The organism is Candidatus Aeolococcus gillhamiae (assembly GCF_016464765.1).
Taxonomy (GTDB): domain Bacteria; phylum Chloroflexota; class Dormibacteria; order Aeolococcales; family Aeolococcaceae; genus Aeolococcus; species Aeolococcus gillhamiae.
In genome coordinates, this window is the sequence record NZ_JAEKNS010000131.1 from 1 (window position 1) to 57,671 (window position 57,671).

The window sequence follows — 57,671 nt, forward strand, 5'->3', positions numbered from 1 at the left end:
GGCATCATGTTCGGCTATGCCTGCACGGAGACGACGGCGCTCATGCCGGCCCCGCTGCACTACGCCCACCAGATCCTGCTTCGAATGCGCGACGGCCGCGTAGCTAACGACCCGGCGGTCGCCGGCCTGCTGCCCGACGCCAAGAGCCAAGTCACGCTGAAATACGTCGACGGCAAGCCGGTCAAGGCCACCAGCATCGTCGTATCGACGCAGCACGAAGAGGGCATGGATCAGGCCGACATCAAGCATCGCCTCAAGGGCTTGATCACCGACATCCTGCCCGAGGGTTGGATGTGCTCGGACTCGGACCTCTACGTGAACCCGACCGGCAATTTCGTCATCGGCGGCCCCGACGGCGACGCCGGGCTGACCGGCCGCAAGATCATCGTCGACACCTATGGCGGCGCCTCGCCGCACGGGGGCGGAGCGTTCAGCGGCAAGGACCCGACCAAGGTGGACCGCAGCGCCGCCTACGGGGCGCGCTGGGTGGCCAAGAACCTCGTGGCCGCCGGGATGGCCGCCAAGTGCGAGATCCAGGTGGCCTACGCGATCGGCGTGGTGAAGCCGGTCTCGGTGCTGGTGGAGACATTCGGCACCGAGACCATCCCCGTGGAGCAGATCGAGGAGCTGATCAACAAGCACTTCGACCTCTCCCCGTTCGGGATCATCTCGGCGCTCGAGCTGCGCCGTCCCATCTACCGCCAGGTGGCGGCGTTCGGTCACTTCGGACGCCATGACCTCGACCTTCCCTGGGAGCGCACCGACCGTGCCCTGGACCTCGCCGAGGAAGCCGGCACGACGCCGATGCTCGCTGTCGCGGCGGGCTGACCCCGCACTCTCGTCTCCTCGGTCATCATCGCGGCCGTGGCTTTGCACATCCTCGTCCTCGCGGGGGGCAGCGGCACTCGGCTGTGGCCCCTGAGCCGCGGCGCGCGGCCCAAGCACCTCCTGTCGCTGGGCCCTGACGGTCAGACGCTGTTGCAGGCCACCGTCGAGCGGGTGGCGCCCCTGGCCGACGAGGTTCACGTGGTCACCGCCGCCGAGCAGGCCGAGGCCTGTGCCGTCGTGCTCCACGGCACCAGTGCACCCGTCTCGATCATCGCCGAGCCCACCGCACGTGGCACCGGTCCCGCACTGGGGCTGGCGGTTCATCGGATCGCCCGACGCGACCCCGATGCGCTGATCGTCTCCGTGCACGCCGACCACCACGTCGACGACACCGAGGCATATCGCGCCGCGGTGCTCGCCGTTGCCGGGTGGGCGGCCGCGACCGGCGGACTGGCCACGATCGGGCTGCCGCCCACCTTCCCGTCGACGGCCCTGGGCTACATCGCGGTCGGGGCGGGCGAGCCGCCCGACCGGTGGGTGTCCCCGCCCGGTCCCGCCGCCGACCCGGTCCTGCTCGCCGCGGCGGCGGCCCTGCCGGCTGCGCACGCCGACGCCTTCGTGGAGAAGCCTCCGCTCGACCGCGCCACCGCCTTCTTCGAGGACGGCGACCACCTCTGGAACCTGGGCCTCTTCGCGTGGACGGCCGCCGCCTTCCTCGCCGAGCTGGCCGGCGCGGACGCCGGCCTGGACGCCAAGCTCCGCGACGTCGTGGATGCGCAGGCGGCAGGCGACGAGAAGGGTGCCGCGCAGATCTACGCGAGCCTGCCCGCCATCGCCGTCGACCCGCTCCTGATGGAGGGCAGCGCGAGCCTCACCGTGGTGCGAGCCGGGTTCGGCTGGTCGGACCTGGGGTCGTGGTCAGACCTCCTCGCCGCGCGGGCGGGGCGCGCCGACGACGAGGGCAACGTGGTCGACGGCGACGTGTTGCTCATCGACTCCCGCGACTGCCTGGTCGAGGCGGTCGGCGGCCGCACCGTCGCCGTGCTCGGCCTCGAGGGGATGGTGGTGATCGATACCGGCGACGCCGTCCTGGTGATGCCGGCCGGCGCCTCGCAGCAGGTCAAGGCTGTCGTCGAACGGCTGCGCAGGGAAGGGCGTACCGAGCTGCTCTGAACCGTTCCGCGGCGACGCTCAGGGCGGGGTGGGCTTGGCGGTGAGCTCGAAGGTGACCGAGGCGATTGTCCCCAGCGGCGCCGGCCCGGTGAGCTCGACGGCGGTGGCGCTCCCCGGGCTCACGTTGATCTGGCCGCCGCTGACGTCGCCGATGAGTGCGTGGTGCGGATCGTAGAGCGACCCGCGGATGCTGATCGCGATCGTGGACTTGGCGGTGGATCGGACCGTCAGGTGGGCCACCAGCGAGCGCGATTCATCCAGCTTGAAGGTGACGGACGCGGTGTCGATGGTGGCGCGGGCGTTGCCCTGCTGGCCGACGGACACCGACCTGGTCGCGAACGGGCTCGCGGACGGCGCCTGCGGCAGCTTGGTGTCGTCACCGCATCCGCTCACGCATGCGAGCAACACCGCGACGCAGGCGGGGCCGAGAAGTCGTCGCAGCAGCCGCATTTGCGGCATCGTAGCAAGTGGGTCCGGCGACCCCAGCGGTCGTCTGGCGTGTCCGGACGTCACCCCCCATCGGGCAGAATGCGCGCTGATGGCAGCTGAGATCCATTTCGGGACCGACGGCTGGAGGGCGGTGGTCGGCGACGACTTCACCTACGAGAACGTCCGTGCTGTGGCCCAGGGAGTCGCCGCCTACCTCGATGGCGAGTCACGCCCCGTGGTGGTCGGCCACGACGCCCGCTACTGCGCAGAGCTATTCGCACGCGAGGTCGCCCGCGTCCTTGCCGCCAACGGGCGGAGCGTCATCCTGCTCGACGGCGTCACGCCCACTCCGGCGGTGTCCTGGACGGTGGTGCAGAAGGGCGCGGCGGGAGGAGTTGTGGTCACCGCCAGCCACAACCCGATGGAGTTCAACGGTCTCAAGTACAAGCCGGATTTCGGCGGATCAGCCTCGCCCGAGGTGGTCGAGGAGCTCGAGAAGAACACGGTGAAGGCGCTCTCGAAAGGCGTCAAGACGATGCCGTTCGAGGAGGCTGTCAGCTCGGGTGGGGTCACGCTTCTCGATCCCCTTCCCTCGTACTGTGAACAGCTGGGACGGATGGTCGACCTGCCCCGCCTCCGTGGCGCCGGGCTGAAGGTCGCCCACGAGGCGATGTACGGCGCCGGCGCCGGGCTTATCGCGCGCGTCCTCGACGGTGGCAGCACAGCGGTCACCGAGCTGCACGGGGAGCGCAACCCCGGCTTCGGCGGCATGCACCCGGAACCGATCGACCGGTACATGCCGGAGGCGATGGCTCTGATGGGCGAGGGTCGCCACGACGTGCTCATCGCCAACGACGGCGACGCCGACCGGGTCGGCATCATCGACGAGACCGGGCGGTATGTGAACCAGCTCGAGGTGATGGCGCTCTTCACTATGTTCCTGCTCGAGAAGCGCGGCGAGCGCGGCGACATCGTGCGTTCCCTGACCACGACCGGCATGGTCGACGACCTCGGTGAGCGCTTCGGCGTGACCGTGCACGAGCTGCCCGTGGGTTTCAAGTACATCGGCGCCTGCATGCGCGAGACCGATGCGCTGCTCGGCGGTGAGGAATCTGGCGGCTTCGCATTCCGCGGCCACATCCCCGAGCGCGACGGCATCCTCGCCGGGCTGTTGATGGCCGATATGATCGTCGAGTACCAGCAGCCGCTGTCCGAGATCCTCGAGCACCTCTTTGCGCTGGTCGGTCCGCACGCCTACAAGCGCGACGACATCCGCTTCGATCGCGACGGCTACGAGAAGCGCAAGGCGGACGTGTACAAGCGCATGCAGAAGGACGCACCCAAGGAGCTCGCCGGCGAGGAGGTGATCCGCACCCGCACCGACGACGGGTTCAAGTTTTATCTCGAGGACGGATCGTGGGCGCTGATGCGGATGAGCGGTACCGAGCCGCTGATGCGCGTGTACAGCGAGGCAGCCACACCGGCACGGGTCGATGCGCTCATCGGGGCACTCGAGCAGCACGTCGGCGTGCGGGTGGGTCCGGACGGGACAGCGCGTGAGTGACGTCGTCGACTCCGCGGACGTCCAGGCGGCCAACACGAGCCGCATCGACAAACCCTGGGGCCACGAGCTGCGCTGGGCGATCACCGACCGCTACCTGGGCAAGCTCATCCACGTCAACCGCGGGCAGCAGCTCAGCCTGCAGTACCACGTGCAGAAGGACGAGTCGATCTACATCGCCTCGGGCCTGCTCGACTTGGTCCTGGAGGACCACGCCGGAGAGGTGCGCGTGCATCGGATGACGCCGGGCATGAGCGCGCGGGTCCGTCCCGGGCGCCGACACCGCTTCATCGCTGTGGAGGACACCGACCTGTTCGAGGTCTCGTCGCCTGAGATCGACGACGTGGTACGCCTGGAGGACAGCTACGGACGCGAGGGCACCAGCTCGGCCTGAGTCCCCCGGTGGATAACCGGCCCAACACTCGCCGCCGCCGCGGCAACGCCTTCTACGCTGAAAGCGCCCGTGCCGCGCTGGGTATCGGCGGCGAGGTGCACTCGCTGGCGGACGTTCCTCTTCCGCTGGTGCACACCGCTCTCGGGATCGCGGTGTGCGCGGTGGTGGCCGCGCTGCGTCCCCAGGTTCTCGGGCTTCGCGCCAGCGTCACGGTCTGCGGTTCGCTCGCGCTGCTCACGGCGCTGACGCTCACCCTGTACGACCGGCTCGTCTACGGTCGCGATCTGCGCCACGCGCTGGCGGCGACCTTCCTACCGTTGGCGGCGATCGGCGCCTTCGTGGCGGTGCTTGCGGGCACCGGCGACCTCCTGTTGCGTCTGCCGGCGGGGCTGGTGACTGCGCTGGTGGTCGGGGGCATCCCACATCTCGGCGGCCTGCGCGCGGCCGGGCGGGAGGGGATGGTGACGCGGCTGCTCCGCGACGGCACCGGCGTGGTGGTGCTCGCGCCCCTGCTGCTGGCGGCCTACAACGGCACCCTGTCGAGATCCGCGAGCGCCGCGCTCGCGGGCGCCTCCGTCCTGCTCGTGTCCGCCGACGCCCTGCTCACCGAGGAGCTCCACGGGCGCGTTGCTGTCGCCGGGGCCGGGTTGATCGCGGCCATCATGGCCGGGCTCGTCTTCGTGTTGCCCACCGGCGGGCGCGACACCGTTCGCACCGGGCTGCTTCTGGTGGTCTGGTACGGCCTGCGCGGACTGGTCGGCGCGTCGTTCAGCCGCGGTCGCACCCGCGGTTTGGTGATCGAGTACGCGATGTTCGTCGCACTCGCGGCCGGGGTGATCGTGGCGCGCGCGTTGCGCGGGTAGCGGCTAGCGGCGCGCGGCGCGCACTGGGCGGATGGAGCGGGAGCGGCGCCCGGCGTACAGCGCGGCGTCGGCGCGCTTCACCAGCGCATCGACGCTGTCCTCGGCAGCAAGCTCCGCGATGCCCACGCTGATGGTGCCGCCGCTCTGCTTCTCCACGTGCGCGGACAGGGTGGCGGCGGTCCGCGCGGCATCGGCAGCGGTGCTGTCGGTCAGTACGCAGACGAACTCGTCGCCGCCGTAGCGGATGATCAGGTCGTAGGAGCGCAGACGGTCGCGCATCGCCGCGACCGTGGCGCGCAAGCGTTCGTCCCCGGCGGCGTGGCCTGCGCTGTCGTTGACAGCCTTGAGCCCGTCCACGTCGACGAAGATGACCACCAGGCCCTTGCCGGCAATGCGCCGGCTGCGGTCGATCTCCCGCTGGAGCGCGGCCATGCCCGCGCCGCGACGCAGGGCGCCCGTCAACTCGTCGACCGTGACCTGGCCCGCCAGTCGGGCGCACTGGTCCACCAACGCCCGGAGGCGGTCGACTGCGCGGCCGACGTCCTCGTCGCGCATCCGGCCCAGCGCGGCATCGGGCACGCCGAGAGCCGCGGCGAGTACCCGGCGCGCACGGGGCAGGGACAGCCCGGCACGTTCGTGCGCCTGGGTTGCGCTGGCCCAGCCCACCAGGTCGGCGGTGACGTCGCTGAGGTCGGGGAGGGCGGCCGCCAGCGCCTCGCGGCTCAGCTCGTATGTCTCAGCCGCGTCCTTGGCAACCGCCGCCTCAACTCCCGCGTTCTTGACCTGGCGTGCCACGCGATCCCCTTCATGCGTTCTGGCTGGTGCCAATGGTGACACGAACGCAAGTTCCGTGCAGACTGCCGGCTACATCCCCAGATAGGCGCGCTGAACGTCGGGGGAGTTGAGGAGCTCCTCGGCCGACCCCTTGGTGGCCACCTCACCATTCTCGAGCACGTATCCGCGGCGCGCGGTGTTGAGGGCGAGCAGCGCGTTCTGTTCGATCAGCAGGACGGTGGTACCGCCCTGGTTGATCTCGCGGATGACCGCGAAGACGGCGTCCACCACGATTGGCGCAAGCCCCAGCGACGGCTCGTCCAGCAAGAGAACGGTGGGACGAGCCATCAGAGCGCGCCCGATCGCCACCATCTGCTGTTCGCCACCGGAGAGGCTCCCCGCCAGCTGGCGCGAGCGCTCCTTCACCCGCGGAAACAGCTCGTACACACGGTCAAAGTCAGTGCGGATGCCGGCGCGGTCGCGCCTGGAGTAGGCACCCATCTCCAGGTTCTCCCTCACCGTCAGGCGGCTGAAAAGGCGCCGCCCCTCGGGCGCGTGGCCGACGCCGAGACGAGCGATCTTCTCCGAGCCGAATCCAGAGATGCGCTCGCCGCGCAGCAGCACCTCCCCCTTGGCGGGGCGGACCAGGCCGCTGATGGTGCGCAGCGTGGTGCTCTTGCCGGCCCCGTTGCTGCCGATCAGGGCGACGATCTCGCCCTCGTTAACGATGAGCGAGACCCCGCGCAATGCCTGGGTGCGTCCGTAAAAGACGTCGACGTCGCGCAGCTCGAGGACAGGTGCTCCCTCGAGCGCGGGATCACGCGCCGGTGCCACCTCGGCAGTAGTCATGCGCCGCCGCCCATGGCTGCGGCTGCCCCTTGGCCGAGGTAGGCCTCGATCACCTGGGGGTTGTTGCGCACATCCCGAGGCACGCCCTCGGTGATCTTCTCGCCATGGTCGAGGACGACGATGCGATCACTGATCTCCATGACCACCTTCATGTCGTGCTCGATGAGAAAGATGGTCAGGCCCTCGTCGCGCAGGCGCGCGATCAGACCCATCAGCTCCTTCTTCTCCTGCGGGTTCAAGCCCGCCGCAGGCTCGTCGAGAAGCAGCAGGCGCGGCTGGGTGGCCAGCGCCCGAGCGATCTCGAGACGGCGCTGCAGTCCGTACGGGAGTTCGCGGGCGTAGGAACTGGCGTAGCGCGCGATGCCGAGCTGGTCGAGGAGGTCGAACGCCAGCTCCTGGACGGAACGCTCCTCGCTGCGCGCTCGCGGCGTCATGAGCGCGCCATCCCAGACGCGCTCCTTCATCCACCAGTGAGCGCCGACCATGACGTTGTCGAGCGCGGTCATGAACGAGAACAGGCGGATGTTCTGGAAAGTGCGCGCGATTCCCAGCGTGGTGATGCGATGCGGTGCGAGGCCGACGATGCTCGCGCCATCAAGGCGGATGTCACCCGACGTGACGGGAAAGAGGCCGGTCACGCAGTTGAAGGCGGTCGTCTTGCCGGCGCCGTTGGGACCGATCATGGAGAGGATCTCCCTCTCACCGACCGTGAAGGTCACGTCGGACACCGCCAGCAGGCCGCCGAACCGCTTGTTGAGGTTGGTCACCTCGAGCAGCGCCACCTCAGGCTATCCCCTGCACGGCGGCCAGCGACTCCCCCTCTCCACCGGTATTGTGCTCGAGCTCGATACGACGTGCACGACTGGGCAACAGGCCGCCAGGTCGGAAGAGCATCATGAGGATGAGCGCAGCGCCGTACACGATGTATGTGTAAGAGCTGAAGTCGATGCTGGCCAGCGCCTGGACGTTCAACGTCTGGCTCACAGTGGTCGACCACTCGTTCATGTGTGGGAGTGCCCAGAAGATGACAAAGGTGAGCACGAAACTCCCGAGGATCACCCCGGTGATGTTGCCGATGCCACCGAGCACAATGATGCTGAGCACAGCGATGGAGATCGAGAAGCTGAAGTCGTCTGGCGACACGATGGTCACCAGCGCGCCATAGAAGGCGCCCGCCAGGCCACTCACCGAGGCGCCGATGGCGAAGGCGAGCAGCTTTGTGGATGTCGTATTGATGCCTGTCGCGGCCGCGGCCACCTCGTCCTCGCGGAGGGCCACCCACGCTCGACCGACGCGCGTCTGGTAGATGTTGCGCAGCAGCACGACCACGACGATCACAAGAACCAGCAGCGTCCAGTAGAAGTACTGCGGGTTGTTGCCGAAGTGGAGACCGAAGACCGTTGGAGAGTCAATCCCTGAGATCCCGTTGGGCCCACCCGTCAGGTTGAAGACGTTGTTGGTTGCGAGATCTGGCACGATCTCACCGAATCCTAGTGTCACGATCGCCAGGTAGTCACCACGGAGTCGCAGTGTCGGCGCGCCCAGCACCGCGCCGAACAGCGAGGCGACCCAGGCGCCGATGAAGATGAGCACCCAGAAGGGCAGGTGGATGTGGTGCGCGGGAGAGGCCAGCGAGGCGCACGCATACGCGCCGATGGCGAAAAACGCCGCGTAGCCGAGGTCGAGCAGCCCGGCAAAACCAACCACGACGTTCAAACCGAGGGCTAGCAGCGTGTAGATGGCCAGAGACGATGCCGCCCAGAGGAGAAAGTCCGGCGCCTGGTGGAACATGCCTGGCAGAAGGACACCGAATGGCAGCGCGGCGACGCCGAAAGCGAGGTTGGGGCGGGTGATCATCCAGCGGCGGCTCGCGTAGATGATCGCGGCCAGCGCGTAACCGTACATCGTGAGCCACACAGCGGAGTCGGTGGTGGTGTTGCTCGAGGTGGTGCCGAAGAGCGGCTCCTCCTGAAAGACGCGGACGAGCAGCCACACCGCGATCGTCAGCACCAGACCGGTGAGCGCCGCGACCAGCCGCACTCGGTCGGCCCGTCGTCCCAGCGGTCTGCGTGCGAAGCGCGCACCTAGCTCGGCCAGCGGCGACAGCACCAGGATGAGCATGGTCACCGCCAGCACGTACACGAGGATCGTCCCGATCCCCGTCGGGGAGGAGACCACGACATCCTGCGGGCTCGATCCCGCCCCGGCGGAGAACGGACCGACGAACCACGGCAGCAGCCAGCCCATGAGCAAGAGAAATGCCGCTGTGCCGCTGAGGATCCAGAAGACCCCGGTCCCCTGCACGCGGCTCCCGGGTCGGAACAGGCGGAAAAGCCGGTTAAGCACGGGTGGTCACATCAACACCGAACAGACCGACGGGACGGAAGGTGAGGATGAGCACCAGGACGGCGAAGATGAGCGACTCGCTCCACTCGCCACCGGCGAGTGAACCACCGAAGACATAGATGATGCCGATGAGGAATCCGCCCACACCGGCGCCCACGATGTTGCCGATGCCGCCGAGCACCGCGGCCGTGAAAGCAATGATGCCAAGGCGGAAGCCGAGGTTCCACTTGACGTCACCGTAGTTGATGCTGTAGATGATCGCCGCGGCCGCGGCCAGGGCCGAGCCGATGAAGAACGTCACCGAGATGGTGCGGTTGATGTTGATGCCGCACAGCAGCGCAGCGGAGCGATCCTGTGCGGTGGCGCGCATCGCCTTGCCGAGCCGGGTGCCGCGGACGAACGCGCCGAGGCCGAACATCAGCGCCAGCGCCATACCCACCACGAAGATGTCCTTGGTCCCCACCGACACTCCTCCGACTTGGAATGCGGTTCCGGTGATCCAGTTGGCATTGTGCGTGGCGGTGTTGTCCGGTCCGAACTTCACCAGCATGACGCCCTCGATGACGAAGGAAACGCCGATTGCGGTGATCAGTGGCGCCAGTCGAGGCGCATCGCGCAGCCGCCGATACGCCACGCGTTCGATGGCCATGCCGGTGAGGCCGGCCGCCACCATCGAGAGCGGGAAGAGGATCAGCAGTGCGAGGACGAGCCCGGTGAAGCTGCTGGTGGCCAGCGAGTCCAGGCGGAGCTTGTCCGCGAAGATGATCGCGTAGAACCCGGATAGGGTGAACACGTCGCCATGCGCGAAGTTGATCAGTTCGATGATCCCGTAGACCATCGTGTACCCGATCGCGACCAGGGCGTAGATTGCGCCCAGGACCATGGCGTTCCTGATCTGCTGGCCCATGAGGGTTCCGCCGCCGCTGTGGAAGACCGCAACCCCGGCGACGACGATTGCCGCAAGTAGGAGCGCCGCGAACCGGTTCGATACCTGCCGGTTGACGGCACGGAGGAACGGGAGCGTCGACCGGCCTACGCCACCCGTGGGCCGTGGCCGCGGAGCCAGCCCGGCCGCGACGACAAGCGACCGCTTCCCAGGGGCTGCCGGGGGGATGACTGTGCCCGACCCGTCCGCCACGGGCCCGCTTCCTTCGCTCATACCGTCTCCGCGACGCGTAAAAGAAAAAGGGGAGAGCGCGTGGCGCGCTCTCCCCTTAAGGTCGGTTGGTGTCTAACCCTTGACCGTGACGGTGCCGCTGGTGTCGACGGCGTACGTCTTGTCAGCCGTCCAGGCGCCACCGCTGACCTTGTACAGGGTGAACCCTGTGTTGGTAGTGTCGCCATTGGAGTCGAAGGTGGTGTGCCCGAGCGCGCCGTCGTACGCAGTGCTGTGCAGCTGCTGGACGACCGCGTCACGGAAGGTCTGTGCATCCGAGGGCAGCTGGCCGCTGTTGGCGTTGATGGCGGCCTTGATCGCCTGGATCAGGATGTTCATGGCGTCGTAGCCGTACGCGCTGTACGGCTCCTTCTTCGCGTCATTGTTTGGCGGTGTCAGGCTGGAAAAGTGCGAGGCGTAATCGGAGTAGAACTGCGTTGAGCTCGACAGCTTGGTGACGTCCGGCGCGCTGGTGGCCTCCGCGCCCTCAGCGGCTGTTGCCTTGGAGCCCGAGTTGGCATCCGTGATGAACTTGGTGTCCTGGCATCCGTCGCCCCCGAGGAGCGGGATGGTCAGGCCGGCGGCGGCCATGTCCCTGCGTACCAGGCCGCACCCGTTGCCGGTGGTGCCGCCGAAGAAGAGCACCTGAGCGCCCTTGCTCTGGGCGTCGCTCATCTGGGTTGCGAAGGTTGTCGTCGCGCCCGGGAGGCTGGTCGACGCCACGACTGTGCCGCCCTGCGCCATGAACGACTTCTCAAAGAGGAGGGCGAGGCCGCGTCCGTACGCCTCCTGGTCGTCGATCACGTACGCCTTGGTGGCGTTGAGCGACTTGGCCGCGACGTACCCGAGGATGGTTCCCTGGCTGACGTCACTCGCGATGACGCGGAAGTATGTGTGCGGGCCCTGGTACAGCGACGCCGTGTCGATCTTGATGGTCGGGTCACTGCACACGGGAACCACGGCGGTGAGGCATGGGTTGGTGTTCGAGGGGCTGATCAGCGCCAGGTGAGCCGCGGTCGCCTTGGGGATCTCAGCGAGGGCAACGCTGGAGTTGAAGGGTCCGACGACGCCCACCACGGACGAGTCGGCGGCGAGCGCGGTGATGTTCTGAGCGCCCTGGGCCGGGTCGTGACCGTTCTTGGCGACGGAGGAGTCGTCCTTGCTGATGTATTTCAGCGTGCACCCGCCGAGGACCTTGTTTTGGTTTGCCTGGAAGACGGCGAGTTCAGCTCCGTGCGCAGGAAACGGTCCATCGGTGGCGTCTCCGCCGGTCAGCGGGAGGTCTGTGGCAACCGAGACGGTGCCTTTGCACCCGGCGATCCCGGCGCCGCCGGCGCTGCTGCTGTTGGTGTTGTTCGTCGAGGTGCCGCATGCCGACAGTGCGATCAGCCCTGCGGCGCCCGCGATGGGCAGCAGCCTTCTGGACAAGCTCATGTAACTCTCCCCGGAGTGAACTGTGGACTAGGTGTGCTTATCTACACGCCGCCCTAGGTCAAAGTCAAACCGTGACGGCCGCTGAGTGACTGGCCTTCGCGTCAAACGCCCCGGCCTTTGTGAAGGATTGCAAAGAGATGTTGAGAGAACGCGGCGAACAGTCCGCCTGATGGCCGCGATCCTCGCGTCCGTGATCAGCGCGATCTTTGCTTGGGTGGTGTTCACGCGTTTCACGCGCACGGGGAGACCCGCCTTCGCGGCGTGGACGGCCGGCCTGCTCATCTTCGCCGCCGCGGCCGCCTGCCAGGCGATCGGGGAACGCATCGGCTTCAACGCGCCGCTGTTCCGCGCGTTCTACCTGCTCGGCGGGGTGCTCGGGGTGATCTGGTTGTCGATGGGGACGCTGTTCCTGCTGGCGCCGGCGCGGGGGGCGCGGATCGCCACGCTGATCCTCGCCGCGCTGACCCTGCTCATCTCCGTCGATGCCGCGGTCGTTCAGGTCGACGCGGCGCGCCTGAGCAGCACATCCGGCGTTCTCGGCGACGCCATCTCCCACGGGTCACCGCTTCAGCTTGGCGCCGTCGTCCTCAACATCGTCGGCACCCTGATCCTCGTGGGCGGGTCGGCCTGGTCGGCGTACCGGCTGCTGCGCGACCACGGCGGCGCCGACCGTGTGATCTGCAACGTACTCCTCACCATCGGCGCGTTCGTGATCGCCGCCGGTTTCAGCGCTGCCAAGATCGCCGGCGGATCCCTGGACACCCTGGGCGTCTACGAGGCGATCGGCATCGCTGTCATGTTCGTTGGCTTCCTGAGCATCGGGCGGTTCCGCTAGGGCGCGTTGCGGCGGACTGTTGGCTCGGATTCAGCCGAATCCTCAGGCCACGCGCTACCCTGCTCTCCGGCCGCGCAACCGGGGAGACCGCGGACCAATCACGGAGGAGAACGCGGTGCCCGACCTTGCCGTCCGGCGCAGCGAGAGCGCCGGGGTGTGGCGAGAGCGCGATGCGGAGCTGATCTCGCCGGCGTACTCGCGGTACACCGACCTGGTGGTGGACCACGCCAAGGGCGCGCATCTCTACACGGTCGACGGACGCGACGTGCTCGATTTCGGCTGCGGGATCGGGGTCACCAACCTCGGCCACCTCCACCCAGCGGTGGTGGGCGCCGTGCACGAACAGGTGGACAAGCTGTGGCACACCTCGGTCACCACGCTGCACCCCACGATGATCGAGGCCGCCGCCGCGCTGGTGTCCATCGCGCCTGACGGGCTCGACCAGGTGTTCCTCAACAACAGTGGCGCAGAGGCGGTGGAGTCGAGCATCAAGCTGGCGCGGCGCGCCACCGGGCGCACCGACGTCATCGCTTTCACCGGCGGCTTCCATGGGCGCACCTATGGTGCGCTGACGCTGACGGCCAGCAAGGCCAAGTACCGCAACGGGGTGGGGCCGTTCCTGCCGGGCGTGCACCACGTGCGCTACCCGAACTGCTTCCGCTACTGCGACCACCACCCCGACGAACCGTGCCCCATCGCGCGCGGCGATGAGATCGAGCACCTGTTCAAGACCATCGTCCCCAGTGACACGGTGGCCGCGATCATCGTGGAGCCGCTCCAGGGAGAGGGGGGATTCGTGGTGCCGCCTGCCGCGTTCCTGCCGCGCCTTCGCGAGATCTGCGATGAGCACGGAATCCTGCTCGTCTGCGACGAGGTGCAGAGCGGATTCGGCCGCACCGGTCGATTCTTCTGCGTCGAGCACAGTGGCGTACGGCCCGACATCATGTGCGTCGCCAAGGCCTTCGGCAACGGCCTGCCGATCGCTGCCATCGTGGCCACCCACGCGGTGATGTCGGCGTGGAACCCTGGTGAGCACGGCACCACGTATGGCGGCAACGCGGTGGCGTGCGCCGCAGCTGTCGCCGTGATCGAGACGATGCGCGCGGGACGCATCCCCGAGCGCGCCGCCGCCCTCGGCAAACGGGCGATGGACCGGCTGCAGGGCTGGAGCGAGCGATTCCCGGAGGTGGGCGACGTCCGCGGGCTGGGGCTGATGATCGGCATCGAGTTCATGCGCGGGACCGAGCCCGCGTCGGATGTCGCCGCCGACGTACAGCGCCGCTGCGTCGACAGCGATCTCCTCGTGCTCACCTGCGGCATCGACGACAACGTGGTGCGGCTGCTGCCGCCGCTCACCATCACCGAGGAGGAGCTCGACCGCGGCATCGACATCCTGGAGCGCTGCGTGACCGCGGCCGTGGAGCGATGATCAGCGAGCAGAGTGCAATCCACTCTGGCAACCTCATCGGCGGGGCGCGCCGCGAAGCTGCCAGCGGACGCACCTTCGAGTCGCGCAACCCGGCGCGGCACGGCGAGGTCGTCGGCGTCTTCGCGCAGAGCTCCGCAGCGGACGTCGACGCTGCGGTGGCCGCAGCCCAGCGCGCGCTCGGCGGTTGGCGGGCGACGCCGTGGCCGCGGCGCGGCGAGATCATCCTCGCCGCCGCGACCCTCATGGAGAAGCGCAAGGAGGATCTAGCCCGGTTGATGACGCGCGAGATGGGCAAGGTGCTCACCGAGGCTCGCGGCGACGTGCAGGAAGCCATCGACATGGGCAAGTTCATCGCCGGCGAAGGTCGCCGCGCATTCGGCGAGACCGTTCCCAGCGAGCTCCGCAACAAGTGGGCGATGACCATGCGCCAGCCGCTCGGTGTGATCGGGTGCGTGACGCCGTGGAACTTTCCCATCGCCATCCCGTCGTGGAAGATCTTCCCGGCGGTGATGGCCGGCAACACGGTGGTGTTCAAGCCCGCCGAGGACACGCCGCTGTGCGCGCTGCGCTTCGTGGAGATCCTCGAGGAGGCGGGCCTTCCTGCCGGTGTCGTCAACGTGGTCTTCGGCAACGAGGAGGCGGGGGAGGCGGTGGTCCGCCACGCCGGGACCATGGCCATCTTCTTCACCGGCAGTGCCGACACTGGCCGTTTGATCGCCGCCACCTGCGGATCGATGCTCAAGAAGGTGTCGCTGGAGCTCGGTGGCAAGAACGGCATCGTGGTGATGGATGACGCCGACCTCGAGCTCGCCGTCGAGGGCGCGCTCTGGGGCGCATTCGGCACCGCCGGCCAGCGCTGCACCGCCAGTTCCCGGCTGATCGTGTCGAGGAAGGTGCTCGCTGACTTCACCGACGCGTTGGTGGGGCGCACCCGAGCGCTCCGCCTCGGTGACGGGGTCGACGAGGGCGTCGACGTTGGACCGGTCATCAACGAGACACAGCTGCGTCGCATCCACCGGTACACCGAGATCGGCGTGGAGGAGGGTGCGCGCCTCCTCGCGGGCGGCACGGTGGCCCAAAACGGCGAGCTCGCGCAGGGATTTTTCTACAACCCCACCGTGTTCGGCGACGTCACCCCCTCGATGCGCATCGCCCAGGAGGAGATCTTCGGTCCCACCACAGCCATCATCCCCGTCGACTCGCTCGACGAGGCGCTGGCCGCGGCCAACAGCACGCAGTTCGGGCTCAGCCTGAGCATCTACACCAACGACCTGCGCCATGCCTTCCGCGCGATCCACGAGCTCGAGGCGGGAATCGTGTACGTCAACGCGCCCACCATCGGCGCGGAGATCCAGCTTCCGTTCGGGGGCACCAAGAACACCGGCAACGGACACCGCGAGGCCGGCGGCCACGTGCTCGATGAGTTCAGCGAGTGGAAGTCGATCTACATCGACTACAGCGGACGCCTGCAGCGGGCGCAGATCGACACCGACGAACAGTAGGTCGTGTAGGTGACGCAACTCGAGGAACGCTTCATCACCCACGCGGGCGGCAGGGTGCGGTACCTGGTCGGTGGGTCCGGGCACCCGCTGGTGCTGTGCCACGGTTTCCTGGGCTCGGCTGAGAACTTCGAGACCTGGTTCGACGAGCTCGGGCGCATCCGCACCCTGGTGGTCCCGGATCTTCCCGGTTGCGGAGCGTCGCCACCGCTGCGTGATGGCCGGCACACGGCCGGCGCGCTGGCCGCCGCTGTCGAAGCGGTATGCCGCGACGTTGAGGTCGACCGCTACGACCTGGGCGGCCTGTGCCTCGGATCCTCGGTGGCGATGGCTATGCTGAAGCGCCGTCCCGCCGCGGTCGACCGGCTCCTCCTGCACACACCGCTGCTGGCACCGGCCCTGGTGCGCCGTCGCTTCCACCTGCAGGTGCGCACCTTCATGGCTCCCGGCATCTTCCCGGCGATCTCCTGGCTGAGCCGGCAGCGCGTGGTCAGCGACCTCTACAAAAGGCTCCTCGTCGAGGGCGACAACGTCGACAGCGCCGCCGCCGAGATGAACTTCCGCAACCAGCTGCGCGCCGACCCGCGAGCGCTTCGCGAGTGGATCCTCCACGGCCTGAGGAGAGATGACGTCCAACTCCTGCGTGGGTCGAGCAGTGCCGCTCTGATCATCGTGGCCGCCGACGACCGCATCGTCGACGTCCCCGTACTGCGCCAGACCGTCGCCGGGATGGATCACGTCCATCTCGCCGGTGTCGCCGACGCCGGGCACGGCTGGACGGAAACCTACGTCCGCCGCCAGCTCGAGTTGATCCGTGCCTTCCTGCTCGATCAACCCATCCCGCAGACCGCTGCCGTCGCCCAGGTCGCCTAGTCGATGGCCGCTCTGCCGCCGAGCGCCGAGTGCGTGATCATCGGCGGCGGGGTCGTCGGCTGCAGCCTCGCGTATCACCTCGCCCGCGCGGGCGTGCAACCGCTGCTCCTCGAGCGTGGCGACTTCGGTTCCGGCTCCACCGCGCGGGGTGCCGGCGGGGTGAGGCAGCAGTTCGCCACCGAGATCAACGTGCGCATCGGCATGCTCAGCAGGCAGCTCCTCGAGAACTTCGAAGCCGAGGTCGGCGCCACCGCCGACCTGCGCCTGGTGGGCTACCTGTTCGTCGCCAGCAGCGACGAGCAGATGGAGCAGCTCGCCCGCAATGTCGCGATGCAGCACGCCGTCGGGTTGGAGGACGTGCGCCTGCTCAGCTGTGAGCAGGTGGCGGAGATCGTGCCGCAGCTCAACGTTGAGGATGTCCGGGGCGGAACGTTCTGTCCGAGCGACGGACTCGCCGGTCCCAACGAGGTCACCTCCGGCTATGTCAACGCCGCGCGCAGGCATGGTGCGCACGTTGTCGAAGGCGTGGCAGTCGAGGCCATCGAGCGCGACCGCGACAGGGTCGTCGCCGTCGTCGCCGGGGGCACGCGGGTGTCGACCCCATTGGTGGTGAACTGCGCCGGTCCGTACGCCGCCACGGTGGGGGCGATGGCAGGGGTCGAGGTACCTGTGAAGCCGTTCCGGCGCCACCTGTTCCTCACCGAGAGGTTCACCCTGGACCCTCACCCTCCGATGACCGTTGACGTGGCGACCTCCTTCTATCTGCACACTGAGGGTGACGGCCTCCTGCTCGGGATGAGCGACCCCGCCGAGCCCTCGTCGTTCGACACCACCGTCGACTGGGGTTTCCTCGAGCACCTCGTCGAGCACGCCACCCACCGCCTGCCGGCCCTGGAGCGCGCCGCCATCAAGACCGGTTGGGCGGGGCTGTACGAGGTCTCACCGGACAACCAGGCGCTCGTCGGCGAGTCCGAGCTGGCCGGCTTCTGGCTCTGCTGCGGCTTCAGCGGTCACGGCTTCATGCAGGCCCCGGCGGTGGGGCGGCTCCTTGCCACCGAGATCACCGGTGCGCAGAGTGAGATCGACCTGACGCCATTCCGGCCCGACCGCTTCGCGCGTGGCGCCAGCACGCGCGAGGATGCGGTGATCTGAGCCGTCAGCCGGTGCGGCGCCTCGCGAAGTTGGCGCCCACGAAGCAGAGGACGGCGAGCGCGGCGGAGAGGATGGCGTGCTTGTAGTGGATGACCGTGGCATCGCTCGCAAGGAGGCCGGTCTTTGTGGTGGCGTAGAAGATGGCCAGCGCGACGAAGAGCACGCCCACCAGGGCGAGGAGGATGGCGAGCATCGGGCTGCGTGTGTTCATGAGACTCCCGTGGTGATTCAGCGAAGGATGATCAAGCCGACCACACCCAGGGCTGCACAGTAGCCCGCGAAGGGGTCCAGCCGCCCGATCTCGAAGTACCTGACCAGCAGTCGCGCGCTGGCGTAGGCGATCACTCCCGCCACCACCGCGCCCACGGTGTAGAGCCCCAGCGGAGCCCCGCTGCCACCCAGCTGGGGCACCTCGAGAAGCCCTGCCGCAAGGATGACCGGCGTGGCCAGGAGGAAGGCGAAGCGCACGGCCTCGGTGTGCCGCAGTCCCGCCACCAGGCCTCCCGCCATGGTCACCCCCGAGCGCGAGATCCCAGGTAGCAGAGCACCCGCCTGGAAGACTCCCACCAGCCCGGCCCGCAGGTAGCTGAGCTCCTCGACCGTGCCGAAGCGCTGCTCGCGGCCGGCGCGGTCGCGGCCTCCGCGGCGTCGCTCGTCGCGCCGGCGCAGCACCTCGGCCGCGGCCAGGATGACGCCGTTGACGATCAGGAAGATCGCGGCCGTGCGCGGATGCGCGAACAGGGACTTGAGCGGGGTCTCGAGGAGGAAGCCGATCACCCCTGCGGGGATGGTGCCGACCACGAGATGGTACGCGAGGCGCTCGTCGGTGGTCTCGATGCGCCCCCGAACCGCTGCCGCGACGAAGCCGCGGATGATGCGCCACCACTGCTCGCGATACAGGATCAGGAGGGCCCCGCCGGTGCCGAGATGGAGGAGGGCGAGGAACGGCACAAAGCTCTTCGCCGCCGGGTCAACACCGAGGTTGAAGAGCGCCGGTACCACCACCGCGTGCCCGAGCGAGGACACCGGGAAGAGCTCGGTGGCCCCCTGGAGGGCGGCGAGGAAGATGACGAGGCCGGTGCTCACGCCTCCCGACCCTACCAGCGACGGGCAATGATGGGCTGATGGAAGAGCGCCGGCCGGACGGCGATCAGCAACCTTTCGTGACCGTGGCCACGCCGGCGGTCGGGCCGCTGCCGGTGGCCGGGCCGCCGCTGCGCCGCTGGCCGCCGCCCTCGCTGGCAGTGCCTGCATTCCGGTGGTACTGGATCGCGCAGTGGCCGACCCTGCTGGGCACCTGGATGCAAGTGGTCGCGCTGGGATTCCTCGTCTTCGACCTCACCCACAGCACCGCCGCCGTGGCCGCGGTCGCGGCTGCCGACGGTGTGCCCGCGGTGTTCCTCTCGCTCGCCGGCGGGCTGCTCGCTGACCGACTGCCGCGGCGGCGCATCCTGCTGGTCACACAGTCGGTCCTGGGGATCAGCTCAGGCGTACTCGCCGTCCTGGCCCTGACCGGGCACGCCGGCTTTTGGTCGATCGTCGCGGTCGCCGTGGTGTACGGCTCGGCCGACTCCGTCGACCTGCCGACGCGCCAGGCGATGGTCGCCGACCTGGTGAAGCGCGACCTGATCGTCAACGCGGTGGCGCTCAGCTCCACCGCCATGAGCGCGACCCGCATCATCGGGCCGTCGCTGGCCGGGCTGCTCATCGCCACGGCCGGTCCCGGCGCCTGCTTCGCGGTGCTGTCCCTCGCGTACATCGCGCCGCTGGCCGTGCTGCTCACTGTCATCCCCGATGTCCCGCCCCTACCCCGCGCCGCCGGCGCCACGGCCGTCGGCGAGCTCTTCGAAGGCGTCCGCACGGTGCGGCGGGACCCTCTGGTGCGCGGCATCGTGATCGTGTGCGCCGCGCTGGCGTTCTTCGGCGTCTCCTACATGCCGTATCTGCCGGTCCTGGCACGAACTCAGCTGCACGGTGGCGCCGCGGTGCTTGGCCTGCTCTACTCGATCGGCGGCATCGGCGGCGTGGTTGGTGGCATTGTCATCGCCACCGTCGGCGACACCTCACGGCGGCGTCAGCTGCTCACCGTCGGCGGCGCTGTCTACGCCGTGAGCCTGTTCATCGTCGCACACTCCGCGGCGCTGCCGATCACCATGGTGGCCCTGGTGGGCATCAGCTTCTCGTTCCTGGCGATGAACACCTCGATGACGACGCTGCTGCAGACTGACGCCGATCCCGCCCTGCGCGGACGTCTGCTGGGCATCTACGCGATGCTCTTCGCAGGCCTGCAACCACTCGGCACGGTCATGTATGCGGGGGCAGGTCACGTCTTTGGCCTGTTCAACGCCATCGGGATCGGCGCGATCGTGGTGGGTGTGGTGGCCGTCGCGGTGGCGGCGACACCCGGCTTTCGCGCGCGCTTCCTGCCCGCCGCAACGCCGCAGAGCCGCGCGACGAGTGGCGCTGACTAGACTGAGGCACGTGCGTCGTCCCATCGTCCTTGCAGCCGCTCTGCTGTCCGCGGCATGTGGCAGCGGTCCCTCGTCGTCATCGTCAACGTCCGCACCGCAGGTCATCGCGCGGGTCGGAACCACCGCCATCACTGCCGACGCCTTCGCGGTGCGCCTCCGGAGCACTCTAACGGCGGTGGGCCAGGCGGGCGGCCCTTCGAACAACGCCGCGATGACGGCGCAGGTGCGCGCGTCCGTGCTGCGCAGCATGCTCATCGACACCGTCATCGCCCAGGAGGCGGCAGCAGCGGGGGTGGCCGCGACGGACGCGGAGGTCCAGGCTCAGGTGGACGCCGACGCGCAGACTGCCGGCGGCCAGAGCCAGCTGCAGGCCCAGCTCGCCTCCATCGGTGGGTCACTCGTGCAGCTGCGCGATGAGATCCGCTCCTCGCTCAACGAGCAGAAACTGGAGGACGTGTTCGCAAGGCAGCGTGCGGTGGAGATCGAGCAGAAGCTGGCGAGCGGTTCGGCTTTTGCAGCCCTGGCCATGCAGTACTCCGATGACAGCACGACGGCGCCGAACGGAGGCACTCTCGGCGCAGTCCCGCGCAGCCAGGTCCAGGGCGACGACCCCACCTATGCCGCGGCCGTCATGGCCCTGAAGCAGGGACAGCACACCGACCCGCCCGTGCACGACGCCCAGGGCTACGACGTCGTCGGGCTCGATGCGTCGACGGCCACCACCCTGACGCTGCGCCACATCATCGTCAACGCGCCGACGCCGTACACCGTCAAGGAGCGTCCGCGATGGTTCGCCGCTGCCATCTTCGAATCGCTGGCCCAGGTCTGTTCGGCCGGCCAGATCCACATTTACATCGCCAATGTCGGTGACGATCCCTGCGCCGCGGCGGCGGGGACAGCGTCACCGGGCGTCACGGCGACGCCGAGCCCGACACCGACCCCGTGAGAGCGTTCCTCGCCATCCCGGTGCAGCCCCCGGCGCTGGCGGCGTTCCAGGCCCTTCGCGAACGCCTCGTCACCGAGGTCGCGGCCGTGCGCTGGACACCGGCCGAAAGCCCGCACATCACGCTGCACTTCTTCGGGGCCATCAGTGCGTCTGACGGCGGTCGCGCGCTCGGCGTGCTGCGGCCCGCGGTCGCCGTGCTGCCGCCGATGACGCTCCGCCTGTGCGGACTGGGTGTCTTTCCGTCGATGGCGCGTCCGCGGGTCCTCTGGTGCGGGGTCGACGGTGAGGAGGATGCGTTGAAGGAATGCGCACGGGCGTGCAGTGCGGCGCTGCACGTTGCCGGCTTTCCGGTCGAGCGGCGTCCCTATCGCGCCCACTGCACGCTCGGACGCCCACGCAAGCTGTGGCCGGCTAACGCGCGTGAGCCGTGGGCGCGACTCGTGGACGAGGAGCCGACCACCCCGGCATTCACGGCGGCTCACGCGGTGCTGTACGAGTCCGTGCCGGGACCGGCGGGTATCCGGCACGTGCCCCGTGAGATCCTGCCTCTCGACACCGTCACAGCAGCCGCGGTTCGAGGCCCTCGGTCCTGATCTGATACTGCTCGAGCGCCGCGGTGACCACATGGCGAGGCACGCGCTCCTCGTCCGCCAGGGCGTCGAGCGCGGCGACGGTGATGTGCGGTGCGTCCACCTCGAAGTGGCTGCGCAGCGCGGCTCGCGTGTCGCTGCGCCCGTAGCCGTCAGTGCCCAGCGGGATGAACCGCTGCGGGACGAACCGGGCCACCTGCTCCGCGACCGTCTTTTGGTAGTCACTCACGGCGATCACCGGCCCCGGCAGGCCGCGGAGCTGCTCGTCGAGATACGACGTGCGGTGGGGGCCCTCCGGATGCAGCCGGTTCCAGCGCTCGACGGCGAGGGCGTCGTTGCGCAGGGCGAGGTAGCTGGGCACGCTCCAGATGTCGGCAGCCACGTCGTGCTCGAGGAGCAGGCGCTGCGCCTCCAGCGCCGCCTGCATCGCGGTGCCGCTGGCGAAGAGCTGGATGGTGTGTGGCCGCTCCTCGGGAGCCGCCTGGAACCGGTAGAGACCGCGCAGGACGCCTTCCTCGACGCCCTCGGGCATCGGCGGCATCGGGTAGTTCTCGTTGTACAGGGTGAGGTAGTAGAAGACATCCTCGCCGCGCTCGTACATGCGACGCATACCTTCGCGGATGATCACGGCCACCTCGAACGCGTACGCCGGGTCGTACACCTCGCAGTTGGGCACGACCGAGAAGAGCAGCGGCGAATGCCCGTCCTGGTGCTGCAGGCCCTCGCCGTTGAGCGTGGTGCGCCCCGCTGTTCCGCCGAGCATGAAGCCGCGGCCGCGTGCGTCTCCGAAGGCCCAGACCAGGTCGCCGACACGCTGGTAGCCAAACATCGAGTAGTAGATGTAGAAGGGGATCATCGGCTCCCCGTGGGTCGCGTACGCGGTGCCCGCCGCGGTGAACGTGCCCATCGCGCCTGCTTCGGTGATGCCTTCCTCGAGCAGCTGGCCGTCGCGAGCCTCCTGGTAGCTCAGCACCATGCCGGCGTCCACTGGCTCGTAGCGCTGCCCGAACGGCGCGTAGATCTTCACCTCGCGGAAGAGCGCGTCCATGCCGAAGGTGCGCGCCTCGTCCGGGATGATCGGCACAACGCGGCTACCCACCTCGGGATCGCGGAGGAGGCTGCGCAGGATGGCGCCGAACGCCGCGGTGGTGGACGCCGCTCGTCCTCCGCTGCCCTTGATCGCCTCGGACCACACCGAATCCGTGGGGATGGTGAGGCGACGCTCGCGCACCACGCGCTTGGGCAGCGTTCCTCCCAACGCCAGGCGGCGGCTCATCAGGTAATCGATCTCGTCGGACCGGCTACCGGGGTGGTAGTACGGCGCGATGCCCTCGTCGAGCTGCTTGTCGCTGATGGGCAGCTGCAGCTTGTCGCGGAACGCCTTGAGTTCGGTGTCACCGATCTTCTTGATCTGGTGGGTGGCGTTGCGTCCCTCGAACAAAGAGCCGAGCGTCCAGCCCTTGACGGTGTGCGCAAGGATCACGGTCGGCGCCCCCTTCTGCTCGAGCGCGAGCCGGAAGGCGCTGTACAGCTTGCGGTAGTCGTGGCCGCCGCGGCGGAGATGGCGAAGGTCGTCGTCACTGAGATGCTCGACCAGCTTGCGCAGGCGCGGGTCGGGACCGAAGAAGTTCTCGCGGACGTACGCGCCGGTCTCCGTCGAGTACTTCTGGAACTGACCGTCGTTGGTGCTGTTCATCTTGTCGACCAGTACGCCGTCGACGTCGCGGGCCAGCAGCGGGTCCCACTCCCGCGCCCAGATGACCTTGACGACGTTCCAGCCGGCGCCGCGGAACACCGACTCGAGCTCCTGGATAATCTTGCCGTTGCCGCGAACCGGACCGTCGAGTCGCTGCAGATTGCAGCTGACCACGAAGATGAGGTTGTCGAGCTGTTCGCGCGCGGCCAGCGACAGCGCCGCCGTCGACTCCGGCTCGTCCATCTCGCCGTCGCCGAGGAAGGCCCACACGCGCGACTCGCTGGTGTCGGCGATCTTGCGCTGGTACAGGTAGCGGTTGAAACGTGCCTGGTAGATGGCGTTGAGAGGGCCAAGCCCCATCGAGACTGTGGGGAACTCCCAGAAGTCGGGCATCAATCGCGGGTGCGGGTACGAGCTGAGCCCCTTGCCGCCGCTCTCGTGGCGGAAGTTGTCGAGGTGTTCCTCGGTCAGGCGACCCTCGAGAAACGCGCGCGAGTACATGCCCGGCGCCGCGTGTCCCTGGTAGTAGATCTGGTCACCGGCGCGGCCGTCGTCCTTGCCACGGAAGAAGTGGTTGAACCCGACCTCGTACAGGGACGCCGACGAGGCGTAGGTGCTGAGGTGGCCGCCGATGCCGTCGCTGCGTTTGTTGGCACGGGTCACCATCACCGCGGCGTTCCAGCGGACGATACGCCGGATGCGCCGTTCCATCTCCTCGTCGCCGGGGAACCACGGTTCCTCCTCGGGCGGGATGGTGTTGATATAGGGCGTGGAAACCATCGCCGGAACGCCGACGTTTAGGCTGCGGGCACGCTCAGTGAGCTTGCCGATCACGAAGCGCGCGCGCGACACCCCCTCGGTGGCGACCAGGGTGTCCAGCGACTCCAGCCACTCGGAGGTCTCGGCCGGGTCACTGTCGGGAAGCTGGTGCAGGAAGGCGTCGAAGGTCATGTCACACCAGCGTACCGCTCAGCGCGAAGGGGAACTCCGTTCCCCCCTCGGGCACCCCCAGCAAGGACTATGTCCGGGCTCCCACCTCGGCTTCCGATGCGTGGTCCGCAGCCTGGGCGCGCTGCAGGCGCAGGGTCTGGTCGCGGCTCTCCACGACGAGACGCCGGCCCGACTCCTTCAGCTCACCACCCTCCAGCAGCCGGTCGGCGGCAGCCACGACGGCATCGTCCACCCGGTACACCGGGTACATGCCTGCGGTGAAGAACTCAGCTTCCTCCGAGCTCCTCTCGCGCCAGTACCGGGGCACCGTCTCGACCCACCGGTCGAGGAAGTCCGCGAAAAGATCCTGCTGGTCGCGCTCCTGGAGGCCGCGAATGAGCGCCTTCTGGGTGGCCAGAGGGGTCTCGGGGTCGATGAGCCGCTCCCAGGCCGCCTCCTTGGCGGCGGCGTCAGGGCGGGCGGCGCACGCGGCGGCGGCCTTACGCAGGCCGACGTCTGTCTTGTCGCGCGCGGACTCGGCGTTGATCACCTCCTCGTCGACCCGCCCAGCGGCGGCCAGGCGGCGGATCAGGAACCAGCGAAGGTCCTGGTCGACGACCACGCCCGGGGGCAGTTCGCTGCCCTCGAGCAGCCCGGCGGCGGCATCGAGCTGTCCGTCGGTGTCCGACGTGGTCACGGTGACGCGCAGCGCGGTGAGCTGATGCGGCGTGCCGGGCGACGCCGCCTCCAGGATGCGACTGCTCGTGTCGTGCAGGCGCGCGCGCAGCGCGGGGCGGTTGCTGGGGTGGCTGTAGAGCTCCACGGCGCCAACCGCCTGGCCGAGGATGTCGTCGACGATGGTCGGCACTCGCTCGTTGGGCGCGTGGCGTGCCACCAAGTCGATGTAGCGGCTCGCCGGCAGCTCCCCGTCGCGGGTCATGTCCCACACAGCCGCCCAGATCAGCGACCGCGCCAGCGCGTCGTCGAGGTCGCTGAGGTGGTCCATGACGGTCTGCGTCGACACGTCGTCGAGCCGGATCTTGGCGAACGTCAGGTCGCCGTCGTTGAGCAGCAGCAGCGCCGGCCGCGCGCGCCGGCGGAGCGCCTCGAGCTCGGTGCGCTCACCGGCGACGTCGAGCTCGAGCCGTTCGGTGCGCACGAGGCGGCCGTCGTCGTCGAGGTCGTAGAGACCGACCCCGACGCGATGTGAACGCAGCGTCGGGAACTTCGGGTTGGCGGCGGACTGCACGATGGTGCAGCTCTCGATCATGCCGTCACTGGTGGTGACGACCTCCGCCTGCAGAACGTTCATGCCCGCGGTCTGGAGCCATTCGCGGCTCCAGGCGGCCAGGTCACGCCCGGAGTGGCGTTCGAGCGGGGCGAGGAAATCCTTGAGGGATGCGTTGGCCCACTGATGCTCGGCGAAGTAGTCGCGCACCCCGCCGAAGAAGGCGTCCTCTCCAACCCATGCCACCAGCTGGCGGAGCACGGACGCTCCTTTCGCGTAGCTGATGCCGTCGAAGTTGAGACGACCTGTGCTGACGTCGGGGACGTCGGCGGCGATCGGATGGGTGGTGGGCAGTTGGTCCTGCAGGGCGGCCCACGACTTGTCGCCGTTGGCAAAGTCGACCCACGCGCTGGTGTACTTGGTTGCCTCCGCCTGGGCGTCGTTGCCCATGTACGTCGCGAAGCTCTCGTTCAGCCAGAGGTCGTCCCACCAGCGCATGGTCACCAGGTCGCCGAACCACATGTGCGCCATCTCGTGGAGGATCGTCCCGGCCCGCCAGGCCAGGACCGTCGCCGGCACCGGCCCGCGGTAGATCGTGCTCTCCTCGTTGAACGTGACACAGGCGACGTTCTCCATCGCGCCGGCGTTGAACTCGGGGACGAAGAGCTGGTCGTACTTGGACCCGAACGGGTACGACATCTTGAATCGGCTGGCGAAGTGGGTCAGCCCCTGCTTGGTGATCTCGAAGATCTCCGCGTCGTCGAGATAGCGGCGGAGTGACTGGCGGCAGTACAGGTTGAGCTCCACACCCTCGTGCGAATCGGTCACCCGCGCGTAGGGTCCGGCGACGATGGCCACTAGGTAGGTCGACATCACCGGTGACTCACGGAAGACCGTCGTGGTCGACGCGCCCGCCGCCTCGGCGCGGTCCACCGGGGCGTTGCTGACCAGCGTCCACTCCGACGGCGCCGCGACGCTCAGGGTGAAGGTCGCTTTGAGGTCGGGCTGGTCGAAGCAGGCGAAAACGCGGTGAGCCTCGAACGGCTCGCACTGGGTGTACAGGTAGACGTTGCCGTCGGCCGGGTCGACGACGCGGTGCAGGCCCATGCCGGTGTGCGAGTACCGGCAGTCAGCGACCACCCGCAGCGTGTTCTCCGACTGCAGCCCCGTCAGGGCGATGCGATTCTTGGCGAAGGCAGCGACGTCGACATCACGGCCGTTGAGGACGATCCCCTGAACGCCGGCGGCGTCCAGGTTGAGGAACGTGGAGGAGCCGTCGCGCGCGGAGAAGGTCACCTCGGAGGTGCTCAGGAAGGTCGGTTGAGCGGGCTCGCCTGTGAGGTCGAGCCAGATGTCGTAGTGCAGGCCGGAGATCAGGCTGACGCGCTGCTCGGCCTCGGAGCGCAGAAGATCGTCAGGAGTCACCGCCCTAGCCTATCGTCCCGGCGCTCGCCCGTGCCGGGGCCTCAACCGGCCTGTTGCAACGCCTGGCTGAGATCGGCGAGGAGATCGTCGAGGTCCTCGATCCCCACCGAGAGACGGAGCAGGCTGTCCCCGAGCCCGATGCGATGGCGCTCGTCGACGGGCACGGAGACGTGGGTCATCAATCCGGGGTGCTCGGCGAGGGACTCCACCGCGCCGAGGGATTCGGCCAGGGTGAACAGGCGCAGCGCTTCGAGCACGCGCACCGCGGCGGCCTCGTCAGCGAGCTCGAACGACACCATGCCGCCGAAGACGCCGCCCATCTGGCGCGCGGCCACCTCGTGCTGCGGATGTGACGCCAGCCCGGGATGATGGACTGCCCGCACCGCCGGGTGGGCCTCCAGGTACCGCGCCACCGCGAGCGCGTTGTCGCTATGACGCTGGACCCGCAGCGCCAGCGTCTTCAGGCCCCGGAGGAGCAGCCAGCAGTCGAACGGCGAGGGCACCCCGCCGGCGGCGTTCTGGTGGAAGCGCAGCCGCTGCGCGAGGTCGTCATCGCCGGTGACCAGGCAGCCACCGAGCACGTCGCTGTGACCGCCGAGGTACTTGGTGGAGCTGTGCATGACGATGTCGGCGCCGAGCTCCAGCGGGCGCTGGATGTACGGGCTCGCGAAGGTGCTGTCGACGGCCAGGTGGACCCCGTGGCGGTGCGCCTCCTCCGCCGCGGCGGCGATGTCGACGATGCGCAGCAACGGGTTGGTGGGGCTTTCGATCCAGACCAGCCGGGTGCGGTCGGTGATGGCGGCCTCGATCGCGCCGGGCACGGTGGCGTCGACGGCCGTGAACGAGACCCCGTAGCGACGCATCACCTTGTCGAACAACCGATACGTGCCGCCGTACGCGTCCTCCATGTACACCACGTGGTCGCCGGGATCGAGCAGCAGCAGGGCGGTGGTTGTCGCCGCCAGGCCCGACGCGAACGCGAGGCCATGACGACCGCTTTCCAGCGACGCCAGGCAGGTCTCCAGCTGCTCGCGCGTGGGATTGTTGCTGCGCGCGTACTCGTAGCCGCCGTGGCGTCCGATGCCCTCCTGCGCGAACGTGGTCGCGAGGTGGATCGGCTGCACGACAGCGCCGGTGGCGGGGTCAGGCCCCTGGCCCACGTGGATGGCCCGGGTCGCGAATCCCGGTCGTCGCATGTTCATCTCAGCGGTGGTGGGCGACGTACTCGAGAAGGTCGGCGCGGGTGATCACCCCCACCGGGCGATCGGCGTCGATGATGGTCACCGCGGCCTCGCCGGAGAGGAGTGGCGCAAAGGCCTCGTCCAGGGGCGCGTCGGCAGCCACCGACGTGAACGGAGGATCCATGGCCGCGGACACCGAGGCGGTCACCACTGCAGGGTCACGGTAGACGCGGTCGAGCAGGGTGCGTTCGGCGATGCTCCCGACCACTGTGGTGTCGCCATCGCCGCCGTCGACGACCGGCAGCTGGGAGATGTTGTAGAGCTGCATCAGGTCGATGGCCTCACCCACCGACTTGCCGGCCTGCACGGCGACGAGCGACGGCACCCTTCCGTCGGCGGCGTGCGAGGCGAGGACCTCGCGCACCCGCGCGGGGCCGAGGCGATCGAGGAATCCGTTCTGGCGCATCCACTCATCGGAGAAGTACTTGCTCAGGTAGTTGCGCCCGGTGTCGGGAAGGAGCACCACGATGACGCCGTCCGGATCTGTGTCTGCGGCCACCACCAGCGCCGCGTGCAGCGCCATGCCCGCCGACCCGCCCACCAGGATCCCCTCCTCACGCGCCAGCCGTCGCGCGGCCACAAACGCCTCGCGGTCCGTGACCTGGATGATGCGGTCGACGATGGCCGGGTCGAACGTTCCCGGCCAGAAGTCCTCGCCGACGCCCTCGATCTTGTAGGGGGCGATCGGTCCGGAGAAGATCGATCCCTCAGGATCCGCTCCGACCACCTGGATCGCCGGGTTCTGCTCCTTGAGGAAGCGGCCGGTGCCGCTGATCGTCCCGCCGGTGCCCACCCCGGCGACGAAGACGCTGATCCGTCCCTCGGTCTGGCGCCACAGCTCGGGACCGGTGGTCTGGTAGTGCGCCTCCGGGTTCTTGGCGTTGAAGTACTGGTTGGGCTGGAAGGCGCCGGGGATCTCGCGCGACAGGCGGTCTGCAACCGAGTAGTACGACTGCGGTGAGTCGCGGTCCACGTTGGTGGGGCAGACCACCACGTCGGCGCCATACGCCTTGAGCAGGCTGATCTTCTCCGCCGACATCTTGTCGGGCATGACGAAGATCATCTTGTAGCCCTTGATCGCTGCCACCATGGCCAGGCCGTGGCCGGTGTTTCCCGAGGTGGGCTCGACGATGGTGCCCCCCGGGCGGAGCTGCCCGCTGCGCTCGGCCTCCTCGACCATCCCCAAGGCGATGCGATCCTTGACGCTGCCTCCGGGGTTGAGCTGCTCGAGCTTGGCGAGCACGGTGGCAGCGACTCCCCGGGTCAGAGCGCGCAGCCGCACCAGGGGCGTGTTGCCAACCAGGTCGAGGATGCTCTCCGAGTACTCCACCGCCGCGATTCTAGGCGTGTCACCGGTTGCGTCCGGCGGCTACTCGGCGGCGGCGCTGGCCAGCAGGTAGGCGCTGTCGATGTAGTCGTGCACCATCCGCGTCGCCGTGAAGCGCGGGCCGTTGGTGCGCAGGGAGCGCTTGATGCGGCGAACCCAGTCGTGCGGGACGCCGTCACTGCCACGCGTGTAGAAGAGCGGCGCCACCTCGTGCTCGAGCAGGTCGTACAGCGCGGCCGCGTCGCGCGAGTCCTGCACGTGGTTGTCGTACACCGCGTCGCCGGAGATGGCCCAGCCATTGGCGCCGTCATAGGCCTCCGTCCACCAGCCGTCGAGGACCGAGAGGTTGAGCCCCCCGTTGAGCACCGACTTCATGCCGCTGGTGCCGCTCGCCTCGAGCGGCGGCCGGGGAAGGTTGACCCAGAGATCGCACCCCGCCACCAGCTGGGACGCGATACCGAGGTCGTAATTGTCCAGAAATGCCACTCTCTCAGCCGCGTGGGCGAGCTCTTTGAACGTGAACACCCCCTGCGCCGAGCGCTTCCCCTCCTCGTCGTTGGGGTGCGCCTTGCCGGCGAGGATGAGCTGCATCGGCCGCTCCAGGTTGGAGATCAGCTGCGCCACCCGGTGCGGCTCCAGGGTGATCAGGTAGAGGCGCTTGTAGGTGGCCAGGCGGCGCGCGAAGCCAATGGTCAGCGAGTCGGCGCTGAAGCCGCGTTCGGCGGCGGCCACCATCTCGCGCTCCTCGCTGCGCGCCAGCCGCGTGGCGACGCTGCGATCGCGCACGTACTCGACGAACTCGCCGCGCAGCCGGCAGCGAAGCGCCCAGAGCTCCTCGTCGGGGATGTTGTCGACGGGCGCCCACGTCTGCGGATCGGCGGCGCGGGTCACCCAGCCGGGCTCGAGGTGGCGGTCGAGCAGGGCGCGCATCGGCGCTACCATCCAGGTGGTCAGGTGGACTCCGTTGGTGACGTGCCCGATCGGCACGGTGTCGACCGGCCGCTCCGGGAACAGTGGCTGCCACATCTGCCGCGCCACCTCGCCGTGGCGGCGGCTCACACCGTTGGCGGCGCGGCTCATCTTGATCCCGAGCGGGGTCATCACGAACGGCTCATGGAGGTTCTCTGGGCGCGTGCGCCCCAGCTGGAGAAAGCTGTCGAAATCCATGCCGATCTCGCCCGGGAAGTCACCCATGACCTCAGCGATCTCGGCGACGTCGTAGCCCTCGTTGCCGGCCGCCACCGGCGTGTGCGTGGTGAAGACGGTGCGCTCACGCGCTGCCGCGAAGGCCGTGTACCGGTCGGCTCCGGCGGCGATGTCGCGCCGGGCGAGCTCCAGCGGCGCCAGGGCGGCGTGGCCCTCGTTGAGGTGCACGATCGCGGGGTCCATCCCCATGGCGTCGAGCACGCGCATCGACCCGATGCCGAGCAGCGCGTACTGCGCGAGCCTGATGCCACGGTCGCTTTCGTACAGCCGCGCGGTGATCCAGCGATCGATCCGGGAGTTCTCGGGGCGGTCGGCGTCGAGCAGGAAGAGCGGGACGCGTCCCACCTGGACGCGCCACACCTGCACCACGAGCTGCCTGCCGCGCAGCGGCACGCTGACCGTCAGCGGCTCAGCCGCAGAGTTACGGACAAGAGCGGCAGGAACACGATCCGGGTCGAGCGGCATCCAGTACTCGTGCTGGTAGCCGGTGCGGTCCATGCGCTGGATGAAGTAGCCCTGGCGGTAGAGGAGACCCACCGCGACCATGGGGACCGCCAGGTCGCTGGCCTCCTTGAGGATGTCGCCCGCGAGAACGCCGAGCCCGCCGGCATAGATCGGCAGCGACGTGTGCACGGCGAACTCTGCGCAAAGAAAGGCCACCGGGTGCGCCGCGGATGCCCGGCCCTGCATCGGCGGCCGGGCCCGGTCGGCCTCGATGGTCGCCAGGACGGCGTCGGCCTGGCCCATAAGCTGCGCGTCGGACGCGACCCGCTCGAGCGTGGCCGCCGACGACTCGAGCAGGAGGCGCACGGGATTGCAGTTGGCGCGCTCCCAGCGGACGGGGTCGATTGCGGCGAAGAGCTCGCGGCCCCCCGGCGTCCAGGACCAGAGGTAGTTGTAGGCGATGCGCGCGAACGGGGCCATCGGTTGGGGCAGGCGCGCGGCGAGATCCTCGGCAGCACGCACCAGGTCGTAGCTGCCGTCGAGCAGGCCCGGCGCCGCGGCCGTCTCGGTCATTGCCGCGCGATGGTACCGTCCGGTGGGAGCGCCGGCCGGGGATGATCAGCGGGGCGGCAGCGTCGCCGTGATCGCTCTGACGCCGGCCGCAGGCCCCTCGGCATGGCCGAACACCGCGGTTCCGGCGACGAGCACCGTGGCGCCGGCAGCGGCGCAGGCGGCGGCGTTGGAGGCCTCGACGCCTCCGTCCACCTCCACTTCCGTGGAGAGTCCCCGGCGATCGATCTCGCTGCGAAGCTCGGCGACCTTTTCCAAGGTGTGCGGGATGAGCTTCTGCCCCCCGAAACCCGGGTTGATGGTCATCACCAGGGCGAGGTCGCAGAGGTCGAGGACGTCGTGGAGCGTTCTCACCGGCGTGCTGGGATTGATGGCCGCGCCGGCGCGGCAGTCCAGCGCCCGGATCGATGACAGTGTCCGGTGGAGGTGCGGAGACACCTCCTGGTGGACGGTGATGCCGTCCGCGCCCGCCGAGGCGAACGTCTCGAGGTGCCTCTCCGGTTCGCGGATCATGAGGTGAAGCTCGAGCGGGAGGTCAGTCTCGCGTCGCAATGCGCGCACGGTGTCGGTGCCGAACGTGAAGTTGGGCACGAAGCTCCCGTCCATGACGTCGACGTGCAGGCGATTCACCCCACTCCCTTCAAGTGCGTGAACTGCGTCAGCCAGATGGGCGAAGTCGGCGGCGAGCAAGCTGGGAGCGATGCACAGCGCGTCGGAGCAGGCTCGCCAGTTCGGACGGGGCACATTTCCAGCCTACCCCATGATGGGCGCCTGCCACGGAACGGCCGCGTTCAAAGTGTGACTGATCGGTAGCGTACAGAATGGAAACGGCCCCGTCGCATAAAGTTAGTGTCCTGATGGTGGGAAGGTGACCTCTCGGCCGGTGGCGGCGGGCCTCGATGTGGAGCGCGCGCTCGGCGGTGCTGTCAGCGAGCTGGCGGCCGCGCTGCGTGGTGACGCGCGCCCAGCAGACGGCGGAGCGTCGCTGGCGGGGACCCTTGCCGAGCACGCCCTGACCGAATCGGTGCGCGGCTGCGCGGTGTGCGTCATCGATGGCACAGAGGCAGTGAGAGTGGTCGGGGTGGCGGGCCGCACCGGTGTCCTGACGGCGGGGTCGGTCTGGGAGTTGGCCGCCTCGCCCGTGCTCGAGGTTCTTGCCGGCGGTGAGAGGCTTCACCGCGTCGAACCGTCGGCCAGCGCGCTCGGGCAGGCACTGGGGGTGGCGGAAAGCGGGGAGTTGGTGGGGGCGGCCCTGCGGGTCGACGAGGATGACGCTGAGGGGCCGAGGCCGGTGGGTGCGTTGCTGCTGGTGCGTGACCGGCCTGCACCGCTGGCGGACGACGAGTCCGCGTTCATCGAGGACTACACGTCGCTGGCAGCGCTGGCCCTGCACAGCTCACGGCACACGGGCAGCCAGGTGGCGTCCGAGGCGATGCTCTCCTTCCTCAACTTGGTGGTCCACGACCTCCGCGCACCGCTCACGGTCCTCTCGGGGTACGTCGACCTGCTCCGCGCCGGAACCTTCGGCGAAGGCCCCAAGGCATGGGAGAAGCCGCTGGAGATGATCGCCGCCAAGGTCGGCGAAACCCATCGGCTCGTCGACGACATCCTGCTTGCCGCGCGTCTCGAGAGCGGCGCCGTGCCGCTCAGCATCGAGACACTCGACCTCAACGACGTGATCGCGCGGGCCGCTGTGCGCAGTGAGGCTCGCGCCGGGCTGGCCGCGGCGACGATCGAGACCAAGCGCAGCCCGCAGTCTGTGCTCGCGTCGGCCGACAGGTTTCAGGTGGATCGCATCGTCGACAACCTGATCAACAACGCCATCAACTACGGGGGCCACTCCCCGTGGATCCGACTGTCCGTCGATGACGCTCAGCCGCCCGCGATCCGCGTTGAGGACCGAGGCGTGGGCATCAGCCCCGAGCTTCATTCGCGCATCTTCGATCGGTTCTTCCGGGTCGATAATCGGATCCCCGGTACCGGGTTCGGCCTGCACGTCGGTCGAGTCCTTGCTGAGGCATGCGGGGGATCCCTGCGCGTCGAGCGCAGCGTCCCCGGCGAGGGCAGCGTGTTCCGCCTCGACCTGCCCACCGCCGCCGCGCCGAACTGACGCGCTCGATGCGCTTCGGTACGAGCGCATAGCATCGACGAGAGACGGTCAGGCCCATGTCGGCCGTTCGTGCTGTTGTTCAACAACGGGAGGCTCACCCATGCCGGCTCAGGACGGAATCGCGTTCCTGCGCGAGGATCATCGTGCGGTCAAGAAGCTCTTCAAGGAGTTCTCCGCCACCGGCGATCGCGCGTATGCGCAGCGCCGCCGGCTTGCGGACAGGATCATCACCGAGCTGTCCATCCACGCGGGCATCGAGGAGAACGTGCTGTATCCCCGCGCGCGTGTCGCGGTCCCCAAGTCGAACGATGATGTGCTCGAAGCTCTCGAAGAGCATCACGTCGTCAAGACCATCCTTGCCGAGCTCGAGAAGATGCAGCCCAGCGACGAGCGCTTCGCCCCCAAGATGAAGGTGCTCATCGAGAACGTCAAGCACCACATCGATGAGGAGGAGAGCGAGCTCTTCCCCAAGCTGCGCAAGGCGTTCTCCCGTGAGGATCTGATCGTGATGGGTGAGGACATGCGCGCCGCCAAGCGCGTGATGCCCACTCGCCCGCATCCGACCGCTCCCGACGAGCCTCCCGGCAGCATCACGGCGGCCGTGGTCTCGGCGCCGGTGGATGCGGCGCGCAAGACCGTCGGTGCCGCGGTCCGGCGCGGGCGCAAGGCGGTCGCCGGCGTGGTGGACGGATCGGGTCGGTGAGCCGGCGCGAGGGTGCGCGCGTCGCCTGACCCGCGCCCACCGGGTTCTGCACCGGGCAACGCGGACCTCTCGGAGTTGCTCGCCCGTGCTGCGGACGAGCAGGAGGAGGGCAGCCAGCGTCAGCGGGCAATGCGCCGTGCATCCCGCGCCGCACTCGGCTGGGACGTACCTGCAGCCGATGTGGTCGCTGCCGGACTGCCTCTGACGACCCTCGCGCGGGTCGGCCCGTGGCTCGCGCAATTCATTGGCGACTGGGTGGCCGCGGGCACCACCGCGCCGCCGGCGCCACCGCTGCGAAGCGGTTTCATGGCCCGTGCCGACGCGCTGCGCATCGTCGCCGGCGGCCAGGGCTGGTCATCCGCAGTCCGCTGTGACCTGCAGATGCACACGCTGAGCAGCGACGGCCACGCCTCACTGGAGGCCATGGCGCGACGATGCCTAGAGCTCGGCTACAGCCACATGGCCGTGACCGACCACTCCGAGGGCCTGCGCATCGCGCATGGTATGGACGCGACCACGCGCGCAGCGCAGGCGACTGAGGTGCGCGACCTCAACGCTCTGCTCGCCGCCGAGGGACACCCGTTCCGCGTCCTGCACGGCCTCGAGATGAACGTGGACCCGGAGGGCGGTGGAGACACCGACCCGGACGTCCTTGCCGGGCTCGACATCGTGCTCGGCGCCTTTCATTCCAAGCTGCGCCTGCCCGAGGACCAGACCGATCGCTACATCCGCGCGCTGCACAACCCCACTGTCGACGTGCTCGCGCACCCGCGGGGACGCATGTACGACCGTCGCCTCGGTCTCACAGCTCGGTGGGACGAGGTGTTCGAGGCCGCCGCAGAGCTCGGCGTCGCGCTCGAGGTGGACGCCTACCCGGACCGGCAGGACCTCGACGTCGAACTGCTGCGGCTGGCCGCCCGGCACGAGGTGTGGGTCGCGGTCGACACCGACGCGCACCATCCCGTCGACCTCGACGCAATGCCGCTGGGAATCGCCGCCCTCATCGTGGCGGGCATTCCGCGCGAGCGGGTCATCAACACGCTGGCTCATGACGCGCTCGTCGAGTGGGTCGCCGCCCGGCGCGCCCGCGCCCGCGCGCGAGCGCGCTAGTCAGCGGCGGCTCAGCCGACCGGAGCCTCATCCAGGCTGGGCACGCGCGTCGGCCTCAGCCCGGCGCGCGCAGCGTGGCGCGCGAAACGTACCGCGTCTCGCACCGCGCACCCCTGCGGGTCGTTGTTGAAGAACGTGTAGACCTCCTCCTCCGGGCTCCAGAGTTCGGCGATGCGCGCCGCCCACCTGCGCAGCGAGGCGTCGCCGTAGCACGGCCAGGGCGTCGCGCGACCCTCGTGAAGGCGCACGAATCCCCAGGACGCAGTGCGCCACATCGGCTGCTGCGGACGCCCGCGGCGATCGGTGAGGCAGAGCGCCGCGTCATGGTCACGCAGGCAGGCCGCGACCTCCCCGGTGTACCAGCTGGCATGGCGGAACTCGACGGCGATGCGGCAGCGTTCCGGAAAGCAGGCGAGCGCGGCGTCGAGGCGTGCGACGTCGCAGCGCATCGTTGGGGGCAGCTGGAGCAGCAAGGGACCCGTCTTGGCGGCCAGCGGGGCGGCACGTTCAAGAAAGAGTCGCACCGGGTCCTCGGGCTCGCGGAGCCGGCGGATGTGGGTCAGGTAACGGCTCAGCTTGAGCACGAACCGGAAATCCGCCGGCGTCTCCTCACCCCACCTCTGGAAGGTCTCCGCAGCGGGCAGGTTGTAGAAGGTGTTGTTCACCTCCACGCAGGCGAACCGATCGGCATAGTGCGCCAGCCAGGCGCGTTGTGGGAGACCGCGGGGATAGAAGCGTCCGCGCCACGACGCGTACTGCCATCCCGAGGTGCCGACGATCAGAGGCACCGCATCCTCCCCGGGTGGCTCGGTTGTGCCACGCGTCGCTCAGCTCAGGCGCGCAGCCTGCCCAGGACGCCGACGATGAGAGCCACGATGGCGATGATCAGGAGCACATGGATGGCGAAGCCGGCGACGTGCACGATCACCACCCCGATCAGCCAGAGGATCACCAGTACTGCCACCACGGCCACCAGGATCGCCACTGTCAACCTCCGCACCGTTCGGCTCCCCCGGGCATGATGGCAGGCCGTACCGGCCGCGGGCCGCACCGTGCGCGGTGCTTCGCCTGGCTCACCGCACTAGAATCGGGCCGCCGGCAACTCGCGCGACTCCAGGCCAGGAGGCACATCTCATGAGCGTTTTCCGACGCTTCAGCAACATCTTCCAGCAGAAGAGCAGCGCAGCTCTCGACCGCCTGGAGGATCCGTCCCAGGCGATCGACCTGTCGTACCAGCAGTTGCTCGAGCAGCAGCAGCGATTGCGCACCGCATTGGTGGAGGCGACCAGCGGCCAGAAGCGCCTGGAGAATCAGGCGGCCGAGATGGACAAGCGGATCGCGCAGCTCAACGGTGCGGCGCAGCAGGCCATGCAATCGGGCAAGGAGGACCTCGCCACCCAGGCGCTGACCCAAGCGGAAGTGCTCGGCCAGCAGCGTCAGCAGCTGAACCCGCAGATCCAGTCGATTGCGGCGCAGGTTGCCAAGCTCCAGCAAGGCATCCAGCGCTACCAAGCCAGGGTGCAGGCATTCGCGAGCCAGCGAGAGACGCTCAAAGCGTCGTATGAGGCGTCGAAGGCGACCAGCGCCGCCGGCGACACGCTCGCCGGGATTGGCGAGCACACATCTGACACGGCGATGATGATGCAGCGCGCGCAGGACAAGATCGCACGGTCACAGGCGCATGCGGACGCGGTCGACTCCCTGTTGGACAGCGGCGTGCTCGACGCCCCACTTCTGTCCGGAGGCGGAACGGCTCTCGACGACCAGATCACAGCGACGGTCGTGGAGAGCAACGTGCAAGCGAAGCTGGCGGCCATGAAGGCACAGCTCGGGCTTGCCGCACCGGCGGTCAGCGCAGCACTCCCGGAGGGGAGCATCGTGGTGCGCATCCACGGTGAGGAGCAGTACCGCATTGCCACCTCTGCTCGCCTACACCTCGACACCTACGACCAGCGGTTGGTCGCCGCCGTCCGCTCCGGTGACGACGCTGCATTTCACTCCGCTCTCGCCGACGCCACCGCCTTTGTCAAGTCCACGGGAACGCAGCTGTCACACGAGGACCTCTCCACGAGCGACATCATCCTGCCCAGTGCGGACATGTCCCTCGACGAGGTGAAGACGTTGCTGCAGCAGGAGAACCTGCTCGGCGAACCGGCCTGACCGCGGGGCCGGCTCAGCTCGTCATCGAGCGCAGCGCGGTCACCGCCGCGTTCCGTGTGCGCGCAGCCTGGGCGGCGCTGGTGAGCAGCGCTGCCGTCCAGCCGGCCACGTCCATCTCTCCAGACGTCGGCAGGCCGCCACCGACGCCATGGACCGCGTGGCTCTGATGACAGATCACCCGCTGCTGCGCAAGCTCGGCGACGAAGGTGTCGTCGCCGAGCTGGACGGTCACCCTGCGCGCCAGCCGGCGGTTCTTGAACATGCTGTGGTCGTGCTCGACGGTGGTGTTGTCAGGGAGGGCGTCGGTCAGGGCCGTGCACATCACCCGAAAGAAGACGGCAGCGTCCCGGGCATCCGATTGGAGGGATGCCGCCAGGGCGCTGAAGTCGGTTTCGGACGCAGCGTCATCGCTCACCGTTTCCTGCCTGATGATCGGGGTGCTGCGCGCGCCTTTGACCGCGCAGTCGCCGCGCTTTTCCTGCGCGGGCGCGCGGCGTGGGGCTTCGACCCCGCGGAACCACCCGCCGGGTCGGTGCGAGGCGGGGTGCTCGTCGCCCGTTCGGGGCGCTCGAGCTCGGTTGCGACAGCCTCGAGCACTCGACCCAGCCCGGCTGCGACCGAGGTGACACTGGCCGCCGCGGCCCGCAGAACCGCCGGGATCCCGCCGTCGTTCACTCTCCCACCGTAGCAGCAGAGGTGTCGCCACGGAAGTCCGCAATTGGCGACCGCCGCGGCGTCAGCCGATGGAACGAGCGGCGGCGGCGTCCAGGAACCAGACGAGCTCGCCGTTGTCCGGCCGTACCCGAGCGGCCGGTACGGTGCCGTCGATCACGCCCCGCAGCGCGTCCGCTTTGGGGGCGCCGGTCACCACGAACGCGACGCTCGCCGCGGCGTTGAGCGCGGGCAGTGTCAGTGTCAGGCGCTCGTACGGAGGATAGGTGGCCCGGCTCGGCGTCGCCCAGGTGTCTGCGACGCTCAGAGCGGCGGTGCCGGGGAAGAGAGAGGCGGTGTGGCCGTCGGAACCGAGCCCGAGGAGGACCACGTCGAGACGCGGTGGGCGCCCGCACTCCTCCTCGAGCAGCCGCGCGTAGTCGGCCGCGACAGCCTGGAGGTCGGGCCGCTCAGCCTCCATGCGGTGCACGTGTTCGCTGGGGACGGGCACCTTGGACAGCAGGGTGTCGACGACCAGCCGGTAGTTGCTCTGCCCATCGTCCGGTGGCACCGCGCGTTCGTCGCCCCAGTACACATGCCAGTGCTGCCAGTCGATGCTGGTGCGAAACGTAGACGATGCCAGCGCCTCGTACAGGAAGTGCGGGGTGTTCCCGCCGGTGACGGCGATTCGGAACCTCTCCACGTCGCGACACAGTCGCGCGATCCAGCCGGCCGCCTCGGCGGCCACCGCGATCGGGTCGGTGAGGACCCGGACTTCTCCGGGCAGCTCACCGCTGCTCATCCCTGTTCTGCGGAGAGCGACCCCGCACTGTGCAGCGCGGCGCGGTACACCGTGTCCTCCCCGCTGCCCTCGAGCAGGCGGCCGACGAGGTCGATCGTGTCCAGCTCCGCGAAGGGCACAGCCCGCTCGGCGGTGAGCCCACCGTCCACGTCGATGACGGTGTGCAGCGCCGCGTCGCGACGCTCGAGCGTCACCAGTGCCTCGTGGCCGCCGGCGCGGCAGTGTACGGCGATGCGCACGATGTCGTGGGCGCTGACATCTTCGTCGTGGCGTGAGGCGGCGATCACGCGGGGACCGTCCGACGACGTCGGCCAGTCGAGCCTGCTGGCCAGCCAGCCGGCGACCAGCCAGGTCTGCGCGGAGATCCGGCCGCCGCTGCACTCCACGTCGACGCGGGTGATGCCGCGCACGAACCGCCGCATCTCCTCGCCGTCGAACGACTCGGCGAGGAGCTGCCGCCAGATCCGGGTGCGCTCCCAGGCGACGTCGCAGAGCGAGATGGCGTCGCCAACCGCCTCCAGCTCGTCGGAGAGCATGCGCAGCGTTCCCCTGTGATCCTCGTACTCCCCACTGTCGATGATCAGCCGCTCGCAGATCGCCACGGCGTCCTGGCCGAATGCCTGGTGCAGCGGTGGCGCGCCGACGAGCCAGACGTACACCGGGATGTCGGGAACGAGCAGCGGCGTCACCACGCTCGCCATGTGGTACGCGGCCTGCCCGCCGACATGAAGACGGACCTGCTCGGCACACACCTGGCCCTCGTCGACAGCTGAGCACTGCAGCGACAGGTCGGCCTCCATCTGGTCGGGGCCTTCCGGGTCGGCGAGGATGATGATCGCGCGGGCGGGATGCCTGGCCCCGAGACGGCCCACCGCCTGGGTGGCCAGGTCGGCGCTATCGACGTCGATGCACGCGGCCACGAGGTTGAGCACCGAGAGCCGCACCACGCCGCCCTCGATGCCGCCGCTGCGGAGCATCTCCCGGTGCATGTCGGCGAGCACTCGGTTCACCGCGTGCAACCCGCTGGCATGCGTGACCTGCAGCGGCGCACCGACGGAGGTCATCTCACAGGCGCCGCCACTGGCGGCCGTCGCGAGCCATGAAGTCCCTGGCGCTCTGCGGGCCCCAGGTACCGGCCTCGTAGTTGGGGAACTCGTCCACCTTGGGTGGGTGTGCCCGCCAGCCGTCGAGGATGGCGGTGCAGAAGCGCCATGCCTCCTCCACCTCGTCCTCGCGCGCGAACAGGGTGGTGTCGCCGAGCATGCAGTCGAGAAGGAGGCGCTCGTACGCCTCGGGCGACTCCTTGAGGAAAGCACTGTCGTATAGGAAGTCCATGTTGACCGTGCGGATGCGCATCGACTGCCCTGGCACCTTGGCGCTGAAGCGCAGCGTGATGCCCTCGTCCGGCTGGATGCGAAGCACCAGAAGGTTGGGATCGATGCTGTCCGAGGGCAGCAGCCCGGACGGCATGGCCACGTTGCCGCCAAAGGGGGAGTGGGGCACACGCCGGAACTGGATGGCGATCTCGGTCGCCCGCTTGGGAAGGCGCTTGCCGGTACGCAGGTAGAACGGCGTCCCCGCCCACCGCCAGTTGTCGATCTCGACCTTGACGGCGACAAAGCTCTCTCGCACCGAGTCCTTTCTGACGCCCTCCTCCTCGCGATACCCGACCTCGCGTTCACCGTCGATCCATCCCGGCCCGTACTGCCCGCGCACGGTGTGCAGCGGCGCGTCGTCAGGGTGGATCGGGCGCACCGCCCGGAGCAGCTTCACCTTCTCGTCGCGAACCGTCTCGGCGCGGAAGTTACTGGGCGCCTCCATGCCGACGATGGCCATGAGCTGCATGACGTGGTTCTGGATGATGTCGCGGAGCGCGCCCGATTCCTCGTAGTACCCGCCGCGACCCTCGACGCCGATGTTCTCGGCGACGGTGATCTGCACGTGGTCGATGTACTGGCGGCTCCACAGCGGCTCGAAGATGCCGTTGGCGAAGCGGAAGACGAGCAGGTTCTGGACCGTCTCCTTGCCGAGGTAGTGGTCGATGCGGTAGATCTGCTCCTCGGTGAAGGCGACGTGGAGCTTGCCGTTGAGCTCGCGCGCGCTCTCCAGGTTGTGCCCGAACGGCTTCTCCACGACCATGCGCGCGAAGTTGCCACCCTCCTGGGCCGACAGGCCTTCGGCGCCGAGCCGTTCCGCCAGCGGCGCGAAGGCGCTTGGTGGTACCGAGAAGTAGAAGATGCGGTTGCCGGCCGTGCCGCGCTCACGGTCGAGCTCTTCGAGGGTGTCGCGGATCGCCTTGAGGCCGTCGTCGGCGTCGAGGTCGAACGAGCAGTAGCGCAGGCCGTCCGCGAAGACGCTCCAGACGTCGTCTCGCAGAGCCACGCGCCCGTACTTCTTGACGCTCTCGCGCATCAACTCGCGGAACTCGTCGGTGGACTGTTCCGTGCGGCCGGCGCCGAGGATGCTGAAGCCCGGGGGCAACTGCCCGTCGGCGGCGAGCGCGTACAGCGCGGGCATCAGCTTGCGCTTGGTGAGGTCGCCCGTGGCTCCGAAGATCACCACCACGCACGGCAGCGGGACGCGCCCCTGGCGCAGGCCTTCGCTAAGCGGATTGGACTGCGCAGGCGCCTCGAGGGTGACCGCGCCCTTGACCTCGGTCTCGGTCACTGCGTCATCGCTGTGGAGGCCGGTGGACCGTTGCCCTTGTCCTCGGTCTTCACGGCGTGGCCACCGAACTCGTTGCGCAGGGCGGCGATCACCTTGTTGCCGAACCCGTCGGGCTGACGGGACTGGTAGCGGGCCATCAGGGACAGCACGAGGACCGGTGCCGGCACCGAGAGGTTCATGGCCTCGTCGATGGTCCAGCGGCCCTCGCCGGAATCGTCCACCCAGCCACGCAGCGAGTCGAGCTGGGGGTCCTTCTCGAAGGCGCTCTCAGCGAGCTCGAGGAGCCATGAGCGCACCACGCTTCCCTGGTTCCAGAGGTGCGCGATGGCGTGCAGGTCGAGGCCGGGAAAGTCCTTGCTGGCATGGAGGATGTTGAAGCCTTCCGCGTAGGCCTGGAGCATCCCGTACTCGATGCCGTTGTGGACCATCTTCACGTAGTGCCCGCTGCCTGCCGGGCCGACATGCAGGAAGCCGTCCTTGGGCGCGAGGGTCTCGAAGATCGGTCGAAGCCTCTCCACGGCGTCGGTGTCACCACCCACCATCAGGCAGTAGCCGACGCTCAGCCCCCAGATGCCCCCGCTGGTGCCCGCGTCGATGAAGGTGATGCCCCTGTCGGCGCAGCGCTGCGCTCGGGCGACGGTGTCATGCCAGTTGCTGTTGCCTCCGTCGACGATGGCGTCGCCGCGCTCGAGGGTGTCGAGGAGCGTGTCGATGACCTGCTCGGTGATCTCCCCGGCAGGAACCATGATCCACACCGCCCGCGGCGCTGCCAACTGCGGCGCGAGGTCGGTGAGGCTGGCCACCGCGGTCGCTCCGAGCGCCTCGGCAGCAACGCGGGCCTCCGGGTCGCGATCGAACGCGACGACTGCGTGGTCGCCGTCGCGACGCAGCCGGTGGACCATGTTCGCGCCCATGCGTCCGAGACCCACGAACCCGATCTGCATCACCGCGCTCCGGTGGCGGCGTGGATCACCGAGTCGGTGAGCCGGCTCAGACCGACCGCGAGGTCGCCGCCGATGTGCAGGCGGATGACGCGGCGCGCATGGTCACGCAGGGATTGCAGGTCACCCTCGGCCTGCGCCTGCTTGAGGATCGAGAAGGTGAAGGGCTGGTCGGGGATGGGGACGTCGACGGCATCGTCCGCGGTGATCTGGATGTAGAGGCCCGTGCCAGGACCGCCCTTGTGCAGCTGTCCAGTGCTGTGCAGGAACCGTGGTCCGAAGCCCAGCGTGGTGGCGACGCGATGCTCGTCGCGGATGGCCACTCGCAGACGCTGCAGAGCCGCCTCGTTCTCCGCGTTCGGCGTCACGTATGCCATCAGCGCCACGTAGTCGCCGGGGCGCACAGCCGAGAGGAATTCCGTCAGCGTGCCGTCGATGTCCCCTCGTCCCGGGGCACCGAACACGGCGATTCCGTCATCGCTAGCGGTCGCCGACTCGTCGGTGAAGGTGCCACTCTTCACGTACTGCTCGAGCACGCGCTTGGTGTTGTCCTTCGACTCCTGGACGTTGGGCTCGTCGAACGGATCGATCTCCAGTGCAGCGCCCGCCACGGCGGTGGCGAACTCCCAGGCAAAGAATTCGGCGGCGAGGTCGAGCAGGTCGTCGAGCTGCATAGTGATCTGGGGGATTCCCGCGCTGCGCAGCGCGCCCACCTCGGCGTCGAACTCGGGGTGGTCGTCGCGAAGCCGCAGCACGGTGAGGATGCGGTCGTCCCCGTAGACACCGGGCTGTCCGATGGGCTCGTCGCCGATGGGGATCAGCCCCTTGCCCTCCTTGCCCGTGCTCTCAGCGATCAGCTGCTCGGCCCACAGTGAGAAGGCGGCGATGCGCGGCGGTGCCAGGATGGTGACCTTGTCGCGGCCGCTTCGCTTGAGGAGCCCGAGGACAGTGCCGAGGGCCAGCCCGGGGCTGAGGTCGGCGGGGGTCCCGGGATGGGACTGCAGCCGCATCCGGTCGGCACGGTCGAGGAACGCCTCCACGTCGATCCCGATGATTGCCGCCGGTACCAGCCCGAAGTAGCTGAGCGCGGAGTAGCGACCACCGATGTCGGCGAGGTTCTCGAAGACATGGCGGAACTTTCGCTCGGCAGCGGTGCCGGCGAGAGCCGACCCGGGGTCGGTGATGCAGATGAAGTGCTGGCCCGCGTTCAGGACTCCAGCGGTTGTCAGCCACTGCCAGAAATGCGCGAGGTGGCTGAGCGTTTCCAGGGTGGTGCCCGACTTCGACGCCACGATGAACATCGTGGTGCGAGGATCCAATCGCTCCGTGAGCTCCGCGATGGTGGCTGGATCGGTGGTGTCGAGCACGTGCAGCTCGGGCTGGCCGGCAGCGCTGCCGAAGGATGTGCGCAGCACTTCGGGGCACAGACTGCTGCCGCCCATGCCGAGCAGCACACAGTTGCGGAATCCCGCCTGCTGCACCTCCGCGGTCAACCCGATCAGCCGGGGCAACTCGCCGCGCATGGTGTCGATGACGTCGAGCCAGCCCAGCCGGTTCTCGATGATCTTGGCGTGGGCCGCATCGCCCGTCTTCCAGAGGTCGGGGTCGCGATCCCAGACCCGGCGCGCCACCTCGCGTGGAGCATCGGTGTGCAGCGCGCCGAGCACCGCGTCAGTGCTGGTGGCCAGGTCGAGGTACTGGCGGCTCCCGTAGCCGCCGCGCATGGCGTCGACCTTCTCGGCGATGCCGCGGATGAGCTCATCGTACGAGTCGGCGAACGACGTGACGCCGGCGTCGAGGAGGTCGGCGGTGACCTTCTCCATGTCGATGCCCACCTCGGCGAGCTGCTCCATGACCCGCTTGGCGCCCGCGTAGTCCCGGTTGACCGTGTTGCCGTCGACGATGCCATGGTCGCGGAAGGCGGTGATCGTCGACGGCGGCATGGTGTCCACTGTGTCCGGTCCCACCAGGGCTTCCGCGTACACGACGTCGCGATACTTGGGGTTCTTGGCGCTGGTGCTGGCCCACAGCGGTCGCTGCACCGGGCCCCCGGCCTCGGCGAGGGGAGCGAACTCGGGGCCGCGAAAGTAGCTCTCGAACTTCTCGTACGCGAGCACGGCGTTGGCGATGGCGGCCTTGCCGAGCAGGTCCTCGAGCGTGGCGTTGCCCGGGTCAGCGGCGAGCTTCTCCTCGATGAGCTTGTCAACGGCGGTGTCGACGCGGCTCACGAAGAAGGACGCCACTGAATGGACGTCGAGCGACCGCCCCTCTTCCTGTCTGGCCTTGAATGCATTGATGTACGCGTTGATGACGTTGTCGTACGACTCCAGGGCGAAGATGAGCGTGACGTTGATGTTCACCCCCGCCGTCAGCGCACTCTGGATGGCCGGCACGCCCTCGGTGGTGGCGGGGATCTTGACCATCACGTTGGGGCGGTCCACACGCTTGTTGAACTCCTTCGCGTAGGTGACGCTGCGTTCGGTGCTGTGCGCCGCCTCCGGTGGCACCTCGAGGCTGACGTAGCCGTCCGCCCCTTTGGTGCGGTCGTGCACCGGTCGGAGGATGTCGGCGGCGCGCTGGATGTCGGTCACCGCCAGCCCCATGAAGATCTCTTCGGGGTCGTCGACGCCGGCGGCGAGGAGCTCGCGGATCTGGTCGTCGTACTGGGTGCCCTCGGCGATCGCCTTCTGGAAGATGGTCGGATTGCTGGTCATCCCAGTGACGTTGTCCTCGGCGATCATGCGCTCGAGCTCGCCACCGGTCAGCAGGTCGCGGCTGATGTAGTCGAGCCAGATCGACTGACCCTGGCCGGCGAGCTGCTGGAGCGGGTTGGCCGCCATCAGTGCGCCTCTTTGACCAGCGATCGCGCCGCCGCAACGATGGCATCGGCGTCGATGCCGGCGGCCGCCATCAGCTCGGCCGGGGTGCCGGATCGCGGGAGGCCGCGCACGGCGAGATGGACGACGTGGCGTGGATGGGTCTCGGCGGCGAGCGCCTCGAGCACGGCGCTGGCGATGCCGCCCTCCGGGTAGTGGTCCTCCACGATGACGATCCGGCCGGCGGTCGCAGCCGACGCTTCACCGACCGTGCGCGCGTCGACCGGCTTGATCGAGTAGAGATCGATGACCCGGCAGTGCACGCCGTCTGCGGCGAGCCGCTCGGCGGCGGCGAGGCAGTTGTGCACCGTGACCCCTGCACCGATCAGCGTCACCGCATCCTCGTCGCTGCTGCGCAGCACCTTCGACCGCCCGATCTCGAACTCCTCGTCGTTGTCGTATAGCGTCGGGTAGGCACCGCGGGTGGTGCGCATGTACAGGATGCCGTCGGTGCTCGCCATGTGCAGCACCAGCTTTGCCGTGGAGACGGGGTCGCTGGGGTACAGGACGATCGAGCTGTGCACAGCGCGCATGGCGGCGATGTCCTCGAGGGCCATCTGCGAGGGGCCGTCGGCCCCGATCTCGCTGCCGGCGTGCGATCCGACCAGCCGGATGTTGGCTCCGGAAACGCCCGCCATGCGGATGAAGTCATAGGCGCGGCTGAAGAAGGCCGCAAATGTCGACGCGAACGGAACCAGCCGGCGCACGCTCATGCCCACGGCCGAGGCCACCAGCTGCTGCTCGGCGATGAACATCTCGAAGAAGCGCTCCGGGTAGGCCTTCTGGAACTCCTCGGAGTACGTCGAGTTGCTCACCTCACCGTCGAGCGCGACCACGTCGGCGCGCGCCCCGAGGGCCGCCAGCGCGTCTCCGTACGCCTTGCGGGTGGCCACCTTGTCGTCCTTCGAGTACCTGGGGAGGTTGATGGTGACGCCGCCCCCGCGACGCACCGCCGACTCGCCCGGCTCGGGCAGCGGCGAGTCCACGTGCAGGTCGCGGATGCCTCCGAGCTCGGCGATGGCGCGCTCAGCCATGTCCTCCGGGAGGGGCTTGCCGTGCCAGTTGTCCTTGTTCTCGATCTCGCTGAACCCCTTGCCCTTGATGGTGCGGGCCAGCACGACCGTCGGGCGCTCGCGTTCCGCACGCGCGGTCGCCAGCGCCTCGTCGATCTGCTCGATGTCGTGGCCGTCGATGACCAGGGCGCGACAGCCGAATGCCTCGACGCGCCGCGCGTACGTCGCCATGTTCCACTCGAACTCTGTGGGTCCGCGCTGGCCGAGGCGGTTGACGTCGACGATGGCGGTGAAGTTGTTGAGGCTGTAATGACCGGCCTTGTCGAGGCCCTCCCAGATGGAGCCCTCGGCGATCTCGGAGTCACCGCAGACGGTCCACACATGGAATGGCAGCCGGTCGACCGCGCGCCCCGCCAGGGCGACTCCGACCGCGATCGGCAGGCCCTGGCCGAGCGAGCCGGTAGCGACGTCGACCCACGGAAGGACGGGTGTAGGGTGACCCTGGAGGCGCGACCCATGGGTGCGGTAGGTCATCAGCTCGGCGTCGTCGATGGCCCCGCACGCCTTGAACAGGGCATAGATGAGGGGCGACGCGTGTCCCTTGGAGAAGATGAGGTGGTCGTTGTTGTCGAGGGTGGGGTTCTTCCAGTCGTAGCGGAGGTGACGGGCGATCAGCACGGCGAGGAGGTCACTCGCCGACATGCTCGAGCTGGGGTGCCCCGATCCGGCCTTGGTGCTGGCCCGGATCCCATCAACGCGCAGCTGCTGACCGAGATCGCGCAGGAACGCGAGATCCTCAGCAGTCAGAGACTTCTCGAGACTGCCAGTCATCGCCATGTCACGACCTCCGGGGTTGCTTCCTGATCCGTTCCTACTCATCATGCCGCGCCAGCGCTGACCGCCGCAGGCGGCGGTCAGCATGCCCGGGGGAGCCGCCTGGCCTCGTGTAAACTCGGAGGCCGCTCGAAAGTCGGGCCGCGCGCCCATAGCTCAGTCCGGATAGAGCGTCTGACTACGGATCAGAAGGCCAGGGGTTCAAATCCTCTTGGGCGCGCCACCTCTCAGCGGAGGAACTGGAAGGGGTCCTCGGCTGTCGTTCGGGCCCGCCGTCTACGCAGGAGCACGGTGCCCGCGATGGCCGCGGTGATCACCAGGATCGCGGCGATCCCCACCAGCAGCGCAGCCGGTGGGCCGGAGCCGCGGCCGTTGCCCGCGGCGAGTGGCGTGGCGGCCGAGCCGGGGCTGGCGGTGGGCGCCGGGGTCGGGAGCGCGGTTGGCGTGTCCGTGGGTAGCGGGGTGTCGCTCGGCGTCGGCGTCGAGGTCGGGGCCGGGGGTGGGGTCGGGGTCGGGACCGGGGTGGGCGTCGGTGGCACGGTGACGGTGAACTGCTGGCCCGGCAACACCCTGCCCGTGTTGCTGTTCTTGACGATGGCATTGCCTCTGCTCGACGGCTCCTTGAGCGCGGCGCTGGGGAAGTGATCGCCCCCTGTGGCGCCGCTTGGCACGGTTCCGCTCACGGTGCCCTGGCACTTCCCGCTGGCTTGTCTGGCAGTCACCGGCGTCGTGCCGATCGGCGTCGTGGCGCTGTCGTCCCAGTAGAGGACGATGGTCAGGTTGGTGGGGTCCGGTGAGTTGCTGGCACAGTCGGCGTAGTTCCACGTGTACTTGTATTTCACCGTGCTTCCCGGCGCGCCGGACGCCGCACCGCCGGCGGCACGCAGCAGGGTGGGGGAGGCGCCGGCCGACGCGCCGATCGCAGGCAGCGCGACCACCGCGGTGGCGACCAGGGCGGCCATCATGGCCATGGCTTTCATCGCCGCACGAACCGTGGACATGACGCTGAGAGTACCCCGGACCAGGCTGTTCTCATCGCCTAGACTCCGTGCGCGATGAAGGGCCTGGGACGGATCACTGCTGCCCTCGGTGCCGGCGTGGCGGGTCTGGGTGCCGCGGTCTTCCTGCACCCGCGCTCGGGGGCACGCAATCGCAAGGCCGCGGCCGGGGTGGCGCGACGCCAGTCGGCGAACGTGGCCACCATGGTCGGCGACTCGGTGGCGAATCCGGGCCGCGGCGGTCGCCGGGAGGTGCAACTGGTGGAGAGGGTTCGCGCCGAGCTGGACGTTCGGCACCCTGACGCCGCCGCCGGACTGCACGTCAGCGCGCGCAAGTCGACGGTCACCCTGCGCGGCGAGGTCATCCACCTCGACGACATCGACGCCTTCGAGGCAACCGCGCGGTCGGTGGCCGGCGTCAGCGACGTCAACAACCTCCTCCGCCTCGCCGCGCCCGCCTCCGCGGGGTGACGCTGCCAATCACGCCGCCGCTGGAGCCGATGCTTGCCCGCGCGGCGGAGCAGATCCCGTCGGGCCCCGGTTGGCGGTACGAACCCAAGTGGGACGGCTTTCGCGCCATCGTGTTCCGCGACGGCGACGACGTGCACGTCGGTAGCCGCAAGGGCCAGCCCTTGCTCCGCTACTTCCCCGAGATTCTCGACCCGTTGCGGCACGCCATGCCCGAACGGGCTGTCGTGGACGGCGAGATCATCATCGCCACCCCGCGCGGGCTCGACTTCGATGCCCTGCAGATGCGGCTGCACCCGGCCGCTTCAAGGGTGGCGAGGCTGGCGGCCGAGACTCCGGCCACGGTGATCCTCTTCGACCTCCTCGCCGACGGCTCGGGCGACCTGCGCGGCAGCCCGCTGGTGACCCGGCGCGAGCTTCTCCTCGGAGCCATCTCCGGCAATGCGCGCGTGGCGTTGACCCCGCAGACTGCCGACTTCGAGGAGGGGAAGGACTGGTTCACCCGCTACGAGGGCGCTGGGCTCGACGGCCTGATCGCCAAACCAGAGGACAGCACCTATCGCAGCGGCGAGCGAGGCTGGACCAAGATCAAGCACCTGCGCACGGTCGACTGTGTCGTGGGCGGGTATCGCATGGAGGTGAAAGGGCGAGGAGTGGGGTCGCTTCTCCTCGGCCTCTACGACGGCGACGGCGTGCTCCACCACGTCGGCCACACCTCCTCGTTCTCCGCCACGGAGAAGCGCGAGCTCGTCGGCACGCTCGAGCCGCTGGTGGGTGGGGACAGCTTCGGCCACGGGCGCACCCCGGGAGCGCCCAGCCGGTGGACCAAGGACAAGGATGCCGACTGGACGCCGCTGCGCCCGACCCTGGTCTGCGAGGTTTCCTTCGACCATCTCCAGGGGCGGCGCTTCCGCCACGCCGCTCGATTCCTGCGCTGGCGCGAGGACCGCGACCCCGCGACCTGCACGTACGACCAACTGACCGCCGCCGACGCCTTTCATCTCAGCGAGATCGTCCACCTCCCCGACGCCGGATAGGTACACGCCGCCTAGCATCGCCTGGTGCCTCGCCGTGTTCGTGTCCTTGACAGCGACCCCGTCGCCACCGCTCGCGCGGCGGGGCTGCGCTATGTCAACGACGGTTCCCCCGGGATACGCCGTCAGCCCAAGCCGCGTGGAGGGTTCCGCTACGTCGGCGTCGACGGCCGGGCCATCACGAGGGCGACGGAGATCCAGCGCATCGCTCACATCGCCATCCCGCCGGCGTGGACCGACGTCTGGATCTCCCCGGCCGCCAACGGGCACATCCAGGCCACCGGTCGTGACGCGCGGAAGCGCAAGCAGTACCGCTACCACAAGAGGTGGCGCGAAGCGCGCGACGCCACCAAGTACGAGCGCACCATTGCCTTCGGCGAGGTGTTGCCGCGGATTCGGGTGCGCGTCGACAAGGATCTGCGTGGCTCCGAGCTCAGCCGCGAGCGCGTCCTGGCCACCATCGTGCGCCTGCTCGACTCGACGTACATCCGCGTCGGCAATGAGGAGTACGCACGCGAGAACCGCTCCTTCGGGCTGACCACCATGCGCGACCACCACGTCGAGGTGGAGGGCTCCAAGCTGCGCTTCCAGTTCCGTGGCAAGAGCGGCAAGCAGCACACCGTCGCGATCGCCGACCGGAGGGTCGCGCGCGTGGTCAGCCGCCTCCAGGATCTTCCCGGTCAGCAGCTGTTCCAGTGGCAGGACGACGATGGCGAGCTGCACGGCGTCGAGTCGGACGACGTCAACGCGTACATCCGCGAAGCGTCCGGCGAGGACTTCACCGCCAAGGACTTCCGCACCTGGGGCGGGACAGTGCTGGCCGCGTGGGCACTCCAGGAGCTGGGCGAGTACGCCTCGCAGACGCAGGCCAAGCGGCACGTGGTCGAAGCCGTCGAGTCCGTCGCGCGCCATCTCGGCAACACCCCTGCCGTCTGCCGGCGCTGCTACGTCCATCCCGAGGTGATCAGCGCGCACCTCGACGGGGCTCTCCTGGCCAACCTGGAACGTCGCGCCGAGGAGACCCTCGCCCAGTCTCTCGACGACCTCTCTGGTCGTGAGGCCGCCGTGCTCGCCTTCCTGCGCCGGAGGATCGCCGAGGCAGCCTGATGCGGGATACAGTGGCGGGCGATGGGCGTGCCCACCGACTACGCCACGTACCTGCGGATCGATGAGCTGCTCGACCTGCAGCAGCCGCTCAGCGACGGCGCCCACGACGAGATGCTGTTCATCGTCGTCCACCAGGTGTACGAGCTGTGGTTCAAGCTCATCCTGCACGAGCTGGACGCCGCCGCCGTCGCCCTCGACGACGCCCGTGCGCACGCCGCGCTGCGCCCCATGCACCGCGCGGTGGCGGTGGAGCAGCTGCTCATCGACCAGCTGCACGTGCTCGAGAGCATGAGCCCCGACGGCTTCATGCGCTTCCGCGACCCACTCGCGCCGGCGTCGGGGTTCCAGTCAACGCAGTTCCGTGAGATCGAGGCGCTCTCCGGCGCCGGCGATGCCCGCCACCTCGACGCTGCCGGACGCGACGAGATCCATCGCGCCCAACTCAGCGAACGGCTCGGCGGCCGCACGCTGTACACGGCGCTGGGCATGTCGATGCGCGCCGCCGGCTTCGACGCTCCCGACGGGGATCACGCCGACGCACGGGCGCGCCGGATGAGCGCTCTCGCATCGCTGTACCGCGATCATGACGATGCCCCCCGGGCGGTGCTGCACGAGCTCTGTGAGGCATTCGTGGACCATGACGAGACAATCGCGCGCTGGCGTCACCACCACGCCCTGATGGCCGCCCGAGAGATCGGCAGCAGGACGGGATCGGGCGGCAGCCTCGGCGTCGCCTACCTCCAGTCAACGCTGGACCGGCGGTTCTTTCCCGAGCTGTGGGAGGTGCGCAACCAGCTGTGATCTCCGCTGTCGACCGCGCCACCTGCGCCGCCCGCGATGCTGTGGATCCGCTCGCGTCGGTTCGTGAGCAGTTCGTCCTCCCGGATGACCTCATCTACCTCGACGGCAACTCGCTCGGGGCACTGCCGGTCCGCACCCCGGCTCGCCTGGCGGCTCTCGTCGAGGAGGAGTGGGGCCGGGGACTGGTGCACAGCTGGTCAGATGCCGGCTGGATCGAGGCCCCCGCCCGGGTGGGGGCCAAGCTGGCTCGCCTGATCGGCGCCGGCAGCGACGAGGTGGTCGTCGCCGAGAGCACCTCGGTGTGCCTCTTCAAGCTGGTGTGCGCCGCACTCGCGATGCAGCCCGACCGCTCCGTGGTGCTCACCGAGGAGGAGAATTTCCACACCGACGTGTACGTGGCCGCCGCTGCGGCACAACTGTGCGGTGCCACGGTCGAGGTGCAGCCCCGTGCACGCCTCCTCGACGCGCTGGACGACCGGGTCGCCGTGCTGGTGCTCACCCACGTCGATTACCGCACCGGGTACATGCACGACATGCGCGCGCTCAGCGCCGCCGCGCACGACGCCGGCGCGCTGGCGCTGTGGGATCTTTGCCACAGCGTCGCGGCGGTGCCGTTGCAGGTGAACGCCGACGGCGCCGACATGGCGGTGGGCTGCGGCTACAAGTACCTCAACGGCGGCCCGGGCGCCCCGGCGTTGCTGCACGTACGCGCCGGCCTGCACGGGGCGCTGCGCAATCCTGTGCCGGGGTGGCTCGGCCACGCCGAGCCCTTCGCCTTCGAGCTCGCGTTCCGACCTGCCTCCGGCCTGCGCTCGATGATCACCGGTTCTCCGCACATCCTCCAGCTGACCGCGCTCGAGTCAGCCGTGGACCTGTGGCTCGAGGTCGACATGGCGGCCGCGCGCGCCAAGTCGGTCGCGCTCACGGAGCTGTTCATCGAGCTGGTCGAGGAGCGCTGCGCACGGATGGGTTTCGAACTTGCCTCGCCACGCGACGCCGCCCGTCGCGGCTCGCAGGTCGCCCTCCGCCATCCCGACGGGTACGGAGTCGTGCGTGCCCTCGCCGAGCGCGGGGTGGTCGGGGACTTCCGCGCTCCCGACATCTGCAGGTTCGGGCTGGCGCCACTGTACGTGCGCTACGTGGACGTGTGGGATGCCGTCGACCACCTACACCAGGTGGTGGCCGAGGGCGCCCACCTGGACCCCCGTTTCGCGGAGCGCGCGGCGATCACCTGACGCCGCGTCCGATCAGCCCTGTGCTGTTCCGAGGTGGCTGACACAGGATCGTGACCCGCGCATCAGAGGGTCCGTGGACAGCCCCTGCCACCGTGTCCCAAGGCACCGTGTGCGCGTGCCCAGCAGCACAGGAAGACAACACCACGATGGGGACCCGCCAACAGGGCGATCGCGACGCTCAGATCCGCAGAAGCAGGGAATGGGACCGACGTCCCGGCCTGGCCCGTGCGGTGCGCATCACTGTCTTTGCTGCGCCGGTGGCCGCCTCGTTCGGCGTCGCGGCGCTGCTGACACACGTCTTGCCGCGCGCCGACAGCGCGGCCACCACCGTCCTCTGGATCGGCGTCATCGCCGCCGCTTCGCTGGTCACCCTGGTGGCGTTCGAGCGTGCGGCGCGCCGTCTTCTCCCGCTGGCTGCGCTGCTCAACCTGTCGCTCATCTTCCCGGACAAGGCGCCCGCGCGCTTTGCAGTGGCGCGGCGCACCGGCCGTCCCCGCGACCTCCAGGAGAGCCTCCACCGCGCCCACGAGACCGGCCACGACGACGACGTCCGCAGGATGCAGACGATCATCGAGCTGGTGCTCGCGCTCTCGGTGCACGACAAGGCATCCCGGGGGCACTCAGAGCGCGTTCGCGTGTTCACCGATCTCCTCGCCGACGAGCTGAAGGTGCCCCGACAGCGGCCGCAACCGCCTCCGCTGGGCCGCTTTGCTCCACGACATCGGCAAGCTCGAGGTCCCGGCGACGATCCTCAACAAGCCGGGCACGCCCGACGAGGCGGAGTGGGCGGCACTGCACCGTCATCCGGAGGAGGGCGCGCGCCTGGTCGCGCCGCTCCTGCCGTGGCTCGGCGAGTGGGGCGCCGCTGTTGAGCAGCACCACGAGCGTTTCGACGGCACCGGCTATCCCCATCAGCTCAAGGGTCATGAGATCTCGCTCGCTGCCCGGATCGTGGCGGTCGCGGACGCCTACGAGGTGATGACCGCTCCCCGGCCGTACAAGCGGCCCATGAGCGTGTCCGCAGCCCGCCAGGAGCTGGTTCGAGTGGCCGGCACGCAGCTCGACCCGGTGATCGTCCGCGCGTTCCTGAACGTGTCGGTGGGGCGTCTGTGGCGGACCATCGGCTTTGGCGCGTGGATCGCGCAGGTGCCTCAGCTCGGACGCATCTTCAGCTTCGGCGGGTTCACCGGCTCGGGCATGGGGATGGGCATCGTCACCGCGACGACCGCAACGGTCTTCGCCGTCACTGGCGTGGTCGGGACGCCGCCCGGCCCGGGCCTCGCCGGCCCCACCTCACGCGCGGTCGCCGCCGCGCCGTCGCGCACCCCCGGTCAGACTCCGAAGCCCACGGCCACATCGCGCCCTGCTACGGCCGCCCCCACCGCGCCGCCAACGACGACCGCGCAGACTGCGGCGCCGACCGCCACCAGCGCGCCCGTCGCCGGTTCGACAACCGCCGCGACCCCGCCGCCGACCGCCGTCGCCACCGCAAGGCCCACGGCCACACCCGCCCCGAATCCGACTCCAACCCCGACGCCCACTCCGCCCCCGACGCCCAAGCCGACACCAACCCCGACTCCGACCCCGAAGCCCACTCCGGATCCCTGGAGCTGCGCGGGATGTAGCAACACCGCCCCCAGCTGCACCAGCTACTGCAAAGGCGACAACAACAAGAATTGCCTCACCTTCTGCCTCGGGAACAACAACAAGTCGTGCACGTCGCACTGCTTTGGCGACAACAACAAGTCGTGCCTCTCATACTGTCAGGGCAACAACAACAACAGCTGCCGGATGAACTGCCGCAGCATGATCGTTCCAGCCGCCGCCCTGTTGCAGGAGAACCGTGCTCAAACCTCGCGGTGGCGGGTCCTCTGCCAAGCGGACACCATGCTGAAGATGACGATCCCCACCACCAGCGCGATGGTGATCCGACCGCTGTACTGACCGACGGCGTCGGCGACGTTCTCGGCGGGCTTGCCGATGACGAAGCCCAGCGAGACCCATAGGGAGATGAAGAGAAGGGTGCCCACGAAATCGGCGGCCAGGAACCGCCAGATGTTGATGCGGGCATCACCGGCGCCGAAATAGAGAAGGTCGTTGGGAACGGGCAGGAAGTACGCGAAGAGGATCGTCCAGAGGCCCCAGCGCGCGAAGAATCGCTCGGCTCGACGTGCCCTGCGGTGCCACCGTGGATCGTGTTTCTCGAGGTAGGCGACCAGCGGGCGACCGTACCGCCGCCCCGCCCAGTAGTAGAAGGGATCGGTGAGCATGGTGTACGGGATCGGTGCCAGCAGCACCGCCCACAAGGGCAGGCGACCGCTGGACGCGAATGCGCCTGCGATGATCAGCGAGATCGTGCTGCCGCGGAGCAGCTCGGCGTACAGCGGCTTGGTGAACTGCAGCGCCACCCCAAGGGGGATCCCGGCGTAGTAGTAAATCGACTTGACGAAGATGGGCCCGAGGCAGAGCACGTCGCGCAGCCCCGCGGTGGCGAACAGCCTCTGTCGGGCGTCCTCGTCGACGTCGCCGCTCACCGACGGCGCCGACAGGTCGCCATCCTCGGGCTGCATGCCGGTCACACCGCGTCTGCCCCGGGAACATCGGGGCGTGCCCTTGCGGCGGCCGGGGGTTGGGTGAGGATGACGGCCACGGCAACCACGATGAGGGCAGCCGCCAACAATGTCTGCCCGGTGATGCGCTCGCCGAGGAAAGCCCACCCGAGAAGCACCGCGACCAGCGGGTTGACGTAGGCGTACGTGGCCACCGCTGTGGTCGGCACCTTGGTGAGCAGCCAGACGTAGGCGCTGAACGCCACCAGCGAGCCGAAGACGATCAGGTAGAGCACCGACAGCCACGACGCCAGGCTCACCTGGCCGAGGTGCAGCGCAGACCCCTCCCCAGTGAGCATTCCGACCACGAGCAGGAGCGCCCCGCCACACAGCATCTCCATGCCGGTCGCCACCAGGGCGCGCTTGGGCACCGGGCCGCGCGTGGCGTACAGGGAACCGATCGCCCAGCTCAATGGCGAGGCCAGTACCAGCAGCATGTGGCCGAGGTCGCCGCCACCGCCGGCACCTGGCCGGAGCAGCACAGCGGTCCCCAGCAACCCGATGACGATGCCGCCCACCGCGATCCTGCCGAGGCGGCGGCCCAGCGCGACCGCTCCGAAGAGGGCGATGAAAAGAGGGACGGTCGCGACCTCGAGCGCCACCACCCCGGAGGGGACGTACTGCTCACCGAAGGCGACCCCGCCGTTGCCGCCGAGCAGCAGGAGCCCGCCAGTGATCGCCGTGGCGCGCCACTGCCGCCACCCGATCGGATCCCGTGCCGCGCCGCGCATGCGGCTCGTGACGGCGAGCAACGCTGCGCCCGCGATGAGAAAGCGCACGCCGGACATGAGCAGCGGCGGCAGCGTCTCGACCGCGACCTTGATGAAGAAGTAGGTCGACCCCCAGATGATGTAGACCGCGGCGAAGGCGGCGACCACCCCGCCGCCGACCCGCTGCAGAACGGGAGGCCGCACCAGCGTGGTCATCGCCGATCACCCTACGGCATCAGCCTCGAGGGACGCGGCAGCGCGCCTCCCCCTACCATGATCGCGAGGAGGACAGCAGATGGCCGTTGAACTGCAGCAGATGCACTCCGTCAACCCCGCGACGGAGGAGCACATCGCCACATACCCGGTGCATTCCGAGAGCGATGTGGACGCCATCCTCGACGCCGCGGTGGCTCGGCAGCCCTCCTGGCGCACCACTCCCATCGCCGACCGGTGTGCGCTGCTGTCCAGAGTCGGTGAGCTGCTCCGCGAGCGCCGCGACGCGCTCGCCGGCCTCATCACCGCCGAGATGGGCAAGACCATTGGCGAAGCGCGCGCGGAGGTCGAGAAGTGTGCTTTCACCTGCGACTGGTTCGCCGCGCATTCCCCGGAGTTCCTCGCCGATCAGCCATTTCCGAGTGACAGCCCGCGCAGCTTCGTCGCCTTCGAACCGCTCGGCACCGTCCTGGCGGGGATGCCGTGGAACTTCCCTCTGTGGCAGGTCTTCCGCTTCGCCGCGCCGGGGCTGTGCGCCGGCAACTGTGCCGTCCTCAAGCATGCGTCCAATGTCAGCGGCTGCGCGCTCGCCATCGCTGAGCTCTTCACGGACGCCGGTTTCCCGCGCGGAGTCTTCGCGGTGGTGCTCATCCCCAACGACCGCGTCGCGGCTGTCATCGAGGACCCGCGCATTGCGGCGGTGACGCTCACCGGAAGCACCGCGGCGGGACGCAGCGTCGGTGCCGCAGCGGGGCGGAGTCTCAAGCCGGCGGTCCTCGAGCTCGGCGGCTCCGATGCGTTCATCGTCCTCGAGGACGCCGACCTCGCCGCGGCCGCGGCCACCGCCGCCAAAGCGCGCTTCCAGAATGCCGGGCAGAGCTGCATCGCCGCCAAGAGGTTCATCGTCGTCGAGAGCGTGGCCGCGGACTTCGAAGAGCTGCTCGTGGAGCAGGCACTCGC

General features: G+C 69.0%; 51 protein-coding genes and 1 tRNA gene (1 of these 52 running past the window's edge). 25 read left to right on the forward strand and 27 right to left on the reverse strand.

The window, feature by feature from the left end; all coding sequences use genetic code 11:
* Together metK and JF886_RS12720 are read left to right on the forward strand one after the other, a co-directional pair.
* Positions 1-828: methionine adenosyltransferase (metK, locus tag JF886_RS12715; RefSeq protein WP_337313026.1), on the forward strand; the 828-nt coding region annotated here is incomplete at its 5' end.
* A 36-nt stretch (positions 829-864) separates the two neighbouring features.
* Positions 865-2,001, forward strand: a complete 1,137-nt coding sequence (locus tag JF886_RS12720) for a mannose-1-phosphate guanylyltransferase (protein ID WP_337313028.1) — start codon at positions 865-867, stop codon at positions 1,999-2,001.
* An 18-nt stretch (positions 2,002-2,019) separates the two neighbouring features.
* On the opposite strand, the gene JF886_RS12725 is transcribed toward JF886_RS12720, so the two are convergent.
* Entirely contained in the window at positions 2,020-2,451 is a 432-nt protein-coding gene (locus JF886_RS12725; protein WP_337313030.1) for a hypothetical protein, read from the reverse strand.
* An 88-nt stretch (positions 2,452-2,539) separates the two neighbouring features.
* Here JF886_RS12725 and JF886_RS12730 point away from each other — a divergent pair, with 88 nt between their 5' ends.
* Genes JF886_RS12730 through JF886_RS12740 form a run of 3 tightly spaced genes read left to right on the forward strand, consistent with a single transcriptional unit; the run spans position 2,540 to position 5,248 of the window.
* Positions 2,540-3,994: a phosphoglucomutase/phosphomannomutase family protein gene (locus JF886_RS12730; RefSeq protein ID WP_337313032.1), complete on the forward strand. Its 1,455-nt coding sequence runs from the start codon at positions 2,540-2,542 to the stop codon at positions 3,992-3,994.
* Positions 3,987-4,385: a cupin domain-containing protein gene (locus JF886_RS12735; protein ID WP_337313034.1), complete on the forward strand. Its 399-nt coding sequence runs from the start codon at positions 3,987-3,989 to the stop codon at positions 4,383-4,385. The genes JF886_RS12730 and JF886_RS12735 overlap by 8 nt, the downstream gene beginning before the upstream one ends.
* Positions 4,386-4,393: 8 nt before the next feature.
* Positions 4,394-5,248 (forward strand): hypothetical protein, encoded by an 855-nt coding sequence (locus tag JF886_RS12740; protein ID WP_337313036.1) that lies wholly within the window; start codon positions 4,394-4,396, stop codon positions 5,246-5,248.
* 3 nt (positions 5,249-5,251) lie between these two features.
* Here the strand turns inward: JF886_RS12740 and JF886_RS12745 are convergent, their stop codons facing one another.
* From JF886_RS12745 to JF886_RS12770, 6 genes are all read right to left on the reverse strand, one after another.
* On the reverse strand, positions 5,252-6,043 hold the full coding sequence (locus JF886_RS12745) for a GGDEF domain-containing protein (protein WP_337313037.1): 792 nt from the start codon (positions 6,041-6,043) through the stop codon (positions 5,252-5,254).
* A gap of 69 nt (positions 6,044-6,112) precedes the next feature.
* Positions 6,113-6,871 (reverse strand): ABC transporter ATP-binding protein, encoded by a 759-nt coding sequence (locus tag JF886_RS12750; protein WP_337313039.1) that lies wholly within the window; start codon positions 6,869-6,871, stop codon positions 6,113-6,115.
* Positions 6,868-7,653: an ABC transporter ATP-binding protein gene (locus JF886_RS12755; RefSeq protein WP_337313040.1), complete on the reverse strand. Its 786-nt coding sequence runs from the start codon at positions 7,651-7,653 to the stop codon at positions 6,868-6,870. Before JF886_RS12755 ends, JF886_RS12750 begins: the two co-directional genes overlap by 4 nt.
* Position 7,654: 1 nt before the next feature.
* Entirely contained in the window at positions 7,655-9,217 is a 1,563-nt protein-coding gene (locus JF886_RS12760; protein WP_337313041.1) for a branched-chain amino acid ABC transporter permease, read from the reverse strand.
* Entirely contained in the window at positions 9,210-10,376 is a 1,167-nt protein-coding gene (locus tag JF886_RS12765) for a branched-chain amino acid ABC transporter permease (RefSeq protein ID WP_337313043.1), read from the reverse strand. Before JF886_RS12765 ends, JF886_RS12760 begins: the two co-directional genes overlap by 8 nt.
* Before the next feature lie 72 nt (positions 10,377-10,448).
* Entirely contained in the window at positions 10,449-11,807 is a 1,359-nt protein-coding gene (locus JF886_RS12770) for a branched-chain amino acid ABC transporter substrate-binding protein (protein WP_337313046.1), read from the reverse strand.
* Positions 11,808-11,976: 169 nt separating this feature from the next.
* On the opposite strand from JF886_RS12770, the gene JF886_RS12775 reads away from it, so the two are divergent.
* The 5 genes from JF886_RS12775 to JF886_RS12795 all read left to right on the forward strand — a co-directional run bounded on the left by JF886_RS12775 (position 11,977) and on the right by JF886_RS12795 (position 17,595).
* A complete protein-coding gene (locus JF886_RS12775; protein ID WP_337313047.1) occupies positions 11,977-12,642 on the forward strand; it encodes a hypothetical protein in 666 nt (221 codons plus the stop codon).
* A 115-nt stretch (positions 12,643-12,757) separates the two neighbouring features.
* Positions 12,758-14,071, forward strand: coding sequence for an aspartate aminotransferase family protein (locus JF886_RS12780; RefSeq protein ID WP_337313049.1), 1,314 nt, complete (start codon positions 12,758-12,760; stop codon positions 14,069-14,071).
* Entirely contained in the window at positions 14,068-15,573 is a 1,506-nt protein-coding gene (locus tag JF886_RS12785; protein WP_337313051.1) for an aldehyde dehydrogenase family protein, read from the forward strand. The genes JF886_RS12780 and JF886_RS12785 overlap by 4 nt, the downstream gene beginning before the upstream one ends.
* A 9-nt stretch (positions 15,574-15,582) precedes the next feature.
* Positions 15,583-16,443, forward strand: a complete 861-nt coding sequence (locus JF886_RS12790) for an alpha/beta fold hydrolase (RefSeq protein ID WP_337313052.1) — start codon at positions 15,583-15,585, stop codon at positions 16,441-16,443.
* Positions 16,444-16,446: 3 nt separating this feature from the next.
* Complete coding sequence (locus JF886_RS12795) at positions 16,447-17,595, forward strand: NAD(P)/FAD-dependent oxidoreductase (protein WP_337313054.1); 1,149 nt, start codon at positions 16,447-16,449, stop codon at positions 17,593-17,595.
* 4 nt (positions 17,596-17,599) lie between these two features.
* Here the strand turns inward: JF886_RS12795 and JF886_RS12800 are convergent, their stop codons facing one another.
* Both JF886_RS12800 and JF886_RS12805 read right to left on the reverse strand, forming a co-directional pair.
* The gene (locus JF886_RS12800) at positions 17,600-17,806 is read right to left on the reverse strand and encodes a hypothetical protein (RefSeq protein WP_337313056.1); all 207 of its coding nucleotides are present in this window, start codon (positions 17,804-17,806) and stop codon (positions 17,600-17,602) included.
* 17 nt (positions 17,807-17,823) lie between these two features.
* The gene (locus tag JF886_RS12805) at positions 17,824-18,681 is read right to left on the reverse strand and encodes an undecaprenyl-diphosphate phosphatase (RefSeq protein ID WP_337313058.1); all 858 of its coding nucleotides are present in this window, start codon (positions 18,679-18,681) and stop codon (positions 17,824-17,826) included.
* 38 nt (positions 18,682-18,719) lie between these two features.
* On the opposite strand from JF886_RS12805, the gene JF886_RS12810 reads away from it, so the two are divergent.
* The 3 genes from JF886_RS12810 to thpR are packed head-to-tail and all read left to right on the forward strand — an operon-like array spanning position 18,720 to position 21,605.
* The gene (locus tag JF886_RS12810) at positions 18,720-20,066 is read left to right on the forward strand and encodes an MFS transporter (RefSeq protein WP_337313060.1); all 1,347 of its coding nucleotides are present in this window, start codon (positions 18,720-18,722) and stop codon (positions 20,064-20,066) included.
* Between the two features lie 10 nt (positions 20,067-20,076).
* A complete protein-coding gene (locus JF886_RS12815; RefSeq protein ID WP_337313062.1) occupies positions 20,077-21,012 on the forward strand; it encodes a peptidylprolyl isomerase in 936 nt (311 codons plus the stop codon).
* Positions 21,009-21,605 (forward strand): RNA 2',3'-cyclic phosphodiesterase, encoded by a 597-nt coding sequence (gene thpR, locus JF886_RS12820; RefSeq protein WP_337313063.1) that lies wholly within the window; start codon positions 21,009-21,011, stop codon positions 21,603-21,605. The genes JF886_RS12815 and thpR overlap by 4 nt, the downstream gene beginning before the upstream one ends.
* Here thpR and aceE read toward each other — a convergent pair.
* The 6 genes from aceE to rpe form a co-directional block, all read right to left on the reverse strand.
* A complete protein-coding gene (aceE, locus tag JF886_RS12825; RefSeq protein ID WP_337313066.1) occupies positions 21,571-24,249 on the reverse strand; it encodes a pyruvate dehydrogenase (acetyl-transferring), homodimeric type in 2,679 nt (892 codons plus the stop codon). The two genes, thpR and aceE, sit on opposite strands and share 35 nt — an antisense overlap.
* A gap of 67 nt (positions 24,250-24,316) precedes the next feature.
* Positions 24,317-26,881, reverse strand: a complete 2,565-nt coding sequence (pepN, locus tag JF886_RS12830) for an aminopeptidase N (RefSeq protein WP_337313067.1) — start codon at positions 26,879-26,881, stop codon at positions 24,317-24,319.
* Between the two features lie 41 nt (positions 26,882-26,922).
* Positions 26,923-28,083, reverse strand: a complete 1,161-nt coding sequence (locus JF886_RS12835) for a cystathionine gamma-synthase (protein WP_502711430.1) — start codon at positions 28,081-28,083, stop codon at positions 26,923-26,925.
* Between the two features lies 1 nt (position 28,084).
* Positions 28,085-29,452 (reverse strand): cystathionine beta-synthase, encoded by a 1,368-nt coding sequence (locus JF886_RS12840; RefSeq protein WP_337313070.1) that lies wholly within the window; start codon positions 29,450-29,452, stop codon positions 28,085-28,087.
* A 39-nt stretch (positions 29,453-29,491) separates the two neighbouring features.
* Complete coding sequence (glgP, locus tag JF886_RS12845) at positions 29,492-31,672, reverse strand: alpha-glucan family phosphorylase (RefSeq protein WP_337313072.1); 2,181 nt, start codon at positions 31,670-31,672, stop codon at positions 29,492-29,494.
* Between the two features lie 45 nt (positions 31,673-31,717).
* A complete protein-coding gene (rpe, locus tag JF886_RS12850) occupies positions 31,718-32,413 on the reverse strand; it encodes a ribulose-phosphate 3-epimerase (RefSeq protein WP_337313074.1) in 696 nt (231 codons plus the stop codon).
* 124 nt (positions 32,414-32,537) lie between these two features.
* Here rpe and JF886_RS12855 point away from each other — a divergent pair, with 124 nt between their 5' ends.
* The 3 genes from JF886_RS12855 (at position 32,538) to JF886_RS12865 (ending at position 35,592) form a co-directional block, all read left to right on the forward strand.
* On the forward strand, positions 32,538-33,779 hold the full coding sequence (locus tag JF886_RS12855) for a sensor histidine kinase (RefSeq protein ID WP_337313076.1): 1,242 nt from the start codon (positions 32,538-32,540) through the stop codon (positions 33,777-33,779).
* Positions 33,780-33,879: 100 nt separating this feature from the next.
* Positions 33,880-34,482: a hemerythrin domain-containing protein gene (locus JF886_RS12860; protein WP_337313079.1), complete on the forward strand. Its 603-nt coding sequence runs from the start codon at positions 33,880-33,882 to the stop codon at positions 34,480-34,482.
* Positions 34,483-34,494: 12 nt separating this feature from the next.
* Positions 34,495-35,592 carry a PHP domain-containing protein gene (locus JF886_RS12865; protein ID WP_337313081.1) on the forward strand — a complete coding sequence of 366 codons (1,098 nt, stop codon included), beginning with the start codon at positions 34,495-34,497 and terminating at the stop codon, positions 35,590-35,592.
* Between the two features lie 11 nt (positions 35,593-35,603).
* Here JF886_RS12865 and JF886_RS12870 read toward each other — a convergent pair whose 3' ends face one another.
* Entirely contained in the window at positions 35,604-36,380 is a 777-nt protein-coding gene (locus JF886_RS12870) for a DUF72 domain-containing protein (RefSeq protein WP_337313083.1), read from the reverse strand.
* Positions 36,381-36,424: 44 nt separating this feature from the next.
* On the reverse strand, positions 36,425-36,592 hold the full coding sequence (locus JF886_RS12875; protein ID WP_337313085.1) for a DUF5670 family protein: 168 nt from the start codon (positions 36,590-36,592) through the stop codon (positions 36,425-36,427).
* Between the two features lie 134 nt (positions 36,593-36,726).
* Here JF886_RS12875 and JF886_RS12880 point away from each other — a divergent pair, with 134 nt between their 5' ends.
* Positions 36,727-37,752, forward strand: coding sequence for a PspA/IM30 family protein (locus JF886_RS12880; protein ID WP_337313087.1), 1,026 nt, complete (start codon positions 36,727-36,729; stop codon positions 37,750-37,752).
* A 13-nt stretch (positions 37,753-37,765) separates the two neighbouring features.
* On the opposite strand, the gene JF886_RS12885 is transcribed toward JF886_RS12880, so the two are convergent.
* The 7 genes from JF886_RS12885 to JF886_RS12915 form a co-directional block, all read right to left on the reverse strand.
* On the reverse strand, positions 37,766-38,167 hold the full coding sequence (locus JF886_RS12885) for a hypothetical protein (RefSeq protein WP_337313089.1): 402 nt from the start codon (positions 38,165-38,167) through the stop codon (positions 37,766-37,768).
* A gap of 321 nt (positions 38,168-38,488) precedes the next feature.
* Positions 38,489-39,205 carry a 6-phosphogluconolactonase gene (pgl, locus tag JF886_RS12890; RefSeq protein ID WP_337313091.1) on the reverse strand — a complete coding sequence of 239 codons (717 nt, stop codon included), beginning with the start codon at positions 39,203-39,205 and terminating at the stop codon, positions 38,489-38,491.
* Complete coding sequence (locus tag JF886_RS12895; protein WP_337313093.1) at positions 39,202-40,269, reverse strand: glucose-6-phosphate dehydrogenase assembly protein OpcA; 1,068 nt, start codon at positions 40,267-40,269, stop codon at positions 39,202-39,204. The genes pgl and JF886_RS12895 overlap by 4 nt, the downstream gene beginning before the upstream one ends.
* A 1-nt stretch (position 40,270) precedes the next feature.
* Positions 40,271-41,872 carry a glucose-6-phosphate dehydrogenase gene (gene zwf, locus JF886_RS12900; protein ID WP_337313095.1) on the reverse strand — a complete coding sequence of 534 codons (1,602 nt, stop codon included), beginning with the start codon at positions 41,870-41,872 and terminating at the stop codon, positions 40,271-40,273.
* Positions 41,869-42,816: a phosphogluconate dehydrogenase (NAD(+)-dependent, decarboxylating) gene (gnd, locus tag JF886_RS12905; RefSeq protein ID WP_337313097.1), complete on the reverse strand. Its 948-nt coding sequence runs from the start codon at positions 42,814-42,816 to the stop codon at positions 41,869-41,871. Before gnd ends, zwf begins: the two co-directional genes overlap by 4 nt.
* Positions 42,816-45,653: a bifunctional transaldolase/phosoglucose isomerase gene (locus JF886_RS12910; protein ID WP_337313099.1), complete on the reverse strand. Its 2,838-nt coding sequence runs from the start codon at positions 45,651-45,653 to the stop codon at positions 42,816-42,818. Before JF886_RS12910 ends, gnd begins: the two co-directional genes overlap by 1 nt.
* Positions 45,653-47,533: a transketolase gene (locus tag JF886_RS12915; protein WP_337313181.1), complete on the reverse strand. Its 1,881-nt coding sequence runs from the start codon at positions 47,531-47,533 to the stop codon at positions 45,653-45,655. Before JF886_RS12915 ends, JF886_RS12910 begins: the two co-directional genes overlap by 1 nt.
* 148 nt (positions 47,534-47,681) lie before the next feature.
* Between JF886_RS12915 and JF886_RS12920 the strand changes: the two genes are divergently transcribed.
* Positions 47,682-47,759, forward strand: a tRNA-Arg gene (locus JF886_RS12920).
* A gap of 4 nt (positions 47,760-47,763) precedes the next feature.
* On the opposite strand, the gene JF886_RS12925 is transcribed toward JF886_RS12920, so the two are convergent.
* Positions 47,764-48,537 carry a hypothetical protein gene (locus tag JF886_RS12925; protein WP_337313101.1) on the reverse strand — a complete coding sequence of 258 codons (774 nt, stop codon included), beginning with the start codon at positions 48,535-48,537 and terminating at the stop codon, positions 47,764-47,766.
* Positions 48,538-48,591: 54 nt separating this feature from the next.
* Between JF886_RS12925 and JF886_RS12930 the strand changes: the two genes are divergently transcribed.
* The 6 genes from JF886_RS12930 (at position 48,592) to JF886_RS12955 (ending at position 55,123) form a co-directional block, all read left to right on the forward strand.
* Positions 48,592-49,005: a BON domain-containing protein gene (locus tag JF886_RS12930; RefSeq protein ID WP_337313103.1), complete on the forward strand. Its 414-nt coding sequence runs from the start codon at positions 48,592-48,594 to the stop codon at positions 49,003-49,005.
* Positions 49,002-50,039 carry an ATP-dependent DNA ligase gene (locus tag JF886_RS12935; RefSeq protein WP_337313105.1) on the forward strand — a complete coding sequence of 346 codons (1,038 nt, stop codon included), beginning with the start codon at positions 49,002-49,004 and terminating at the stop codon, positions 50,037-50,039. Before JF886_RS12930 ends, JF886_RS12935 begins: the two co-directional genes overlap by 4 nt.
* A 24-nt stretch (positions 50,040-50,063) precedes the next feature.
* On the forward strand, positions 50,064-51,143 hold the full coding sequence (locus JF886_RS12940) for a DNA topoisomerase IB (RefSeq protein WP_337313108.1): 1,080 nt from the start codon (positions 50,064-50,066) through the stop codon (positions 51,141-51,143).
* A 21-nt stretch (positions 51,144-51,164) separates the two neighbouring features.
* A complete protein-coding gene (locus JF886_RS12945; protein ID WP_337313109.1) occupies positions 51,165-51,944 on the forward strand; it encodes a tryptophan 2,3-dioxygenase in 780 nt (259 codons plus the stop codon).
* Positions 51,941-53,179 carry a kynureninase gene (gene kynU / locus JF886_RS12950; protein WP_337313111.1) on the forward strand — a complete coding sequence of 413 codons (1,239 nt, stop codon included), beginning with the start codon at positions 51,941-51,943 and terminating at the stop codon, positions 53,177-53,179. The genes JF886_RS12945 and kynU overlap by 4 nt, the downstream gene beginning before the upstream one ends.
* Before the next feature lie 708 nt (positions 53,180-53,887).
* The gene (locus JF886_RS12955; RefSeq protein WP_337313113.1) at positions 53,888-55,123 is read left to right on the forward strand and encodes an HD-GYP domain-containing protein; all 1,236 of its coding nucleotides are present in this window, start codon (positions 53,888-53,890) and stop codon (positions 55,121-55,123) included.
* Here the strand turns inward: JF886_RS12955 and JF886_RS12960 are convergent.
* Both JF886_RS12960 and JF886_RS12965 read right to left on the reverse strand, forming a co-directional pair.
* Positions 55,027-55,749, reverse strand: coding sequence for a DedA family protein (locus tag JF886_RS12960; RefSeq protein ID WP_337313183.1), 723 nt, complete (start codon positions 55,747-55,749; stop codon positions 55,027-55,029). The genes JF886_RS12955 and JF886_RS12960 overlap by 97 nt on opposite strands.
* 5 nt (positions 55,750-55,754) lie before the next feature.
* Positions 55,755-56,714, reverse strand: coding sequence for an EamA family transporter (locus JF886_RS12965; RefSeq protein WP_337313115.1), 960 nt, complete (start codon positions 56,712-56,714; stop codon positions 55,755-55,757).
* Between the two features lie 79 nt (positions 56,715-56,793).
* Between JF886_RS12965 and JF886_RS12970 the strand changes: the two genes are divergently transcribed.
* Positions 56,794-57,671, forward strand: partial view of an NAD-dependent succinate-semialdehyde dehydrogenase gene (locus tag JF886_RS12970; protein ID WP_337313117.1) — the 5' portion only. The gene runs 541 nt beyond the window's last position; 878 of the gene's 1,419 nt are visible here — the first part of the coding sequence; the start codon lies at positions 56,794-56,796; its stop codon lies beyond the right edge, outside the window.

Coding starts and splice junctions, on each gene's coding strand:
- JF886_RS12860 (WP_337313079.1), top strand. CDS start 33,880: ATGCCGGCTCAGGACGGAATCGCGTTCCTGCGCGAGGATCATCGTGCG.
- JF886_RS12880 (WP_337313087.1), top strand. CDS start 36,727: ATGAGCGTTTTCCGACGCTTCAGCAACATCTTCCAGCAGAAGAGCAGC.
- JF886_RS12775 (WP_337313047.1), top strand. CDS start 11,977: ATGGCCGCGATCCTCGCGTCCGTGATCAGCGCGATCTTTGCTTGGGTG.
- JF886_RS12835 (WP_502711430.1), bottom strand. CDS start 28,083: ATGAACATGCGACGACCGGGATTCGCGACCCGGGCCATCCACGTGGGC.
- JF886_RS12915 (WP_337313181.1), bottom strand. CDS start 47,533: ATGACTGGCAGTCTCGAGAAGTCTCTGACTGCTGAGGATCTCGCGTTC.
- JF886_RS12770 (WP_337313046.1), bottom strand. CDS start 11,807: ATGAGCTTGTCCAGAAGGCTGCTGCCCATCGCGGGCGCCGCAGGGCTG.
- glgP (WP_337313072.1), bottom strand. CDS start 31,672: ATGACCGAGACGGCCGCGGCGCCGGGCCTGCTCGACGGCAGCTACGAC.
- JF886_RS12785 (WP_337313051.1), top strand. CDS start 14,068: ATGATCAGCGAGCAGAGTGCAATCCACTCTGGCAACCTCATCGGCGGG.
- gnd (WP_337313097.1), bottom strand. CDS start 42,816: ATGCAGATCGGGTTCGTGGGTCTCGGACGCATGGGCGCGAACATGGTC.
- JF886_RS12795 (WP_337313054.1), top strand. CDS start 16,447: ATGGCCGCTCTGCCGCCGAGCGCCGAGTGCGTGATCATCGGCGGCGGG.
- JF886_RS12725 (WP_337313030.1), bottom strand. CDS start 2,451: ATGCGGCTGCTGCGACGACTTCTCGGCCCCGCCTGCGTCGCGGTGTTG.
- JF886_RS12810 (WP_337313060.1), top strand. CDS start 18,720: ATGGAAGAGCGCCGGCCGGACGGCGATCAGCAACCTTTCGTGACCGTG.
- JF886_RS12910 (WP_337313099.1), bottom strand. CDS start 45,653: ATGGCGGCCAACCCGCTCCAGCAGCTCGCCGGCCAGGGTCAGTCGATC.
- JF886_RS12765 (WP_337313043.1), bottom strand. CDS start 10,376: ATGAGCGAAGGAAGCGGGCCCGTGGCGGACGGGTCGGGCACAGTCATC.
- JF886_RS12925 (WP_337313101.1), bottom strand. CDS start 48,537: ATGTCCACGGTTCGTGCGGCGATGAAAGCCATGGCCATGATGGCCGCC.
- JF886_RS12960 (WP_337313183.1), bottom strand. CDS start 55,749: ATGCAGCCCGAGGATGGCGACCTGTCGGCGCCGTCGGTGAGCGGCGAC.
- JF886_RS12730 (WP_337313032.1), top strand. CDS start 2,540: ATGGCAGCTGAGATCCATTTCGGGACCGACGGCTGGAGGGCGGTGGTC.
- JF886_RS12750 (WP_337313039.1), bottom strand. CDS start 6,871: ATGACTACTGCCGAGGTGGCACCGGCGCGTGATCCCGCGCTCGAGGGA.
- JF886_RS12895 (WP_337313093.1), bottom strand. CDS start 40,269: ATGACCTCCGTCGGTGCGCCGCTGCAGGTCACGCATGCCAGCGGGTTG.
- JF886_RS12930 (WP_337313103.1), top strand. CDS start 48,592: ATGAAGGGCCTGGGACGGATCACTGCTGCCCTCGGTGCCGGCGTGGCG.
- JF886_RS12945 (WP_337313109.1), top strand. CDS start 51,165: ATGGGCGTGCCCACCGACTACGCCACGTACCTGCGGATCGATGAGCTG.
- JF886_RS12965 (WP_337313115.1), bottom strand. CDS start 56,714: ATGACCACGCTGGTGCGGCCTCCCGTTCTGCAGCGGGTCGGCGGCGGG.
- JF886_RS12800 (WP_337313056.1), bottom strand. CDS start 17,806: ATGAACACACGCAGCCCGATGCTCGCCATCCTCCTCGCCCTGGTGGGC.
- pgl (WP_337313091.1), bottom strand. CDS start 39,205: ATGAGCAGCGGTGAGCTGCCCGGAGAAGTCCGGGTCCTCACCGACCCG.
- aceE (WP_337313066.1), bottom strand. CDS start 24,249: ATGACCTTCGACGCCTTCCTGCACCAGCTTCCCGACAGTGACCCGGCC.